This window comes from Variovorax sp. VaC1 (genome assembly GCF_043658315.1).
Lineage (GTDB): Bacteria > Pseudomonadota > Gammaproteobacteria > Burkholderiales > Burkholderiaceae_C > Variovorax.
The window spans coordinates 225,653-281,937 of the sequence record NZ_JBIGLT010000002.1; the positions used below are offsets into that span (position 1 = coordinate 225,653).

At 67.6% G+C, this 56,285-nt stretch carries 51 protein-coding genes (2 of these 51 running past the window's edge); 22 read left to right on the forward strand and 29 right to left on the reverse strand.

The window, feature by feature from the left end:
• From ACGLHS_RS08025 to ACGLHS_RS08055, 7 genes are all read right to left on the reverse strand, one after another.
• Positions 1-624 carry the beginning of a heavy metal sensor histidine kinase gene (locus ACGLHS_RS08025; RefSeq protein ID WP_394478576.1) on the reverse strand. It extends 753 nt beyond the left edge of the window, so 624 of the gene's 1,377 nt are visible here — the first part of the coding sequence; its start codon is at positions 622-624; its stop codon lies off the left edge, out of view.
• Positions 621-1,349: a heavy metal response regulator transcription factor gene (locus ACGLHS_RS08030; RefSeq protein ID WP_394478578.1), complete on the reverse strand. Its 729-nt coding sequence runs from the start codon at positions 1,347-1,349 to the stop codon at positions 621-623. Before ACGLHS_RS08030 ends, ACGLHS_RS08025 begins: the two co-directional genes overlap by 4 nt.
• A 42-nt stretch (positions 1,350-1,391) precedes the next feature.
• Entirely contained in the window at positions 1,392-4,562 is a 3,171-nt protein-coding gene (locus ACGLHS_RS08035; RefSeq protein WP_093238382.1) for an efflux RND transporter permease subunit, read from the reverse strand.
• A complete protein-coding gene (locus tag ACGLHS_RS08040; protein WP_394478580.1) occupies positions 4,559-5,791 on the reverse strand; it encodes an efflux RND transporter periplasmic adaptor subunit in 1,233 nt (410 codons plus the stop codon). Before ACGLHS_RS08040 ends, ACGLHS_RS08035 begins: the two co-directional genes overlap by 4 nt.
• 4 nt (positions 5,792-5,795) lie before the next feature.
• Positions 5,796-7,292: an efflux transporter outer membrane subunit gene (locus ACGLHS_RS08045; RefSeq protein ID WP_394478582.1), complete on the reverse strand. Its 1,497-nt coding sequence runs from the start codon at positions 7,290-7,292 to the stop codon at positions 5,796-5,798.
• Positions 7,293-7,519: 227 nt separating this feature from the next.
• Entirely contained in the window at positions 7,520-8,530 is a 1,011-nt protein-coding gene (locus ACGLHS_RS08050) for an aldo/keto reductase (RefSeq protein WP_394478584.1), read from the reverse strand.
• An 84-nt stretch (positions 8,531-8,614) separates the two neighbouring features.
• The gene (locus tag ACGLHS_RS08055; RefSeq protein ID WP_394478586.1) at positions 8,615-9,964 is read right to left on the reverse strand and encodes a plastocyanin/azurin family copper-binding protein; all 1,350 of its coding nucleotides are present in this window, start codon (positions 9,962-9,964) and stop codon (positions 8,615-8,617) included.
• A 15-nt stretch (positions 9,965-9,979) separates the two neighbouring features.
• On the opposite strand from ACGLHS_RS08055, the gene ACGLHS_RS08060 reads away from it, so the two are divergent.
• From ACGLHS_RS08060 to ACGLHS_RS08070, 3 genes are read left to right on the forward strand one after another with little or no spacing between them, the layout of a single operon-like run.
• Entirely contained in the window at positions 9,980-10,105 is a 126-nt protein-coding gene (locus ACGLHS_RS08060; RefSeq protein WP_256327227.1) for a hypothetical protein, read from the forward strand.
• Positions 10,102-10,668 carry a sigma-70 family RNA polymerase sigma factor gene (locus tag ACGLHS_RS08065; protein WP_093238377.1) on the forward strand — a complete coding sequence of 189 codons (567 nt, stop codon included), beginning with the start codon at positions 10,102-10,104 and terminating at the stop codon, positions 10,666-10,668. The genes ACGLHS_RS08060 and ACGLHS_RS08065 overlap by 4 nt, the downstream gene beginning before the upstream one ends.
• Positions 10,655-11,344, forward strand: a complete 690-nt coding sequence (locus tag ACGLHS_RS08070) for an anti-sigma factor family protein (RefSeq protein WP_394478588.1) — start codon at positions 10,655-10,657, stop codon at positions 11,342-11,344. Before ACGLHS_RS08065 ends, ACGLHS_RS08070 begins: the two co-directional genes overlap by 14 nt.
• Before the next feature lie 34 nt (positions 11,345-11,378).
• Here the strand turns inward: ACGLHS_RS08070 and ACGLHS_RS08075 are convergent, their stop codons facing one another.
• From ACGLHS_RS08075 to ACGLHS_RS08095, 5 genes are all read right to left on the reverse strand, one after another.
• Entirely contained in the window at positions 11,379-12,620 is a 1,242-nt protein-coding gene (locus tag ACGLHS_RS08075; protein ID WP_394478590.1) for an MFS transporter, read from the reverse strand.
• A gap of 132 nt (positions 12,621-12,752) precedes the next feature.
• Positions 12,753-13,526 (reverse strand): enoyl-CoA hydratase/isomerase family protein, encoded by a 774-nt coding sequence (locus ACGLHS_RS08080; protein ID WP_394478592.1) that lies wholly within the window; start codon positions 13,524-13,526, stop codon positions 12,753-12,755.
• The gene (locus ACGLHS_RS08085; protein WP_394478594.1) at positions 13,523-14,485 is read right to left on the reverse strand and encodes a Bug family tripartite tricarboxylate transporter substrate binding protein; all 963 of its coding nucleotides are present in this window, start codon (positions 14,483-14,485) and stop codon (positions 13,523-13,525) included. Before ACGLHS_RS08085 ends, ACGLHS_RS08080 begins: the two co-directional genes overlap by 4 nt.
• A gap of 66 nt (positions 14,486-14,551) precedes the next feature.
• Positions 14,552-15,748, reverse strand: a complete 1,197-nt coding sequence (locus tag ACGLHS_RS08090; RefSeq protein ID WP_394478596.1) for a CaiB/BaiF CoA transferase family protein — start codon at positions 15,746-15,748, stop codon at positions 14,552-14,554.
• Between the two features lie 3 nt (positions 15,749-15,751).
• Positions 15,752-16,534, reverse strand: coding sequence for an enoyl-CoA hydratase-related protein (locus tag ACGLHS_RS08095; RefSeq protein ID WP_394478598.1), 783 nt, complete (start codon positions 16,532-16,534; stop codon positions 15,752-15,754).
• Between the two features lie 96 nt (positions 16,535-16,630).
• On the opposite strand from ACGLHS_RS08095, the gene ACGLHS_RS08100 reads away from it, so the two are divergent.
• Positions 16,631-17,452, forward strand: coding sequence for an IclR family transcriptional regulator (locus ACGLHS_RS08100; protein WP_394478600.1), 822 nt, complete (start codon positions 16,631-16,633; stop codon positions 17,450-17,452).
• Positions 17,453-17,470: 18 nt separating this feature from the next.
• On the opposite strand, the gene urtE is transcribed toward ACGLHS_RS08100, so the two are convergent.
• From urtE to ppk2, 9 genes are all read right to left on the reverse strand, one after another.
• On the reverse strand, positions 17,471-18,163 hold the full coding sequence (gene urtE / locus ACGLHS_RS08105) for an urea ABC transporter ATP-binding subunit UrtE (protein ID WP_394478602.1): 693 nt from the start codon (positions 18,161-18,163) through the stop codon (positions 17,471-17,473).
• A gap of 12 nt (positions 18,164-18,175) precedes the next feature.
• Positions 18,176-19,054, reverse strand: coding sequence for an urea ABC transporter ATP-binding protein UrtD (gene urtD / locus ACGLHS_RS08110; RefSeq protein WP_394478604.1), 879 nt, complete (start codon positions 19,052-19,054; stop codon positions 18,176-18,178).
• Positions 19,051-20,286, reverse strand: coding sequence for an urea ABC transporter permease subunit UrtC (gene urtC, locus ACGLHS_RS08115; RefSeq protein WP_394478606.1), 1,236 nt, complete (start codon positions 20,284-20,286; stop codon positions 19,051-19,053). The genes urtD and urtC overlap by 4 nt, the downstream gene beginning before the upstream one ends.
• Positions 20,283-21,830: an urea ABC transporter permease subunit UrtB gene (gene urtB, locus ACGLHS_RS08120; RefSeq protein WP_394478608.1), complete on the reverse strand. Its 1,548-nt coding sequence runs from the start codon at positions 21,828-21,830 to the stop codon at positions 20,283-20,285. The genes urtC and urtB overlap by 4 nt, the downstream gene beginning before the upstream one ends.
• Positions 21,831-22,012: 182 nt before the next feature.
• A complete protein-coding gene (gene urtA / locus ACGLHS_RS08125; protein WP_093238358.1) occupies positions 22,013-23,281 on the reverse strand; it encodes an urea ABC transporter substrate-binding protein in 1,269 nt (422 codons plus the stop codon).
• 117 nt (positions 23,282-23,398) lie between these two features.
• Entirely contained in the window at positions 23,399-23,731 is a 333-nt protein-coding gene (locus ACGLHS_RS08130; RefSeq protein WP_394478610.1) for a nucleotide pyrophosphohydrolase, read from the reverse strand.
• A gap of 55 nt (positions 23,732-23,786) precedes the next feature.
• Complete coding sequence (locus ACGLHS_RS08135; RefSeq protein WP_394478611.1) at positions 23,787-25,262, reverse strand: MFS transporter; 1,476 nt, start codon at positions 25,260-25,262, stop codon at positions 23,787-23,789.
• 121 nt (positions 25,263-25,383) lie between these two features.
• Positions 25,384-26,427 (reverse strand): alpha/beta hydrolase family esterase, encoded by a 1,044-nt coding sequence (locus tag ACGLHS_RS08140; protein ID WP_394478612.1) that lies wholly within the window; start codon positions 26,425-26,427, stop codon positions 25,384-25,386.
• 51 nt (positions 26,428-26,478) lie between these two features.
• Complete coding sequence (gene ppk2, locus ACGLHS_RS08145) at positions 26,479-27,399, reverse strand: polyphosphate kinase 2 (RefSeq protein ID WP_176801053.1); 921 nt, start codon at positions 27,397-27,399, stop codon at positions 26,479-26,481.
• Between the two features lie 157 nt (positions 27,400-27,556).
• Here ppk2 and ACGLHS_RS08150 point away from each other — a divergent pair, with 157 nt between their 5' ends.
• The 8 genes from ACGLHS_RS08150 (at position 27,557) to ACGLHS_RS08185 (ending at position 35,745) form a co-directional block, all read left to right on the forward strand.
• On the forward strand, positions 27,557-29,191 hold the full coding sequence (locus ACGLHS_RS08150; protein ID WP_394478613.1) for an inorganic phosphate transporter: 1,635 nt from the start codon (positions 27,557-27,559) through the stop codon (positions 29,189-29,191).
• A gap of 55 nt (positions 29,192-29,246) precedes the next feature.
• Positions 29,247-30,296 carry a transporter gene (locus ACGLHS_RS08155; RefSeq protein WP_093238352.1) on the forward strand — a complete coding sequence of 350 codons (1,050 nt, stop codon included), beginning with the start codon at positions 29,247-29,249 and terminating at the stop codon, positions 30,294-30,296.
• A 221-nt stretch (positions 30,297-30,517) separates the two neighbouring features.
• A complete protein-coding gene (locus ACGLHS_RS08160) occupies positions 30,518-31,375 on the forward strand; it encodes a 3',5'-nucleoside bisphosphate phosphatase (protein WP_394478614.1) in 858 nt (285 codons plus the stop codon).
• Positions 31,372-32,349, forward strand: coding sequence for a DMT family transporter (locus ACGLHS_RS08165; protein WP_093238349.1), 978 nt, complete (start codon positions 31,372-31,374; stop codon positions 32,347-32,349). The genes ACGLHS_RS08160 and ACGLHS_RS08165 overlap by 4 nt, the downstream gene beginning before the upstream one ends.
• A gap of 15 nt (positions 32,350-32,364) precedes the next feature.
• Positions 32,365-33,000 carry an L-threonylcarbamoyladenylate synthase gene (locus tag ACGLHS_RS08170; protein WP_093238347.1) on the forward strand — a complete coding sequence of 212 codons (636 nt, stop codon included), beginning with the start codon at positions 32,365-32,367 and terminating at the stop codon, positions 32,998-33,000.
• Between the two features lie 44 nt (positions 33,001-33,044).
• A complete protein-coding gene (locus ACGLHS_RS08175) occupies positions 33,045-33,716 on the forward strand; it encodes a site-2 protease family protein (protein ID WP_093238346.1) in 672 nt (223 codons plus the stop codon).
• Positions 33,717-33,737: 21 nt separating this feature from the next.
• On the forward strand, positions 33,738-35,069 hold the full coding sequence (locus ACGLHS_RS08180) for a tryptophan--tRNA ligase (RefSeq protein WP_394478630.1): 1,332 nt from the start codon (positions 33,738-33,740) through the stop codon (positions 35,067-35,069).
• 76 nt (positions 35,070-35,145) lie between these two features.
• Entirely contained in the window at positions 35,146-35,745 is a 600-nt protein-coding gene (locus ACGLHS_RS08185) for a response regulator transcription factor (protein WP_093238343.1), read from the forward strand.
• A 158-nt stretch (positions 35,746-35,903) separates the two neighbouring features.
• Here the strand turns inward: ACGLHS_RS08185 and ACGLHS_RS08190 are convergent, their stop codons facing one another.
• Positions 35,904-37,328, reverse strand: a complete 1,425-nt coding sequence (locus ACGLHS_RS08190) for a HAMP domain-containing sensor histidine kinase (RefSeq protein ID WP_256327226.1) — start codon at positions 37,326-37,328, stop codon at positions 35,904-35,906.
• Positions 37,329-37,481: 153 nt separating this feature from the next.
• On the opposite strand from ACGLHS_RS08190, the gene ACGLHS_RS08195 reads away from it, so the two are divergent.
• Positions 37,482-37,880 carry a VOC family protein gene (locus tag ACGLHS_RS08195; RefSeq protein ID WP_394478633.1) on the forward strand — a complete coding sequence of 133 codons (399 nt, stop codon included), beginning with the start codon at positions 37,482-37,484 and terminating at the stop codon, positions 37,878-37,880.
• Positions 37,877-38,278, forward strand: coding sequence for a phage holin family protein (locus ACGLHS_RS08200; protein WP_394478636.1), 402 nt, complete (start codon positions 37,877-37,879; stop codon positions 38,276-38,278). Before ACGLHS_RS08195 ends, ACGLHS_RS08200 begins: the two co-directional genes overlap by 4 nt.
• Positions 38,279-38,297: 19 nt before the next feature.
• Here ACGLHS_RS08200 and ACGLHS_RS08205 read toward each other — a convergent pair whose 3' ends face one another.
• Positions 38,298-39,614 carry an FAD-dependent oxidoreductase gene (locus ACGLHS_RS08205; protein WP_394478638.1) on the reverse strand — a complete coding sequence of 439 codons (1,317 nt, stop codon included), beginning with the start codon at positions 39,612-39,614 and terminating at the stop codon, positions 38,298-38,300.
• Between the two features lies 1 nt (position 39,615).
• The gene (locus tag ACGLHS_RS08210; protein WP_394478640.1) at positions 39,616-40,623 is read right to left on the reverse strand and encodes a Bug family tripartite tricarboxylate transporter substrate binding protein; all 1,008 of its coding nucleotides are present in this window, start codon (positions 40,621-40,623) and stop codon (positions 39,616-39,618) included.
• Between the two features lie 170 nt (positions 40,624-40,793).
• Between ACGLHS_RS08210 and ACGLHS_RS08215 the strand changes: the two genes are divergently transcribed.
• Together ACGLHS_RS08215 and ACGLHS_RS08220 are read left to right on the forward strand one after the other, a co-directional pair.
• Positions 40,794-41,690: a LysR family transcriptional regulator gene (locus ACGLHS_RS08215; protein WP_394478642.1), complete on the forward strand. Its 897-nt coding sequence runs from the start codon at positions 40,794-40,796 to the stop codon at positions 41,688-41,690.
• Positions 41,691-41,797: 107 nt separating this feature from the next.
• Positions 41,798-42,715, forward strand: a complete 918-nt coding sequence (locus ACGLHS_RS08220) for an alkaline phosphatase D family protein (RefSeq protein ID WP_394478644.1) — start codon at positions 41,798-41,800, stop codon at positions 42,713-42,715.
• Positions 42,716-42,736: 21 nt separating this feature from the next.
• Here the strand turns inward: ACGLHS_RS08220 and ACGLHS_RS08225 are convergent, their stop codons facing one another.
• Positions 42,737-43,243 carry a winged helix-turn-helix domain-containing protein gene (locus ACGLHS_RS08225; RefSeq protein ID WP_394478646.1) on the reverse strand — a complete coding sequence of 169 codons (507 nt, stop codon included), beginning with the start codon at positions 43,241-43,243 and terminating at the stop codon, positions 42,737-42,739.
• Between the two features lie 265 nt (positions 43,244-43,508).
• Here ACGLHS_RS08225 and ACGLHS_RS08230 point away from each other — a divergent pair, with 265 nt between their 5' ends.
• Together ACGLHS_RS08230 and ACGLHS_RS08235 are read left to right on the forward strand one after the other, a co-directional pair.
• Positions 43,509-44,645 carry an ABC transporter substrate-binding protein gene (locus ACGLHS_RS08230; protein ID WP_394478648.1) on the forward strand — a complete coding sequence of 379 codons (1,137 nt, stop codon included), beginning with the start codon at positions 43,509-43,511 and terminating at the stop codon, positions 44,643-44,645.
• A gap of 140 nt (positions 44,646-44,785) precedes the next feature.
• Positions 44,786-45,796, forward strand: a complete 1,011-nt coding sequence (locus tag ACGLHS_RS08235; protein ID WP_394479869.1) for a LacI family DNA-binding transcriptional regulator — start codon at positions 44,786-44,788, stop codon at positions 45,794-45,796.
• Between the two features lie 68 nt (positions 45,797-45,864).
• Here the strand turns inward: ACGLHS_RS08235 and ACGLHS_RS08240 are convergent, their stop codons facing one another.
• From ACGLHS_RS08240 to ACGLHS_RS08250, 3 genes are read right to left on the reverse strand one after another with little or no spacing between them, the layout of a single operon-like run.
• Positions 45,865-46,764, reverse strand: a complete 900-nt coding sequence (locus ACGLHS_RS08240; protein WP_394478650.1) for an alpha/beta hydrolase — start codon at positions 46,762-46,764, stop codon at positions 45,865-45,867.
• Between the two features lie 24 nt (positions 46,765-46,788).
• Positions 46,789-47,190 (reverse strand): RidA family protein, encoded by a 402-nt coding sequence (locus ACGLHS_RS08245; RefSeq protein WP_093238325.1) that lies wholly within the window; start codon positions 47,188-47,190, stop codon positions 46,789-46,791.
• On the reverse strand, positions 47,190-48,098 hold the full coding sequence (locus ACGLHS_RS08250; protein WP_394478653.1) for a hypothetical protein: 909 nt from the start codon (positions 48,096-48,098) through the stop codon (positions 47,190-47,192). Before ACGLHS_RS08250 ends, ACGLHS_RS08245 begins: the two co-directional genes overlap by 1 nt.
• A 143-nt stretch (positions 48,099-48,241) precedes the next feature.
• Between ACGLHS_RS08250 and ACGLHS_RS08255 the strand changes: the two genes are divergently transcribed.
• The 4 genes from ACGLHS_RS08255 to ACGLHS_RS08270 all read left to right on the forward strand — a co-directional run bounded on the left by ACGLHS_RS08255 (position 48,242) and on the right by ACGLHS_RS08270 (position 56,090).
• A complete protein-coding gene (locus ACGLHS_RS08255) occupies positions 48,242-49,147 on the forward strand; it encodes a LysR family transcriptional regulator (RefSeq protein ID WP_394478655.1) in 906 nt (301 codons plus the stop codon).
• A 123-nt stretch (positions 49,148-49,270) separates the two neighbouring features.
• On the forward strand, positions 49,271-50,236 hold the full coding sequence (locus ACGLHS_RS08260) for a tripartite tricarboxylate transporter substrate binding protein (RefSeq protein ID WP_394478658.1): 966 nt from the start codon (positions 49,271-49,273) through the stop codon (positions 50,234-50,236).
• Positions 50,237-50,874: 638 nt separating this feature from the next.
• Positions 50,875-55,146 carry an ESPR-type extended signal peptide-containing protein gene (locus tag ACGLHS_RS08265; RefSeq protein ID WP_394478660.1) on the forward strand — a complete coding sequence of 1,424 codons (4,272 nt, stop codon included), beginning with the start codon at positions 50,875-50,877 and terminating at the stop codon, positions 55,144-55,146.
• Between the two features lie 32 nt (positions 55,147-55,178).
• Positions 55,179-56,090 (forward strand): OmpA family protein, encoded by a 912-nt coding sequence (locus tag ACGLHS_RS08270; RefSeq protein ID WP_394478663.1) that lies wholly within the window; start codon positions 55,179-55,181, stop codon positions 56,088-56,090.
• Between the two features lie 53 nt (positions 56,091-56,143).
• Here the strand turns inward: ACGLHS_RS08270 and ACGLHS_RS08275 are convergent, their stop codons facing one another.
• Positions 56,144-56,285: the 3' portion of an L-idonate 5-dehydrogenase gene (locus tag ACGLHS_RS08275; RefSeq protein WP_394478665.1), read on the reverse strand. Its footprint extends 926 nt past the window's final position; only the last 142 of its 1,068 coding nucleotides appear in the window; its start codon lies beyond the right edge, outside the window; the stop codon is at positions 56,144-56,146.

A 56,285-nucleotide genomic window follows, 5' to 3' on the forward strand; every position in this document is an offset into this window, starting at 1 on the left:
GCGCAGCCGCTGCGACAGCGTCTTGGGCCGCAGCGCCTGCGCTTCCTTCGACAGCCGCTCCAGCGGCCGCAGGCCCACGCGCGCGATCCAGTAGCCGGCAAAGGCCACCACCAGCACCGCGCCCAGGCCGAGCGCGACCAGTGCGGTCAGGAAGGCCTGGCGCGTTCGCGCATAAGGCTCGGTGTTGTGCCCGACGATCAGCCGCACGGCCGGCCGCTGCTCGTTGGCATCGATGTGCACCGACAGCGTACGGAACGGCCGCTCCTGCCCCGGCAGCTCGATGATGCTGGTGTGGCCGTTGGCCTCCCGCGTGAGGCCATCGATCTCGGCCAGGCCCTTGCCGTACTGGAAGCGTGGGTCGTCGCTGAGCACCCAGAAGCGCACGCTGCCGTCGGCGGGCGTGAGCGCGTCCATGCGCGCCTGCACGCGCGACCAGCGCTCGGGCGTGCCGATGGCCTTGATCCAGAACTGCAGGTTCTTGAGCGTGGTGTCCAGCTCCTCGTACTGGTGCCGCTCCAGCTCGCGCGCCAGCACGTTGTGCAGCGCGACGCCCGCCAGCGCGAAGGTCGCAAGCGCCACGGCCGCGAACATGATCACCAGCCGGGCGGTGATGGAGCGTTTCACGGGGCCTGGCCCTCTCCCTGGGTTTCCGCCTGTGCTTCGCGCACTTCCATCACATAGCCCATGCCCCGGATGGTGTGCAGCAGTTTCGGGCTGAAGGGCACGTCGATCTTGTCGCGCAGCCGCTTGATGGCGACCTCGACCACGTTGGTGTTGCTGTCGAAGTTCATGTCCCACACCAGCTCGGCGATGGCGGTCTTGGACAGGATCTCGCCCTGGCGCCGGGCCAGCACCGCGAGCAGCGCGAATTCCTTGGCCGTGAGGTCGATGCGCGTGTTGCCGCCACCGCTCCCACCGCTCCCACGAAAAGCCTTGCGCGCAAGCAGGTCGATCTGCAGGTCGGCAATGCGCAGCTGCATCGGCTCCTGCTTGCGGCCGCGCCGGTTCAGTGCCTGCAGGCGCGCCAGCAGTTCGAGAAAGGAAAAGGGCTTGATGAGGTAGTCGTCCGCACCTTCGTGCAGGCCCTTGATGCGGTCTTCGACCCGGTCGCGGGCAGTGAGCATGATGACTGGCGTCTGCTTGACGGCGCGCAGCGCACGCAACACCGAAAAGCCGTCCTGCCCCGGCAGCATCACGTCGAGCACGATCACGTCGTAGTCGTGCGTGAGCGCCAGGTGCTGGCCGTCGATGCCGTTGTGCGCCATGTCGACCGCGCAGCCCTGCTCCGTCAGACCCTTCGAGAGGTAGTCCGCGGTTCTCAGTTCGTCTTCGACAATCAGGATCTTCATGGCGTTGCGATGTCTCTTGTCGCTCCGTTCAAACGGTATTCATCAGTGCGCCTCGACCACCGGCGGAGCTTCTCCAGCGCGCGCTGCCTTGCGGGCCTTGCGCGCTTCCTTGCGGCTCATATACCAGTAGTGCGCGCGGTCGAGGTACAGGTAGACCACCGGGGTCGTGAACAGAGTGAGCGCCTGCGAGAGTATCAGCCCGCCGACCATCGCATAGCCCAGCGGCCGGCGCAGCTCGGAGCCCGAGCCGTGGCCCAGCATCAGCGGCAGGCCCGACAGCAGCGCGCACATGGTCGTCATCATGATCGGGCGAAAGCGCAGCAGGCAGGCCTGGTAGATGGCGTCGTGCGGCGACAGCCCCTGCTCGCGCTCGGCCTTGAGCGCGAAGTCGATCATCATGATCCCGTTCTTCTTCACGATGCCGATCAGCAGGATGATGCCGATCAGCGCGATCACGCTCAGGTCGTAGCCCCCCGCCATCAGGATCAGCAATGCGCCCACGCCGGCCGAAGGCAGCGTCGAGAGAATCGTCAGCGGGTGGATGTAGCTCTCATACAGCAGGCCCAGCACGATGTACACCGCCACCAGCGCCGCCGCGATCAGGTAGGGCTGCGTGGCCAGCGAATCCTGGAAGGCCTGCGCCGTGCCCTGGAACGAACCGGTCAGCGACTGCGGCAGGCCCATCTCGGCCTGCGCCTTGTTGATGGCGTTCACCGCATCGCCCAGCGCCGTGCCCGGTGCAAGGTTGAACGAGATCGTCACCGCCGGGAACTGCCCCTGGTGGCTGATCGAGAGGTACGCCGTCTTGCTGGTGTCCACCTTCACGAAGGTCGACAGCGGCACCTGCTGGCCCGTCAGCGGCGAACTCAGGTACAGCTTGCTGAAGAGCGCCGGGTCTTGCTGCATCGCGGGCGTCACCTCCAGCACCACGTGGTAGCTGTTGAGCTGCGTGAAGTACTGCGCCACCTGGCGCTGGCCGATCGCGTCGTACAGCGTGGCGTCGATGGTGGCCGGCGAAATGCCGAAGCTCGAAGCCCGGTCGCGGTCGATGGTCAGCACAGCCGACGCGGCAGCGTTCTGCTGGTCGGTCGCCAGGTCGGTCAGCTCGGGCAGCTGCTTGAAGCGCGCGAGCAGCTTCGGCGCCCAGGTGTTCAGCTCGTCCAGGTCGGCATCGGTCACCGTGTACTGGTACTGCGTGCGCGAGGCGCGGCCACCCACGCGGATGTCCTGCCCGGCCTGCAGGAACAGGTTCACGCCCTGCACCTTGGCCAGCTGCGGGCGCAGCCGCGTGATGATCTCGTCGGCGGTGGCCGTGCGGCCTTCGTCCTTGGGCTTCAGGCTGATGTAGAAGTTGCCGGTGTTGTAGGTCGACGAACTGCCGTTCATGCCGAAGCCCGTCACGTCGGGGTCTTTGCGCACCACGTCGGCCAGTTGGATCATGCGGGCGTTCATCGACGCAAAGGACGCGTCTTGCGCCGACTCGGCAAAGCCCGAGATGAAGCCCGTGTCCTGCTGCGGGAAGAAGCCCTTCGGAATGAACACGAAGAGCGCGGCCGTGGCCGCCACCGTGGCAATGAAGGTCATGAGCGTGATGAACTGGTGGTCGAGCACCACGTGCAGCCCGCGCTTGTAGCCGTTGAGCATGGCGTCGAAGCCGCGCTCGAACAACTGGTACAGGCGCCCGTGCCGGCTGCCGTGTTCGTTCTTGAGGAAGCGCGAGCACAGCATCGGCGTGAGCGTGAGCGAGATCACCACCGACACCACGATGGTCAGCGTCACCGTCACCGCGAACTCGCGGAACAGCCGGCCCACGATGCCGCCCATCAGCAGCAGCGGAATGAACACCGCCACAAGCGACACCGAGATCGAGATGATGGTGAAGCCGATCTCGCTCGCGCCCTTGTACGCGGCCTCCATGGCCGTCATGCCCTCTTCGACGTAGCGGTAGATGTTCTCCAGCATCACGATGGCGTCGTCCACCACGAAGCCGACCGCGATGGTCAGCGCCATGAGCGAAAGGTTGTCCAGGCTGTAGCCCAGCACGTACATCACGGCCACCGTGCCCAGCAGCGCGAGCGGCACCGTCACGCTGGGAATGAGCGTGGCCGGCACGTTGCGCAGGAACACGAAGATCACGGCCACCACCAGCGCGATGGTCAGCAGCAGCGTGAACTCCACGTCCTTCACCGAGGCGCGGATGGTCTGCGTGCGGTCGATGATGGCGTTGACGTCCACCGTCGGCGGGATCGACGCCTTCAGCCGCGGCAGCGCGGCGTTGATGCGGTCGACCGTCTCGATCACGTTGGCGCCCGGCTGCTTGGTGATGGCCAGCACGATGGAGCGGCCGTTCTGCACGTTGCTGCCGGCCGGCGCTGCGGCACCGGCGTAGGCCCAGCCCGCGATCTTCGAGTTTTCGGGGCCGTCGACCGCCACGCCCAGGTCGCGCACGCGGATCGGCGCGCCGTTGCGGTAGGCCAGCACCACGTCGTTCCAGGGCTGCGCCTTGAGCAACTGGTCGTTGGTGTAGACGGTAAAGCTCTGGTTGGGCCCATCGATGGTGCCCTTGGGCGCATTGACGGTGGCTGACGACAGCACGGTGCGCACGTCTTCCAGGCTCAGGCCCAGCGCCGCGAGCTTGGCGGGGTCGACCTGGATGCGCACGGCCGGCTTCTGCACGCCGCCGATGTTGACCAGGCCCACGCCCGATATCTGCGAGATCTGCTGCGCCAGGATGTTGTCGGCGTAGTCGTTCACCTCGGTCAGCGGCAGCGTCTTCGACTGCACCGAGAGGATCAGGATGGGCGCGTCGGCCGGGTTCACCTTGCGGAAGGTCGGCGGGCTCGGCAGGTTGGCCGGCAACTGGCCGGTGGAGGCGTTGATGGCCGCCTGCACGTCGAGCGCGGCGGCGTCGATGCTGCGGTCAAGGTCGAACTGCAGCGTGATCTGCGTGTTGCCCAGACCGCTGGTCGAGGTCATCTGCGACAGGCCCGCGATCAGCGAGAACTGCCGCTCCAGCGGCTGCGCCACGTTGGACGCCATCGTCTCCGGACTGGCGCCCGGCAGGCTGGCCGAAACCTGAATGGTCGGAAAGTCGACCTGCGGCAGCGGCGCCACCGGCAGCAGCGGAAACACGGCCGCGCCGACCAGCAGGATCGCCAGCGCCAGCAGCGTGGTGCCGATGGGGCGCTTGATGAAGGTGGCAGAAATGCTCAATTGCTGCTCCCGCTGGCCGGCTTCTTGGCGTCGGCCCCTGCGCCTGCATTGCCCTTCTGCGCGGGCGGCGGCTCGATGACGGTGGCGCCGGGCTTGAGCTTGTACTGGCCGTCGACCACCACGCGCTGGCCGTCACTCAGGCCCTTGTCGATCACGGCCGTGCCGTCGGCGATCTGCACAACGTGCACCGGCACGTTGTTGACCTTGTTCTCCGCATCGACCACCCAGACGTAGGTGTTGTCCTGTCCGCGCTGCACGGCCGCGGCGGGCACGGTGAGCGAATCGGGCCGGCGGTCGAGCTGCAGCCGCACGTTGACGTACTGGCCCGGCCACAGCGTGTGCTGCGGGTTGGCAAAGCTGCCCTTGAGCTGCACGGTGCCGCTGGTGGTGTCGATCTGGTTGTTCAGCAGGATGAGCTTGCCGGTGCCCAGCATCTGGCTGCCGCTGCGGTCATAGGCCACCACCGACAGCGGCTGCGCGCTTTGCTGCTGCACGCGGTTGATGTCCTGCACCGCGTCTTCGGGCAGCGTGAACTGCACGGCGATGGGGTCGATCTGGTTGATGACGACCAAGCCGTTGGTGTCGGCCGCGTGGACGATGTTGCCGGGGTCCACCAGCCGCGCGCCGACACGCCCGTTCATGGGCGACGCGATGCGCGTGAAGCTCAGTTGCACTTCGGCGTACTGCACCTGCGCGGCGTCGTTCTGCACGGTGGCCTCGAGCTGGTTGACGAGCGCCTTCTGCGTGTCGACCTGCTGCTGCGTGGCTGCGTCCTGCGCGATCAGCGTGGTGTAGCGCTTGAGGTCGGCGCGCGCATTGACCAGCGTGGCCTGGTCCTTGGCCCTGGTGGCCTGCGCCTGTGCGAGCTGCGCCTGCAGCGTGCGCGGGTCGAGCTGGGCCAGCAACTGGCCGGCCTTTACGTCCTGTCCTTCGACGAAGCCGACCTTGTCGAGCTGGCCGTCGATGCGCGCCTTGACCGTGACCGTGGCCATCGAGGCGACGGTGCCGATGCCCGAGCGGTAGACCTGCACCTCCTGCTGCTTGACGTGCGTGGTGGTCACCTGCACCGGCGGGGTCTTGGGTGCTTCGGCCGTGGCGGCGTGGACCGTGTGGTGGTTGACCGCCCAGATGCCGCCGCCCAGCACGAGCACGAGCGTGGCGGCTGCGAGCCAGGTGGATCGGCGCTGGAAGAAAGCGGGGGCGGTGGTGGCTGCTGTGGTCGTCGTCATGGCATCAATTCCCGGAATTCGTTTGTGCGGCGGTCCAGCCGCCGCCCGTGGCCGCGATGAGCGCGACGCTGGCGGCCAGTTGGCGGCCGAGCACCTGCGCGGCGGTGCGTTGGTTGGTGAGCGACAGCTGCTGCGCCGTCACCACGCTCAGGTAGGTGGCGGTGCCGGCGCGGTACTGGCTCAGGGCCAGACGCTCGGCGAGCTGGGCCGCGCGCACGGCGTCGGCCTGCAGGCCCGATTCGCCGTCGAGCACGCGCAGCGTGGCGAGGTTGTCTTCGACCTGCTGGAAGCCGGCGAGCACGGTCTGCTTGTATTGGGCGACCGACACGTCGTAGGCGGCCACGGCCTGGTCGCTGTGCGCCTTGCGCAGGCCGCCGTCGAACACGGTCTGCGCGAGCGCCGCGCCGAGCGACCACACGCGGCTGGGCGTGTTGAAGAGCGACGCCAGGTTGCCGGCGCTGAAGCCGCCGGTCGCGCTGAGCACGATCTGCGGAAAGTACGCGGCCTTGGCCACGCCGATGTTGGCGTTGGCGGCCTGCACGCGGCGCTCGGCGCCCGCGATGTCGGGGCGGCGTTCGAGCAGCTCGGAAGGCAGGCCCGTGGGCGTGACCGGCAACTGCACATGCAGCGCCGCGGCCGAAGACAGCGACTCCGCCGTGGGCGGCAGCGCGGCCGAGGCCGAGTCCAGCGGCGGCAGCGAGAACGACGCGGGCGCCTGCCCGGTCAGCACCGCGATCGCGTGTTCGAGCTGGCTGCGCTGCGCCTCGAGGTCCACCGCCTGCGCCTGCGCGGTCTTGAGCTGGCTCTCGGCCAACGCCACGTCGGAACGCAGCACGGTGCCGGCCGCGTACTGGTGCTGCGTGAGTTCGAGCGCCTTGGCGTAGGCCGCGGTGGTGCTGGCGTACAGGTCGCGCTGCAGGTCGATCACGCGGACCTGCAGATAGTCTTGTGCAAGCGTGGTCTGGATGCTGAGCCGCGCACCGGCCAGGTCGTCGGCACTGGCCTGTGCGCTGGCGGTGCCGGCCTCGACCGAACGGCGCACGGCGCCCCACAGGTCGGGCTCCCAGCTCGCGCTCAGGCCGAGGGTGTCGGTGGTGCCGAGCTTGACGGTGCCGGTGCTGTTGCTCTGCCCCCGGGTGGCACCGGCGTTGAGGCCCACGGTCGGGAAGAAGTTGGCGCGCGCCGCGGCGGCGATGGCCTGCGCCTGGCGGTACTGGGCTTCGGCCTGGCGGATGTTCTGGTTGGCGGCGTTGGCCTGCACGATCAGGGCGCTGAGCGTGCTGTCGCCATAAGCCTCCCACCAGGGGTGATCGGCGTCGATGACCTGCGGCGTGGCGGTCTTCCAGGGGCCGCCCGTTTCCTTGTAGGCGGTCGGAACGTCCATCTGCGGCCGCACGTAGTCGGGGCCGACGGCGCAGCCTGCGAGGAGCAACGCGGCGAGCGCAATGGCTGTCGGCGCGAATGCCCTGCGCGAAGGGAGGTTGGCGGAAGAGAGAACCATGATGGGCCCACTCTAGGAACCCTGGTCAAACCCCTCGCTGTCGACTAACTGACAGTTCTGACAGTTTCGGTTTTGTGCGGTCCGGTTTTGCGCCCTGCCCGCTTCGATCTTTCTCCCTCCCCCTTTGGGGGAGGGTCGGGGTGGGGGCACGGCGGCGCTCATTGCGGGCGCTCTGCCTGCCCCCATCCCAGCCTTCCCCCAGAGGGGGAAGGAGCAAGAAGCCAAACTCAGCGCGGCGCGTCGCCCTTGCGGTACTCGGCGGTCAGGTCGTCCAGCTTCTGCTTCAGCGCCGGATCGAGCTTGTATTCCGCCGCTGCGACCGTCGCATCGAGCTGCTCGGGCCGGCTCGCCCCCAGCAGCGGCGCGGTGATGAGCGGATTGGCCATCACCCACGCCACCGCCAGCGTCGCCAGTGGCACGCCGGCTTCGTCGGCCAGCGCGTGCAGTTGCGTCACGGTGTTGAAGCTGCGCTCGTTCCAGTAGCGGTCCTGGTACATGTTGCCGGCGGTGCCGAGCGTGAAGCGCGTGTTGTCCTCGGGCTTGGCGCCGGCCTTGTACTTGCCGGTCAGCAGGCCGCCCGCCAACGGGTTGTAGGGAATCACGCCCAGGCCTTCTTCGCTCGCCAGTGGCAGCAACTCGCGTTCGATCTCGCGAAACAGCAGGCTGTAGCGCGGCTGCACCGACACATAGCGCGTGAGCTTGTGCAGCTCGGCCTTGCCGAGCGCGCGGGCCAGCCGGTAGGCCAGGAAGTTCGACACGCCGATGTAGCGCGCACGCCCCGACCTCACGATGATGTCGAGCGCCTCCAGGCTTTCTTCGAGCGGCGTCTCGCGGTCGTCCATGTGCAGCTGGTACAGGTCGACGTGGTCGGTCTTCAGCCGCTTGAGAGAAAGGTCGATGGCATCGAGCAGATGCTTGCGCGATGCGCCCTGGTCCCACGGGTTCGGGCCGACCTTGTTGACCGCCTTGGTGGCGACCACGAAGCGCCTGCGGCCCGCTGTGCCCTGCTTTTCGAGCCAGTTGCCGATGATCTCTTCAGTGCGGCCGGTGGTCTCGACGGTGCCGCCCAGCGGGTACACGTCGGCGGTGTCGAGAAAGTTGATGCCGGCGTCGGCCGCCTTGTCGAGGATCTGGTGCGACACCGTCTCGTCGGTCTGCAGGCCGAAAGTCATGGTGCCAAGCGCAAGGCGGGACACGGTCAGGCCGGTGCGGCCGAGCCGCGTGGTGGGAATGCTCATGGGGTTGGCTCCTGAAAAGCGGATGGGCCGCGCACGCGCGCAGCCCGCCGAACCATCATAGACATCGCACCGCAAACGCGCCGGTCAGGGTGCAATGACCGTCACGCGCGCCGTCATGTAGGGGTGCACCGTGCAGGCGTAGTCGTACGTGCCGGGCTTGTCGAAGCTGCGCGAAAAGGACTTGCCCGGCAGCATCAGGTCGATGCCCGTGGAGCCGTCCTTGAAGATCAGGCCGTGCGGCGCGCCGTCATCGTTCTGCCATGTGACGCTCTGGCCGGCCTTGACGGTGATCTGCGCAGGCTCGAAGGCGAAGTTGCGGATCGCCACGTGCGTGGAGCCAGCGGCGTGCGTGGAATCGACCACTGGCGTGGCCCCGACAACCTGCGTGGCGCCGACAACTTGCGTGGCGCCGGCCGCATGCATGGCGTGCGCGGACCCGGCAGCGCCCATCGCTGCCGCTGCCGTCGTCGAGACACGCTGCACGGCGATCTTGCGCGGCGCATTGCCCACCGCCACGGTGTGCATCGGGCCACCGGCCAGATCGACCACGCTCACATCGTTGGAGCCTTCATTGCTCACCCACAGCTTCTTGCCATCGGCCGACAGGTCGAGCCAGTGCGGCTGCTTGCCCACGCCGATGCTGCGCACCGCCGTGCGCGCGGCGGGGTCGAACAGCATGACCTCGCCGGGGCCCTGCACCACCACCACGCCGCTCGCCATGCCGGCAAAGTGCTGGGCGATGTGCGGCGACACGCCCGTGGGAATCGGCGCGCCCCACTGGTTGGTCGCCGGATCGAGCACCTGCACGGCGGGCACGCCCGCCAGCGTGAGGTACAACGCCTTGCCGTCGTGGCCGAACTCCAGGTCGCGCGGCGCCTTGTCGAGCGGCAGCTCGGTGACCACCTTGCGCGCCGCCAGGTCGACGACCACGAGTGCGAAGTGTCCCGGCTCCTGCGACGCGACGTACGCCAGCCGGCCATCGGGCCGCACGGCGATGGTGTGCGGCTTGGGCACCGGCACGGTGGCGCTCACGGTATGCGTCGCCGTGTCGACCAGGGCCATGCGGTCGTCGCCGTTGACTGCGACCAGCAGCCACTTGCCATCGGGCGTCAGCGCCAGGCCCTGCGGGCCCTTGCCCACGTCGATGCTGCGCGCCACGCGGTCGGTGGCGGCATCGATCTCGCTCACCGCCGAGGCACTGGAGCCGCTGACGTACACGGCACGGCCGTTCGCGGAAACGACGATGCCGTCGGGCCCGGCGGCGACCGGCACGGTGGCGACGACAGCTTCGCTGCCGGTGTCGATCACGCTGACCGTGCTGTCCTTGAAGTTGCCTACATAGGCCTTGGGTCCGGCCGCCAGGGCCGTGGTGGACGCGGCGGCCAAGGCCGCCACAACGATGAAGACGCGGGTGAATCGGGGAATGGCAATCATGGTGAAGAACTCCTGATGAAGCGCAAAATCGGCACAGGGCATGACGCATGGCGTGCCCTTCTTATTCCCGGCAGGTCGCCAAAAAAAGTCGGGAATAAATTTCGGGGCCGCCACGTCATGCAGGAAGAAGAAGCCCATTGACCGACCGCACACGACAGTTCGAAGCCGCCGCGCTGCCGCATCTCGATGCGGCGTGGAATCTTGCGCGCTGGTTGTTGCGCGACGACCAGTTGGCCGACGACGCCGTGCAGGAGGCGTACCTGCGCGCGTTCCGGTTTTTTGAAGGACTGCGCGGCGAAAGCGCGCGGCCGTGGCTGCTCGGCATCGTGCGCAACGCCTGCTACGACTGGATGCGCCAGAACCGGCAGCTGGCCGACCAAGTGGAGTTCGATGAGCTGCGCGACAGCGAATCCGCCGACGCACCGGCTTCGGCGGACGGGGGCGATCCGGCGCGGCTGTGGGAGCAGCGCGCGCAGGGCGAGCGCGTCAATGCGGCCATCGATGCACTGCCGCCGGTGTATCGCGAGGTCATCGTGCTGCGCGAACTGGAAGAGATGCGCTACGAAGACATCGCGCGCATCGCGGGCGTGCCGCTGGGCACGGTGATGTCGCGCCTGTCGCGCGCACGCGCATTGCTGCGCGACAGCCTGCGCGCGGAACGCCCCGGCGACGCGGGAGAAAGGACACACCATGCAGGTTTCTGACGACGAACTGGGGCCGCTGATCCGTCGCCAAGCGGTGCGGCATATGCCACCCGAAGGGCTGGCAGAGCGCATCCGGCAGTCGGTGCGGGCCGAGGCGGCTGCCGCTGTGGCACCTGCGCCAACACCAGCGCCGAAGCGAAGCCTGCGCGACGCATGGAAGGGGCTGGCGTGGTTCGGCACCGGCGCCGCCACTGCATGGGGTCTTGCGCTGGTGCTGCTGGCCACTCCGCTGGCGCCGCAGGACATGCTGGCCGAAGCGGTCACGGGCAACCACGTGCGTTCGCTGATGGCATCGCACCTGGCCGACGTGGCCTCGACCGACCAGCACACGGTGAAGCCGTGGTTTGCGGGCAAGCTCGATTTCTCGCCGCCCGTGGTCGACCTGGCCGCCGAAGGCTTTCCGCTGACGGGCGGCCGGCTCGACTACCTCGACGGGCGCACGGTGGCCGCGCTGGTTTACCGGTCGGGGCCGCACGTCATCAATCTCTTCTACTGGCCCGCGGCGGATGCCAGGACGGCGGCACCGGCCTTTTCCACAAGGCAAGGCTACCAGCTTGTCCGTTGGGCCCAGGGCGGCATGCAGGCCTGGGCGGTGTCGGACCTGAACGCCGCGGAGCTGCAGAACTTCGCGTCGCTGATGCGCGAGCGCACCGCGCCGCCTGTCGCCCGCCCCTAGCTGGCTAACTGGCGCGGGGCGACGCGCGCGGAACTCAGCAGGCCACCGTGCCCGGCTGCCGCGCCGCGGCGCGCGCGCTGGTGATCGCCCAGCCGAACACGCCCATGCCCGCCAGCGCCAGCAAGGCACCGACCCAGCCGGTCGACGTCCAGCCCAGGCCCGCGGCAATCGCCACGCCGCCGAGCCACGCGCCGAGCGCATTGGCCATGTTGAAGGCCGAGTGGTTGAGCGCGGCCGCCAGCGTCTGCGCGTCGCCGGCCACGTCCATCAGGCGGATCTGCAGCGCCGGGCCGATGGCGACGGTGGTGCCGATCAGGAAGACGTTGATGGCCGCCGTCACCACGTTGTGGGCCGCGAAGGTGAACATGGCGAGCACCAGCGCCGCATAGACCAGCAGGCCGCCGATGGTGCGCATCAGCGACTTGTCGGCCAGCCGCGCGCCGACCAGGTTGCCCATGACCATGCCCAGGCCGAACAGCGCGAGCACCAGCGGCACGCCGCCGATTGGCAAGCCCGCCACCTCGATGAGCGTGGGCTTGATGTAGCTGAACACCGCGAACATGCCGCCGAAGCCGATGGCGCCGATGCCGAGCGTGAACCACACCTGCTTGCGCTTGAGCGCGCCCAGCTCGCGCCACGGGCTGGCGCCGGGCGCGGCGGCGATGTCGGGCACGTCGCGCCGCACCAGCACCACGGCGATCAGCGCGATGACGCCGACGAACACGAAGGCCGCGCGCCAGCCGAAGAACTGGCCGAGCCACGCGGCAATGGGCACGCCGACGAGCGTGGCGCCGGTGAGCCCCAGCATCACGAGGCCCACGGCACGCGCGCGGCGCCCGGGTGGCGCGAGCGTGGCGGCCACGAGCGCGGCAACGCCGAAGTAGGTGCCATGCGGCAGCCCCGTTGCAAAGCGCAGCAGGTTGAGCGACAGGTAACCCGGCGCCATCGCGCTGGCGAAGTTGCCGGCCGCGAACACGGCCATGAGCGCGATCAGCAGCGCGCGCCGGCCCCAGCCGGCTGCAAGCACCGCGAGCACCGGTGCGCCGATGACCACGCCGAGCGCATAGGCGCTGATGACGTGGCCCGCCTGCGGAATGCTGACGTCGATGTCCTTCGCGACCTCGGGCAGCAAGCCCATGATGACGAACTCGCCAGTGCCGATGGCAAAGCCGCCGACGCCGAGCGCGAGCACTGCGCGCAAGAACTGGGCGGACGAGACGGAAGGTGAAATGTCGGTGGTTTCCGCGCCTTCGCGGGCGGACGGTGAGGCGTTCAAGGCCGGGCTCCTGGGGGCCCGGCGAGCGCGGGCGAAGCCCGATTCTAGGGTAAACCCTAAATTCGGGAGATACGGGGATGCGCCGGTTCGGTACCGTCTTGCCGCTGAAGGCCTTGTCGGCTCGCGTTGGCTCTACCGGCGCTGGAACTGCGGCGCGCGGCGCTCGGCCATCGCGCGCACCCCTTCCTTGAAGTCTTCGCTCGCGAACTGCACGCACTGCACCTCCCGCTCGTGCCGGTTCGCGTCGATCACCGCATCGGCCAGGCCGCGCCGCAGGGTCGCGCGGGTGGCCTCCACCGCCAGCGGGGCCGACAGCGCGATCTCCGCCGCCAGCGCCAGTGCGCTCGCGCGAACCTCCTCGGCCGGCACCAGCAGGTCGACCAGGCCGATGCGCAGCGCCTCGTCGCCGCCGATGCGGCGCCCGGTGAAGAACAGCAGGCCCGCCTGCTGCGGCCCGACGAGGCGCGGCAGGGTCACGCTCAGGCCGAAGCCCGGATGGAAGCCCAGGCGGTTGAAGTTGGCACTGAAGCGCGCCTCGGCGCAGCTCACGCGGAAATCGGCCGCCACTACCAGGCCGAGGCCCGCGCCCACCGCCGCACCATGCACCGCGGCCACGATCGGCTTCGCGACACGAAAGAGGCGCATCGCCTGTTCGTACAGCGGGCCGGGGTCGCGCGAGCTGCCGTCGCCGTTGTCGTCGCTGCCATTGAAATCGGCGCCGGCACTGAAGGCGCGCCCTTCGGCCGCGAGCACGACCGCGCGGCAGTCGGGATCGGCATCGAGCTGCGCGAGGTGATCGGCCAGCTCGCCCAGCAGCGCCACGTTCACGTAGTTGAACGGGCCACGGCGAAGTTCGAGCAATGCCACGTGCGCGTGGCCGGATTCGAGTCGGGCGATGTGGCTCATTGGACCTCCAGCCTGGCGATGTCGACGTAGCTCTTCCACTTTGCGCGCTCCTGCCGCTCGAAGGTGGCGAGTTCGGCAAGGCTGACCTTGGCCGGGGCGAAGGCGAAGCCTTCGAGCCGCGACCGGATGGGGTCGGTGGTCACGGCCTCGTTGATCCACTGGTTCAGCTTCTGCTGCACCTCCAGCGGCGTGGCGGCCGGCACCGCGATGCCGAGGAAGCCGCCGCGAATGGTGAAACGGGGATAGCTCTCGGTGATGAGCGGCAGATCCGGATAGCGCTTGAGCCGCGCGTCGCTGTGCGCCGCCAGTGCGCGCAACTGCCCCGAGGACACGAAGGCGTCGCCGGCCACGGTGTCGGTGAACACCACCTGGATCTGCCCCGCGATCAGCTCCGACATCGCCTGGCTCACCTGCTTGTACGGAATGGCTTCCAGCTCGATGCCGGCCTCGTGTGCGAACAGCGCCGCCGTGACCTTCGAGGTCGCATTGAAGTGCCCGTAGTTGATGCTGCCCGGCGCCTTCTTCGCGGCGGCCACGAAGTCCTGCAGCGTCTTGTAGGGCGCGTCGGGCCGCACCAGCATGTAGGTGGAGCCGGGCCCGAAGGAGCCGACCAGCCGGAAGTCCTTGCCCGGGTCGTAGGGCAGCTTGCGGAACAGGCTGGGGTTGGCCAGGTGCGTCGAGGTCGTCGCCAGCAGCAGCACCGAACCGTCGGCCGGCGCGCTGCGCACCGCCTCCACGCCGATGATGCCGTTGGCGCCGGGGCGGTTGTCCACCACCACCGCGCGACCGGTCTTGTGCGCGAGGAACTCGGCCAACAAGCGCGCCGAGATGTCGCCCGAGCCGCCGGGGCCGAAGGGCACGATGATCTGGATGGGCTTGTCCTGCGCGGCCGCCGCGTCGACCAGGGGCGCCGCGAACGGCAGCCCCGCCAGCCAGGCAAGGCAATGTCTTCTGTGCATGGGATGTGTCTCCTGTCTCTTTCTTGCTGTCTGTCGGTGATGGAAAGGGGAAGGGCAGCGCCGCGCTCAGCCGGGCGCGCCGGCACCGAGCTGCTGGTTGTGCTCGCCCACCGCAGGCGCGCGGTGTCGCACCTGTGGCCGCTCGCCGTCGAAGGACAGCGGCAGCCCGACGATGCGCAGCGCTTCGTCGGGGATGGTCTGGAAGATGCCGATGGCCTCGGTCTGCGGCTGTGCGAGCACCTGCGCGAAGTCCTGGATCGGCGCGCAGGGAACGCCCAGCAGCTCCAGCGCGTCGAGCCACTGCTGCGTCGACCGGGTGCGAAACACCGCCTCGAGCGTGGGGATGAGCAGCGCCTTGTGCTGCACGCGCAGCGCGTTGGTGGCAAAGCGCGCGTCACGCGTCCACTCGTCGTGGCCCGCCGCGCGCGCCAGCTTGGCGAACAGGCGGTCGTTGGCGGCTGCCACGACGATCTCGCCGTCCTGGGTGGGCAGCGCCTGGAACACCACCACGTTCGGGTTGCCGCTGCGGTGCCGCTCGGGCTGGCGGCCTGTGGCCTGGAAGCCGGCCATCATCACCTGCAGCCAGCCCAGCGCGGTCTCGAAGAGAGAGCTGTCCACCACGCAGCCCTGCCCCGTCGAGGCGCGGCGCAGCAGCGCGGCGATGCAGCCCAGCGCGGCCCACATGCCGGTGCCCAGGTCGAGCACCTGCATGCCGACGCGCGCCGACGGGCCATGCTCGGCCCCGTTGATGCTGAAGATGCCCGAGAAGGCCTGCACCATCGGCTCATAGCCCGGCGCAAGACGCATGGGCCCCTTGTGCCCGAAGGCCCACAGCGAGCAATACACCAACCGGGGGTTGAGCGCGCGCAGCACCTCGGGCCCGAGCTGCAGTTCTTCCAGCAGCCCGGGGCGCATGTTCTGGATGAACACATCGGCACCGGCGACCTGGTCGCGCAGCCACTGCACGTGCACCGGGTCTTTCAGGTCGAGCGCAACGCTCTTCTTGCCATGGTTCATGGCCTGGAAGGTGGTGGCGGTGCCGCGCCAGAAAGGCGGGCCCCAGCCGCGCGCGTCGTCGCCGGTGCCGGGCCGCTCGATCTTCACCACGTCGGCACCGAGCGAGGACAGGATCTCTCCCGCATAAGGGCCGGCGATGTTCTGCGCGACTTCAATGACCTTGATGCCGGCCAGGGGCCGCGTGGCGTTGTCGTTGCCGTGGCTGTCGTTGCTGCTGCTGCTGTTGTTGTTGTGTTGGTCGGTCATCGTTCAGCGTCCTGTGAAGCGCGGCGCGCGTTTTTCCAGGAAGTGCTGCACGCCTTCCCTGAAGTCCTCGGTGTCGCGGCAGGCGGCGATCTCGCGGTCGGCGATGCGCGTGGCCTGCCCCAGCGTCTGGTAGCGGGCCGCCAGCAGTTGCTGCTTGATCACGCGGGTGGCGCGCGGCGATGTCGCGTCGGCAAGGTCGGCGGCTCGTGCCCGCACGGCATCGAGGAAGCCCTCGGCCGGCAGCAGGCAGGCCAGCCCCATGCGGTCGGCTTCTTCCGCTTGCACCGTGCGGCCGGTCAGGAGCAGGTCGGCCGCATGCATCGGGCCGATCAGGCGCGGCAGCAGCCACGCCGTGCCGTGCTCGGCCACGAGGCCGCGGCGCGCATAGGGAAAGCTGAGCTTGGCACCGGCCGCCACATAGCGCAGGTCGGCATGCAACGCGATGCACAGCCCGACACCCGACGCCGCGCCGTTGATCGCGGCGATCAGCGGCTTGCCGAAGCTCCCCAGGTAGCCGTAGCGCTGCGCGAGGTCGTCGTCCGAAACCGACTGCGGCGCGCCAGGCCGTGCCGAGCCCAGCACCGCCATGTCCATGCCGGCGCAGAAGGCACGCCCGGCACCGGTGAGGATGGCGCAGTGCACGTCGTCGTCGGCCTGCGCGCGGTGGATGGCCTCGCGCAGCTCGGCCTCCAGCGTGGGCGTCCATGCATTGAGCCGGTCGGGCCGGTCGAAGGTGATCGAGGCGACGCGGTCTGCCACCGCGTACCTGAGTTCCGTGAATTCCAAGCGTGTCTCCAATCCGTTGCGCCTTGTGTCGGGCGTGGAGTCAGTATTCCGGCGCACCCTGGCCATGACAACCTTAGAATTTCGGTCACCGAAATCATGGCCACGCCCCGCCCTTCCGCTGCCCGCTCGACCCGGACCCTGACGCAAACGAGCGGCACCTTCGTGCGCAGCACGCCCGGCAGTCATTCGCTCGAACGGGGGCTGGCGCTGCTGCGCGCCTTCCGGCATGGCGTGGACGTGTTGACCAACGCCGAGCTGGCCGACCGCACACAGTTGCCGCGGCCAACGGTCAGCCGCCTGACGCGCTCACTGGTGGATGCGGGTTTTCTGGCCTACGACATCGAGCAGCGGGGCTACCGGCTGACGGCCACGTGCCTCAGCCTTGCGCTGTCGTATCGCAGTTCGGAGCAGACGCTGGCGCAGGCCCTGCCCCTGATGCGTGCGCTGGCCGAGGGTCGGCGCGTGAACGTCGGCCTGGCGGTGGCCGACCAGTTGGAGATGGTCTACCTGGACTCGGTGCGCTTCAGCCGGCTGGGCATCTTCCGGCGCATCCTGCCGGGCTCGCGGCTCCCGATCGCGAGCACCTCGCTGGGCTGTGCCTTCCTGGCCGGCATGCAGGCGGCCGAACGCAAGGCCTTGCTGGGCCGGCTGCGCAAGGCGCACGGCAGCGACTGGCCCGCGTTGCAGCGGCAGGTGGACGCGGCACTCGATGCGGTGCGCGAGCAGGGCTTCTGCCACGCAAACTGGGCCGCGGGCATGACGGCGGTGGCACTGCCGCTACGCGCGCCCTCGGGCGGCCTCTATGCAATGAACGTGAGCTTTCCGACCTCGGGCGAGGTGTCGGTGGACGCCATCCAGGCGCACGCGGACTTGCTGCTACGCCTCGCGTCCGACCTGCGCAAGACATGGGGGCGCTGAAGGCGCCGCCCGCCTTGCTCAGATCGCCACCAGCTGGCGCACGCCCTGCGCTTCCATGTCTTTGCCGAGGCCGCGCGCGATGACTTCGCCGCGCTCCATCACGAGGTAGTCGTCGGCCAGCTCCTGCGCGAAGTCGTAGTACTGCTCGCACAGCACGATGGCCATGTCGCCGCGGTCGGCGAGCATGCGGATCACACGGCCGATGTCCTTGATGATGCTGGGCTGGATGCCTTCGGTGGGCTCATCGAGGATCAGCAGGCGCGGCTTGGGCGCAAGGGCACGCGCAATGGCAAGCTGCTGTTGCTGCCCGCCGGAGAGGTCGCCGCCCCGCCTGTTGATCATCTGCTTGAGCACGGGGAACAACTCGAACAGCTCCGACGGAATGGGCGTGCTGCCGCTCTTGTAGGCCAGGCCCATGCGCAGGTTTTCTTCCACCGTCAGCCTTGCGAAGATTTCGCGGCCTTGGGGGACGAAGCCGATGCCCGCTCTTGCCCTGTCGTAAGGCATGGCCTTCTGGATGGACTTGCCTTCGAGTTCGATGCTGCCGCTCTTGATGGGAACGAGGCCCATCAATGACTTCAGCAACGTGGTCTTGCCCACGCCGTTGCGGCCGAGCAGCACAGTGACCTTGCCCAGCGTGGCCTCGAAGCTCACGTCTCGCAGGATGTGGGAGCCGCCGTAGTACTGGTGGATGTTCTTGACTTTCAGCATGGCTTCGGTTCCTCAGCGGCCCAGATAGACCTCGATCACGCGCTCGTCGGCCTGCACTTCATCGAGCGTGCCTTGTGCCAGCACCGAGCCATCGCACAGCACGGTGACGATCTCGGAGATGGTGCGGATGAAGCTCATGTCGTGCTCCACCACCATCAGCGAATGCTTGCCCTTGAGCGTGAGGAACAGCTCTGCCGTGCGCGCGGTTTCCTCGTCGGTCATGCCGGCCACGGGCTCGTCGAGCAGCAGCAGCTTCGGGTCTTGCATCAGCAGCATGCCGATTTCGAGCCACTGCTTCTGGCCGTGGCTCAGGTTGCCGGCCAGGCGCGACACGCTGTCGGCCAGGTGAATCGTCTCCAGCACCTCGGCCAGCCGATCGCTCTGCGCCGAGTCGAGCTTGAACAGCATCGACGCGCGCACGCCCTTGTTGGTCTTGAGCGCCAACTCGAGGTTCTCGAACACGGTCAGGTGCTCGAACACCGTCGGCTTCTGGAACTTGCGGCCGATGCCCAGTTGCGCAATGTCGGCCTCGCGATGGCGCAGCAGGTCGATGGTGCTGCCGAAAAACACGGTGCCCGAATCGGGCCGCGTCTTGCCGGTGATGATGTCCATCATCGTCGTCTTGCCGGCGCCGTTCGGGCCGATGATGCAGCGCAGCTCGCCCGGCGCGATGTCGAGCGACAGCTTGTTGATGGCCTTGAAGCCGTCGAAGCTCACGCTCACGTCTTCGAGGTACAGGATGCGGCCGTGCGTGACGTCGACTTCGCCCGGCGTGACGTGGCGGCCGAAGTCGGCGGCACGGCCGCCCGATTCGGTGCTGCCGCTGGCATGCGACATGCCGCTGGCGCGTGCCGCGCGCTCGGCGCCGGCGTCCATCAGGTCGGGCGTCATGCGCGGGCTCCCTTCGCGTCGACAGGCAGCGATGCGGCCAGGGCGGCGGGCTCGACGCCCTGCTCCGCCGCGACGGCGCGCCGCGCCTCCTGCACAGGCTCGGCCACCGTGGCGGTGTTCGTGGCCGGCGCCTTCTCCCTCGACAACCATTTGCGCACCAGGCCCACGATGCCGTTCGGCAGGAACAGCGTGACAGCAATGAACAACGCACCGAGAAAGTACAGCCAGTACTCGGGGTACGCCACGGTCAGCCAGCTCTTGGCGCCGTTGACGATGAAGGCGCCGATGATCGGGCCGATCAGCGTGGCACGCCCGCCCACCGCCGCCCAGATGGCGATCTCGATGGAGTTGGCCGCGCTCATCTCGCCGGGGTTGATGATGCCGACCTGCGGCACATACAACGCGCCGGCCACGCCGCACATCACGGCCGAGATGACCCAGATCGTGAGCTTGTAGGGCAGCGGGTTGTAGCCCGAGAACATCACGCGCGTTTCGGCATCGCGAATGGCTTGCAGCACGCGGCCGAACTTGCTGCCGATGAGCCACTTGGCGAAGAGGAAGAAACCCAGCAGCGTGAGGCCGGTGAGCGCGAAGAGCGTCATGCGCATCTCTTGCGTGGCGATGGGAATGTTCAGGATGCGCTTGAAGTCGGTGAAGCCGTTGTTGCCGCCGAAGCCCGTCTCGTTGCGAAAGAACAGCAGCATCGCCGCGAAGGTCATGGCCTGCGTGATGATCGAGAAATACACGCCCTTGATGCGCGAGCGGAAGGCGAAGAAGCCGAACACGAAGGCGATGAAGCCCGGCACCGCAACGATGAGGATCAGCGTGGCAATGAAGCTGTCGCTGAAGGTCCAGTGCCAGGGCAGCGTCTTCCAGTCGAGGAACACCATGAAGTCGGGCAGGTCGCTCTTGTAGTTGCCGTCGCGGCCGATCTGGCGCATGAGGTACATGCCCATCATGTAGCCGCCGAGCGCGAAGAACAGGCCATGGCCCAGCGAGAGGATGCCGGTGTAGCCCCAGATCAGGTCCATGGCCAGCGCGCAGATGGCGTAGCACATGATCTTGCCGACCAGCGCCACGGCGTAGTCGCTCATGTGCAGCGGGCTGTCGACGGGCACCACGATGTTGAGCACCGGCGCGACCGCGCATACCACGATCAGCGCGACGAAGAAGGCCGTCCAGCCCTTGCCGCTCAGCAGCGGCCCTTTGGTTGGTAACGTGACCTTGCTCATGCTTCCGCGCTCCGGCCCTTCATGGCGAAGATGCCCTGAGGTCTCTTTTGAATGAAGATGATGATGAAGACAAGCACCGCGATCTTGGCGAGCACCGCGCCCGCCCAGCCTTCGATGAACTTGTTGAGAATGCCCAGCCCCAGCGCCGCATACACGGTGCCCGCGAGCTGGCCGACGCCGCCCATCACGACCACCATGAAGCTGTCGACGATGTAGCTCTGGCCCAGGTCGGGGCCGACGTTGCCGATCTGGCTCAGCGCGCAGCCCGCGAGGCCCGCGATGCCGGAGCCGAGCGCGAAGGCGTAGGTGTCGATGCGGGCGGTGTTCACGCCCATGCACGAGGCGATCGGCCGGTTCTGCGTGACGCCGCGCACGAACAGGCCCAGCCGCGTGCGGCCAATGAGCCAGCCCATGGCCAGCAACACCAGCGCCGCGAAGATGATGATGCAGATGCGGTTCCACGGCAGCGTGACGTTGCTCAGCATGGTGAAGCCGCCGCTCATCCAGCCGGGGTTTTCGACGCCGACGTTCTGCGCGCCGAAGATCGAGCGCACGAGCTGCTGCAGCATGAGGCTGATGCCCCAGGTGGCGAGCAGCGTTTCGAGCGGGCGGCCGTACAGGAAGCGGATCACGCCGCGCTCGAGCACCGCGCCCACCAGCGCCGATGCGAGGAACGACACGGGAATCGCCGCGACCAGGTACCAGCCGAAGGCCGCCTCGGGCATGTACTTCTGGAAGATGCCCTGCATCACGTAGGTGGCGTAGGCGCCGATCATCATCAGCTCGCCGTGCGCCATGTTGATGACGCCCATGAGGCCGTAGGTGATGGCCAGGCCCAGCGCGGCAAGCAGCAGCACCGAGCCCAGGCTGATGCCGCTGAACACCGCGTTGATGCGGTCGCCCCAGACCAGCGCGCCGTCGATGTTGGCGATCGATGCGGAGATGGCCGCCTTGACGTCGGCCTCGGTCTCGTCGGCCAGTCGCTGGTTGAGCAGCAGCTTGGTGTCGGGGTTGCGGTTGTTGCCCAGCTCCTTCGCCGCGGCAAGGCGCCTGGCCTTGTCGGCGCTGGTGAGCATGCTGGCGGCGCGCACCAGTTCGAGCTGGGCCTTGATCTTCGGGTTGGTCTCTGCGGCCAGCGCCTTCTCGACCATGGGCACGCGCGATTCGTCAGGCTCCTTGAAGAGCGCCTGCGCGGCTTCGGCACGCACCGCGTCGTCTTTGCTCGTGAGCTTGAGCGCGGCCTGCGCGGCATCGAGCGCGCCGCGCATGAGGTTGTTGTTGACGACGTCTTCGGCGGTGTCGGGCACCTTCAGCTCGGCGCCGGTGACGGGGTCGTAGCCTTTGTCATCCTTCATCACGAAGACCTTGTCTTCGGTGTACTTGACCGCGTCGTCGGACATGGCCTGGATGAAGGCGGCGGTCTTGTCATCGGCCGTGAGCACGGCCTTGTTGAGCGCGGCGATGCGGGCTTCGGATTCGCCGGAGGCGATGGCCTTCGCTTCGTCGGCGGTCAGCGCATGGGCGGCCGATGCCATGAGGAGCATGGCGGCGAGTGCGCAGTGAAGGGTTCGTCGAAGCATCATGAAACTGGAAGTTGGATTGGCTCCCTCCCCTTCCGGGGAGGGTTGGGGTGGGGGCACGCGGCGCCCGTTCAGGCGCGGTGACCGGATCGACCGCCGTCAGCCCCCACCCCTGCCCTCCCCCGGAGGGGGAGGGAGAAACACAGTCACATCGACTTGCCAGCCGGGTAATCCGGCTTCTTGTCATTGCCTTCGATGTACGGGCTCCACGGCTTGGCCTTCACCGGGCCCGGCGTCTTCCACACCACGTTGAACTGCCCATCGGCCTTGATCTCGCCGATGAACACGCTCTTGTGCAGGTGGTGGTTCTTCTCGTCCATCTTCGAGACGATGCCCGAGGGGGCCGTGAAGGTCTGGCCGGCCATGGCGGCGATCACCTTGTCGGTGTCGGTGCTCTTGGCCTTCTCAACCGCCTGCTTCCACATGTGGATGCCGATCCAGGTGGCTTCCATCGGGTCGTTGGTGAGCGGCTTGTCCATGTGGCCGGGGATCTTCTTGGCCTTGGCGTACTCGCTCCACTCCTTGATGAACGCCGTGTTGGTCGGGTTCTTCAGGCTCATGAAGTAGTTCCAGGCGGCCAGGTGGCCGACCAGCGGCTTGGTGTCGACACCGCGCAGTTCTTCTTCGCCCACCGAGAAGGCGACGACCGGCACGTCCTTGGCCTTCAGGCCCGCGTTGCCCAGTTCCTTGTAGAAGGGCACATTGGAGTCGCCGTTGATGGTCGACACCACGGCCGTCTTGCCGCCGGCCGAGAACTTCTTGATGTCGGCCACGATGGTCTGGTAGTCGCTGTGGCCGAAGGGGGTGTACTTCTCGTCGATGTCCTTGTCGGCCACGCCCTTGCTCTTGAGGTAGGCGCGCAGAATCTTGTTGGTGGTGCGGGGGTACACGTAGTCGGTGCCCAGCAGCACCCAGCGCTTGGCGCCGCCGCCTTCCTTGCTCATCAGGTAGTCGACCGCCGGAATGGCTTGCTGGTTGGGTGCGGCGCCCGTGTAGAACACGTTCTTGGAGAGCTCTTCACCTTCGTACTGCACGGGGTAGAACAGCAGGCCGTTCATTTCCTCGACCACCGGCAGCACCGACTTGCGCGACACCGAGGTCCAGCAGCCGAAGATCACCGAGACCTTGTCCTGGCCGAGCAGCTGCTTGGTCTTTTCAGCGAACAGCGGCCAGTTGGAAGCCGGGTCGACCACCACGGGCTCGAGCTGCTTGCCCAGCACGCCGCCCTTCTTGTTGATGTCGTCGATGGCCATCAGCACCGTGTCTTTCAACACGGTTTCCGAGATGGCCATCGTGCCCGACAGCGAGTGCAGCACGCCGACCTTGATGGTGTCGGCAGCGAATGCAGGCGCAGCAGAAATGCTGGCCAGCGCGACGGCGGCGGTGAGCGCCTTGAGTGTGAAACGACGTTGCATATGGACTCCTGCTCCGGGTGGGTTGAACCTTGTCGACAGCGCACGGCTGGCGATGGAGAGGAGTCTGCGGAATGCACCAGGAAGGGGAAATACGCCGGGTGGCGTACACGGAGGTACTCAGGCCAGCGGCGACTGCGGCGGCACCGGGTACTTGATCGCGTTCTGGAGCATCTTGCTTTTTGCCGCCTCGACGAGATCGATGCCCAGCTTGTCGGCCAGTTGCAGCAGGTAGAGAAAGACATCGGCGATCTCGGTGCCGACCTCGGCACGCTTCTCGGGCGAGAGCGACCGGCTCTGCGCCTCGGTCAGCCACTGGAAATGCTCCAGCAGCTCGGCCGCTTCCACCGAGAGCGCCGACGCGAGGTTCTTGGGCGAATGGAAGGACTCCCAGTCGCGGGCTTTGGCGAACTCGCGCAGTGCCTGATTCAGTTGTTCCAGTCCGGTGTCCATGTCGCTCCTGCCTGTCCTGTGATGCGGGCGGGAGTTTGGCATGGCGACCGGGCGCTCACCCTGGTGCAGCGGGTTGGCGGCCGCCTCGCCGGTGCAGCACCGCCACCACCAGCGCCGACACCATCAGGTAGACCAGCGCCACCCCGAACGCGGCCGAATAGCCGGCCGCATCCGTCGCATTGCCCAGCCGCCCATAGAACAGGATGCCGATCAGCGCCACGCCCAACGCATTGCTCGCCTGCTGCACCATCGACAGCACGCCCGAGGCCACGCCCGCATGCTGCGCCGGCAGGCCGGCCAGCACGGTCGAGACCAGCGGCGCCATCACCATGCCGAGCCCCGCGCCTTGCAACAGCAGCAGCGGCACCATCCACGCGACCACATGCGCGTGCCCGGCCCAGCCGACGACGTTGACGAACTGCAGCACATGGCCCGCCGCCAGCACGAGGGCGCCGAGCGCGATGGGCGGCTTGCCGCCGAAGCGGCGTGCCAGGCGCGCACCGGCCATCGAGGTGGCGAAGAAGCCGACGGCCAGCGACGTGAACACGAGGCCCGAGGTCAGCGGGTCCAGCGCCAGGCCTTGCTGCAGATAGAGCGCGAGCACGAAGTACAGCGAGGCGTTGCCCACGTAGAAGGCCAGCGTGGTCAGCAACCCCATGACGAAACGCCCGTTCGCCAGCAATGCGGGCGCCACCAGCGGCGCACCACCGCGCGCGGCAAGCCGGCGCTGCTGGAAGGCGAACGCGGCCAGCAGGGGCAGCGCGGCGGCAAGGCACAGCCAGCTCCACAGCGGCCAGCCTTGCTGGCGGCCTTCCACCAGCGGCAGCACCACGGCGACCGACCCGGCCGCCACCAGCAGCATGCCGATCAGGTCGAGCCTGCTGTTGCCGCCGTTCGCCAGCGGCGGAATCACGCGCGGCGCGAGCATCAACGCCAGCAGGCCGATGGGCACATTGATGAGGAAGCAGCTGCGCCAGCCGAGCCCCGCCAGGTCCGCATGGATCAGCAGGCCACCCACGAGCTGCCCCAGCGTAGCGCCGAGCCCCAGCGTGAGGCCGTAGGCCGCGAAGGCACGCGCGCGGTCTTCGCCAGTGAAGGCCAGGCCGATCATCGCCAGCACCTGCGGCTGCAGCAGCGCGCCGGCCAGGCCCTGCAGCACGCGGGCCGCCACCAGCAGCTCGGCATTCGGCGCGAAGCCGCAAGCGGCCGAGGCCAGCGTGAACAGCAGCAGGCCCAGCATGAACATGCGACGCCGGCCGAAGATGTCGCCGAGCCGGCCGCCGGTGATCAGGCCGGCGGCGGTGGCCAGGCCGTAGCCGGCCACCACCAGCTGCAGGGTGGCGGTGCCGGCCCGCAGCTCGCGCTGCATCGAAGGCAACGCGACGTTGACGATGAAGAAGTCCAGCACCACCAGGAAGGTGCCGCTGAGCATGACCCACAGGCCGAGCCGTCCGGGCACCGTCGCGCCCTCGCTCTTGCAGCCTGGGGAAGAAAGCGATGCGGCCGAGGCCGCCATGGGGGACTGCGTCATGAGGGCTCGAGTGTTCGACGCGGGGCGCGTCGCGGCAATGACCTCGCAGGTCATGGCCACGCGCCCGGCCTTCTCAATGGCCCGATGAATCGGTCAGCCTGTCGGCCAGCCAGACCGTCAATCAGCTCTTGTCCGCGTGCTTGAACTGCGCAGTCGCAAACGCCCAGGCCATGCGCGTGGCATCGGGCCCGGACGGATCGCTGAACATCAACTGCGCCGCGCCCCCGCTCCACGAATGCCCCAGGCCCGCGATCTCGCAGAGCACGACGACCGTGCGCCCCTTGCGCCTGAAGTCGGTCACGCGCATGGCGTAGCGCTTGCCGCGCTGCACCTCGCGCGACGGCCCCGGCCGCGCGCCCATGGCCGTGGCCCACACGGCCGCGCTGCTGGCGGCATTGCTGGGCGCCACCACCGCATCGGCGTCGCCATGCAGCACCAGCATCGGCGGCAGGGTCGTGAAGACGGCGGCGGCACCCATGGCCTTGCCGACGGCGGTGACGGGCATCGGCGGCACGTTCTGGCCGCGCATGGCACCGAGCGCGGTGGCCGACGACTTCGCGGCGCCCGGTGCCACGCCCGAATGCATGACGACCGCGCGAAAGCGGTTCGGGTAGCGCGTGGCCAGCAGGGCCGCCATGCTGGCACCGGCCGAGAGGCCCGCCAGCACCATGCGATCGCGGTCGACCGGGTAGAGCATGCAGGCCTGGTCGATGGCGGCCATCAGCGTGGCGGCCTCGGCATCGGCCTTGCCGGAGCGGCGCTCGTACCAGTTCCAGCAGCCTTGCGGATGGGCCAGCCGGTCTTGTTCGGGGTAGAGCACCAGGAAGCGGTGGCGCACCGCGAGCGCGTTCATGCGCGTGCTGGCCGCGAAGTCGCGCCCGGTCTGGCCACAGCCGTGCAGCATGACCATCAGCGGCAGCTTCTCGCCGGGCTGCAGGTCGAGGTCGGCCGGCCGGAACAGGTGATAGCCCCGCGCACCGCCCGCCCCCATCGCCATGCCGCTGAGCCAGTCGCCCTTGCCGGGCGGCGGCTTGAGCCGCTTGGCGGTCGCGCGCTGGACCTGGCCCGCCACACGCTTGCTGTTGCTCAGCGTGAGCTTGGTGAGCGCCTTCAGGTTGCGCTCGTAAGCGCGGGCAAAGACGGAAGCGGTGGAACGACGGGCCATGGCGCAGTGTGCAGGCAAAGCGCCGGGCGGCCAAACGGCCGCAAGCCGTCGTCAGTAGATCTCGGGAACGATCATGCTGGCCGGCACCGGCTGGCGCAGGTAGTCGTCATGGCGCACGCGCGCCGGCAGTTCGACCGGCGGATGCGGCACTTCCTGGTAGGGCAGTTGGCCCAGCAGGTGGCTGATGCAATTCAGGCGCGCCTTCTTCTTGTCGACCGCCTGCACCACCCACCACGGCGCCTCGGGGATGTGGGTGCGCTCCAGCATGATCTCTTTCGCCTTGGTGTATTCCTCCCAGCGGCGGCGGCTTTCCAGGTCCATCGGGCTCAGCTTCCACTGCTTGAGCGGGTCGTGGATGCGGCCGAGAAAGCGCATGTGCTGCTCGTCGTCGGTGATGGAGAACCAGTACTTGATGAGCTTGATGCCCGAGCGCACGAGCATCTTCTCGAACTCGGGCACGGTGCGGAAGAACTCCTCGTACTCGTCGTCGCTGCAAAAGCCCATGACGCGCTCGACGCCGGCGCGGTTGTACCAGCTGCGGTCGAACAGCACCATCTCGCCGGCGGCCGGCAGGTGCGCCGCATAGCGCTGGAAGTACCACTGCGTGCGCTCGCGGTCGTTGGGCGCGGGCAGCGCGGCCACGCGGGCCACGCGCGGATTCAGCCGCTGCGTGATGCGCTTGATGACACCGCCCTTGCCCGCCGCGTCGCGGCCCTCGAAAAGAATGACCACCTTCTGCTTGCTGTGCTGCACCCAGTCCTGCAGCTTGACCAGTTCGCCCTGCAGGCGGAACAGCTCCTTGAAGTAGGCCTGGCGGGCCGCCTTGTCGGTGGAGGTGGGGGCACTGGGGTCGAGCCCGTCGATGTTGCGGTCTTCGATCTCCAGTTCGAGCTCTTCGTCGTAGCTGTCGATCAGGTCGCGGGCGATGCGTTGCATCAGGTCTTCGTGGTCTGGAAGTGCGCTCGTCAGCATGATGGAAAGGAAGGAGATGGATGGGGCAGGAAAGGGCATGCTGCCCGCCGCATATGTCTGCCGCGTGACGCTTTACACACGGTTTCGGGCCGCCGACACAGCTTTGTCATATGCCGCGAACACCATCTGCAGCCACTCCAACACGAACAAAGCGCCCATGAACACGCTCGCCGCTCCCCACGCCGAGATACCGCCGGCGCCCGCCGCCGCGCACCGGCCCAAGCTCGACGCCAAGCCCGGCCCGATCACGCTGATCACCTTCGTGGGCCTGCTGGCCGCGGGCCTTCTGTTCACGGCCTGGAGCCTCGTGGGCGACGTCACCGCCTCGGGTGCGCCGGTCACGACCTGGGTTCCCTACATTCTTCTGGGCGTGGCGCTGCTGATCGCGCTGGGCTTCGAGTTCGTCAACGGCTTCCATGACACGGCCAACGCCGTGGCGACCGTCATCTATACCCACTCGCTGCCGCCCAATTTCGCGGTGGTGTGGTCGGGCTTCTTCAACTTCCTGGGCGTGCTGGTGTCCAGCGGCGCGGTGGCCTTCGGCATCATCGCGCTGCTGCCGGTCGAACTGATCCTGCAGGTGGGCTCGGGCGCGGGCTTCGCGATGGTGTTCGCGCTCCTGATCGCCGCCATCATCTGGAACCTGGGCACGTGGTGGCTCGGGCTGCCGGCCTCTTCGTCGCACACGCTGATCGGCTCGATCATCGGCGTGGGCGTGGCCAACGCGCTGATGCACGGGCGCGACGGCACCAGCGGCGTCGACTGGGCACAGGCCACCAAGGTGGGTTATTCGCTGCTGCTGTCGCCGCTGGTCGGCTTCGGTTGCGCCGCCCTGCTGCTGCTGGCGCTGCGCGCCTTCGTGAAGAACCGCGCACTGTATGAAGAGCCCAAGGGCACCGAGCCGCCGCCGTGGTGGATTCGCGGCCTGCTGATCCTGACCTGCACCGGCGTGTCGTTCGCGCACGGCTCCAACGACGGACAGAAGGGCATGGGCCTGATCATGCTGATCCTGGTGGGCACGGTGCCGATGGCCTATGCGCTGAACCGCACGATGCCCGCCAACGAAAGCGTGAAGTTCGTGGCCGTGGCCGAGATGGCACAGAACGCGCTGAACCGCAACGTGCCGACCTCGCTGCCCGCGCTGCAGCCCGCGGCCGCGCGCGAAACGCTCTCCAACTACGTACGCACCCGCGAGTTCAATCCATCGGTGGTGCCGGCCCTGGCGATCACCGCCGGCAGCATCGGCCAACAGGTGAAGGAACACGGCTCGCTGGCTGCCGTGCCGGCCGAATCGGTGGCCAACGTGCGCAACGACATGTACCTGGCCTCCGAAGCCATTCGCCACCTCGACAAGAGCGGCGCCGCAAAGTTCGATGACGAAACCAGGTTGCGCGTCGGCGCCTTCCGCGAAGAGCTGGACACGGCAACGCGCTTCATCCCGCTGTGGGTCAAGATCGCGGTCGCCATCGCGCTGGGCCTGGGCACGATGATCGGCTGGAAGCGCATCGTGGTCACGGTGGGCGAGAAGATCGGCAAGACGCACCTGAGCTACGCGCAGGGCGCATCGGCCGAAGTGGTGGCCATGCTCACCATCGGCGCGGCCGACATGTACGGCCTGCCGGTGTCGACCACGCACGTGCTGTCGTCCGGCGTGGCCGGCACGATGACGGCCAGCGGCTCGGGCCTGCAGATGTCCACGCTGCGCAACCTCGCGCTGGCCTGGGTGCTCACGCTGCCGGTGGCGATGCTGCTGTCGGGTTCGCTCTACTGGCTGTTCACCCGCCTGTTCTGACCTGCCGCTGCTGCTTTTGCCCCGTTTTCCCTGACCTGTTTTCTGATCACGCACCTTGTCGGCATTTCATGACCTCGCGGCCCAGTCTTATGGCGGCGACGAAGCCGGGCTGATTTCCGGTTACCTGTTCGACGCTTCGGCGCCGGAACCCGCGCGGGCCATCGACTCGGCGCAGGCCGCGGCATGGCTGGCCGAGCGGCGCAGCAGCAGTGGCGACGACGAGGGCGAGAACCCGGCCTACGTCTGGCTGCACTTCAACCTGAGCCATGCGCATGCGGAGCGCTGGCTGGTGCGGCATGCGAACCTGTCGGACACCTTCTACGAGACGCTGCACGAAGGCCTGCCCTCCACGCGCATCGAGCGCGCCGACGATTCGCTGATCGCCGTCATCAACGACGTGCACTTCGAGTTCAGCTTCGAGCCTTCGGACATCTCCACCCTGTGGATCAGCGTGGGCCCGCGCCTCGTGGTCACGGCGCGCACCAAGCCGCTGCGCTCGGTCGATGCGCTGCGCACGGCGGTGAAGGCGGGCGACGCGCCGCGCTCCAGCACCGAGCTGCTCGAACACCTGCTGCGCGCGCAGGCCGATGTGCTGGTGAAGATCGTGCGCGGCGTGACCTCGCGCATCGACCGCATCGAAGACGAGCTGCTGGCCGGCCGTCTCGACCACAAGCGCGCGCGGCTGGGCGTGCTGCGCCGGTTGCTGGTGCGGCTGCAGCGGCTGCTGGCGCCCGAGCCGGCCGCCCTCTTCCGCCTGCTGCAGGGCCCGCCCGCGTGGATGGCCGAGCCCGACGTGCAGGAGCTGCGCGGTTCGACGGAAGAGTTCTCGGTGGTGCTGCGCGACATGCAGGCGCTGCAGGAGCGCATCAAGCTGCTGCAGGAAGAAATAGCGGCCAACGTCAACGAGGACAACAACCGCAGCCTGTTCGTGCTGACGGTGGTCACGGTGCTGGCGCTGCCCATCAACATCCTGGCCGGCCTGTTCGGCATGAACGTGGGCGGCATTCCGCTGGCGGACCACAAGCACGGCTTCTGGATCGTGGTGGCGATCGTCGCGACCTTCACCGCGGTGGCGGCGTGGGCCGCCTTTCGCAAGAAACGCTGACAAGGCGCGAATAAACCTGCTGCGCACCCCGATCTCGCACCTGCGGTCCTCACCGTACAAAGTACGGCTCCGGTCCTCGATGCAAGCTCGGGGCGCTCGCGACGGTTTCTTCGCACCTTGTGACGCCGCATGAAGCGGGCCATTAATGCTATTTATTTAGTAGCGTCTCGCGCAGCATCCATGCGCCCGCATCGATATTCGAGACCCCATAGAATGGCGGGGTGTCCTCCATTCTCAATGCCGATCTTCACTGCCACTCCGTGGTCTCCGACGGCACACTGACGCCCGAAGAACTGGCCGCACGCGCGGCCGCCAACGGGGTCGAACTGTGGGCCCTCACCGACCACGACGAGGTCGGCGGCCAGCACCGCGCAGCCGCCGCGGCGCGCGCCAACGGCATGCGCTACCTCACCGGCACCGAGATCTCGGTGACCTTCGCGGGCGAGACCGTGCACATCGTCGGCCTGGGCTTCGACCCCGACGACGCGGCCATGACACAGGGCCTCTACGACACGCGTGGCGGCCGCGGCAAGCGCGCGCAAGAGATGTCCGAGGGGCTGGCCAAGGTCGGCATCCACGGCGCTTACGAAGGCGCGCTGCGCTTCGTCGGCAACCCCGAACTGATCTCGCGCACGCACTTCGCGCGCTTCCTGGTCGAGCAAGGCCACTGCCGGGACACCCCCGAGGTGTTTCGCAAATTCCTCACCGAAGGCAAGCCCGGCTACGTGCCGCATCGCTGGGCCTCGCTGAAAGACGCGGTGCACTGGATCACCGCCGCCCAGGGCATGGCCGTGATCGCACACCCCGGCCGCTACAAGTTCACGGCCAACGAGGAGTACGCGCTGTTCCTCGAATTCAAGGCGCATGGTGGCCAGGCGATCGAGGTCGTCACGGGCAGCCACACGCCGGCCGAGTACGTCGAATACGCCGACAAGGCGCTCGAGTTCGATTTCGCCGCCTCGCGCGGCAGCGATTTCCACAGCCCCGACGAGAGCCACTGCGATCTCGGCAAGCTGCCACCGTTGCCCGGCGCACTCACGCCGGTGTGGGAACTGCTCGGCCACCGCATCCAGCAGTGAGCCAGAGCCCCGGGCCCGGCATCGACAACGCGGCGACCGTTGCGCTGGCGAATGCACGCGCGGCGCAGCAGCAAAGCCGCAGCAAGGAATCGGAACGCATCCTCGCGGGCATCGGCCTGGTGATCGTGGCGGTGGCCTGCTTTGCCACGCTCGACACCGCCACCAAGTACTCGACGCTCGGCGTGCCCATCCTCATGGGTGTGTGGTTCCGCTATGCCTTCCAGGCGGTTGCCACCACGATGGTGCTGCTGCCGCTGCACGGCCCCTCGCTGCTGCGCACCCGGCATCCGCGCTACCAGGTGCTGCGCGGCGCGCTGCTGCTGTCGTCGAGCATCTTTTCGTTCTTGAGCCTGCGCTACATGCCGCTGGCCGAGTTCACCTCGATCGTGCTGATCGCGCCGCTGGTCATCACGCTGCTGGCGGCGACCACGCTCAAGGAGCATGTGTCGCCGCTGCGCTGGTCGCTGGTGGCGGGCGGCTTCATCGGCACGCTGGTGATTCTTCGGCCGGGCGGCAGTGCGTTCAGCTGGGCCGTGCTGCTGCCGCTCGGGCTGGTGATGACCAACGCCTGGTTCCAGGTGCTCACCAGCAAGCTGGCGCAGACCGAGAACCCGCTCACGATGCATTTCTATACGGGCTGGGTCGGCACGCTGATTGCCTCGTGCGCGCTGCCCTTCGTATGGACCGCCCTGCCCTCGTGGGAGTGGTGGGCGCTGCTGTGCCTCATGGGCTTCATGGGCACGGTGGGACACTTCATGCTGATCCTTGCGTACCAGCGCGCGCCTGCGTCCACGCTCACGCCTTACCTGTATGCGCAGATCGCCTTTGCGATGCTGGGCGGGTGGCTCATTTTTTCCCACGTGCCCGATCGCTTTTCGCTGCTCGGCATGGCGATGATCGCGGTCTGCGGCGCGGCCGGTGCATGGCTCACGGTGCGCGAGCGGCGGGTGCCCATCGAACCCGCGGAATCCTGATCAGGAGATAGCTTTATGGCCCAGTACTTCGAAGTCCACCCAGAGAACCCGCAGCAGCGGCTGCTGAAGCAGGCCGTTGCGCTGCTGGAGCGCGGCGAGATCGTCGCCGTGCCCACCGACTCCAGCTACGCGCTGGCCTGCCACCTCGACGACAAGGACGCGGTCGACCAGTTGCGCCGCATCCGCCAGGTCGACGAGAAGCACCACCTCACGCTGTTGTGCCGCGACCTGAGCGAGCTGGCCAACTACGCGCGCGTCGACAACAAGCAGTACCGCCTGCTGAAGGCCGCCACGCCCGGCCCGTACACCTTCCTGCTCGAAGCCACCAAGGAAGTGCCGCGCCGCGTGAGCCATCCGCAACGCAAGACCATCGGCCTGCGCGTGCCCGATCACAAGGTGCTGCTGGAGCTGCTCGCGCTGCACGGCGCGCCGCTGCTCGCCACCACCCTGATCGCGCCCGGCGAAACCGAAGCGCTGAACGACGCGCAGACCATCCGCGAACGCTTCGAGAAGCAGATCGGCGCCGTCATCGACGCCGGTGCCTGCCCGTCGCAGCCGACCACCGTGGTCGACCTGACGCCCATGGGCACGGGCGACGACCCCGTGGTGGTGCGGCAGGGACGCGGCGCGCTGGCCGTGCTCGGCCTCTGAAAAGTTGCGCCTGATAACTATTGCCTGTCTGACACAATCGCCCGGTGGATATTTCCAATCTGATACAGACCGTTCTCATCTACGCACTGCCCGTGATCTTCGCGATCACCGTGCACGAAGCGGCCCACGGCTATGTGGCGCGCCATTTCGGCGACAACACGGCCGAGGTGATGGGACGCGTCACCCTCAACCCGATGAAGCACATCGACCCCATCGGGACCATCCTGATGCCGCTGATGCTGTACTTCGCGACATCGGGTGCCTTCCTGTTCGGCTATGCCAAGCCGGTGCCGGTCAACTTCGGGCGGCTGCGCCATCCGAAGCGCGACATGGTGTGGGTGGCGCTGGCGGGGCCGGTCTCCAACTTCATCCAGGCCATCTTGTGGGCACTGGTGCTGGTGACCTTGGTCGCGGTCGGCATCAATGAAACCTTTTTCATCAAGATGGCGCAGGGCGGCGTGCTGGTCAACCTCGTGATGTGGGCCTTCAACCTGTTCCCGCTGCCGCCGCTCGACGGTGGGCGCGTGCTGGCGGGCCTGCTGCCCAACGGGCCGGCGCAGAATTTCCTTGCGCGCATCGAGCCCTATGGCTTCTTCATCGTGATGGCGCTGGTGCTCGCGGGCATCGTCAGCAACTACTGGCTGCGGCCGCTGATGGACGTCGGCTACACCGTCATCAACCTGATCATTACGCCGCTCAAGGCATTGCTGCTCTAAGTTTCTCCGTACGTACGTCACATGGCTTCGTCTTCTTCAGCTCCCCTGCGCGTCCTGACCGGCATCACGCCCTCGGGCACGCCGCACCTCGGCAACTACGTCGGCTCGATCCGCCACTCGGTGCGGCAAAGCGTCGCGCCCGGTGTCGAGAGCTTCTTCTTCCTGGCCGACTACCACGCGCTCATCAAGGTGCAGGAGCCCGAAAAGATCCAGCGCTCCACGCTCGAGATCGCCGCGAGCTGGCTGGCCTGCGGGCTCGACCCCGAGCGCGTCACCTTCTATCGCCAGTCGGACATTCCCGAGATTCCCGAGCTGACGTGGTTCCTGACCTGCGTCACCGGCAAGGGCGTGCTCAACCGTGCCCACGCCTACAAGGCGCAGCTCGACAAGAACATCGCCAAGGGCGAAGACCCCGACACCGACGTCACGGCCGGCCTCTTCATGTACCCGGTGCTGATGGGTGCCGACATCCTGATGTTCAACGCCCACAAGGTGCCGGTGGGCCGCGACCAGGTGCAGCACATCGAGATGGCGCGCGACATGGCGCAGCGCTTCAACCACCAGTACGGCGAGCACTTCACGCTGCCCGACGCCGAGATCGACGATGCCGTTGCCACCCTGCCCGGCCTCGATGGCCGCAAGATGAGCAAGAGCTACAACAACACGATCCCGCTGTTCGCAGCGCGCGCGTACCTGCAAAAGCAGATCGCCAGCATCGTGACCGACTCGCGCGCGCCCGGCGAGCCCAAGGACACCGAGGGCTCCGCGCTCTTCCAGATCTACCAGGCCTTTGCCGATGCCGACGAGACCGAGATGCTGCGCAAGGCCTATGCCGATGGCATCGGCTGGGGCGACGCCAAGCAACTGCTGTTCGAGCGCATCGACCTCGAAGTGGCACCGCTGCGCGCGCGCTACGACGCGCTCATGAACAACCCGGCCGAGATCGAGCGCATCCTGCTCATCGGCGCAGAGAAGGCACGCGACCTCTCCAAGCCCTTCATGACCCGCCTTCGCCACGCGGTCGGCCTGCGCAACCTCGCGGCGGGCAAGAACCAGGGCGGCGCCAAGGCGGCCAAGGTCGCAAAGCCCAGCTTCAAGCAATACCGCGAGCGCGCCGACGGCCTCTTCTACTTCAAGCTGCTCGACGCGCGCGGCGAGACCCTCTTGCAAAGCCGTGGTTTCACCTCGCCGCAAGAAGCTGGCCGTACCATCGCGACTTTGCAGGAACAGCGCGGCGCTGCATTGGCCACCCTGGCCGCGCAGCTCGAGCCGCTCGACATGGAAGGATCACGCGCCGTCACCGAGGCGCTGGAGGCACTGGCGGAGGCAACGTCCACAACCCAAGGAAGTTGATCCGGCATGAGACCCACCGGCCTATCCGCCGGTGAGCAGGAAGAGAGAAGACGGTGCGATCACAAAGGAAGAAAACATGAGCATTTATGTCATCGACGACCACCCCCTGATGCGCGACGCGATCGTGATGGTCTTGCGGCGCCTGCGCCCAGCCGAGAACATCGTCGAACTCGAGCGCCTCGACAAGCTCGCGGGCTCTGTCCAGCAGCGTGGCGCTCCCACCCTTTTCTGCCTGGACCTGAAGCTCCCGGACACCAATGGCGTCTCGGGCGTCATCGCGGTCAAGCAGGTCTATCCCAACGTGCCGATCGCCGTGTATTCGGCGGCACCGGCCGCGGACATGGAAGACGCCTGCATCGAAGCCGGCGCCGACACCTACATCGAGAAGTCGGCCAGCTCGAACGAACTGGCGGCTGCACTGCGCGGCCTGCTAATGGCCGGCTCCGAAGAAACCGACGAGCCGCCGGCCGCCAACAGCGGCAAGCTGTCCAAGCGCCAGACCCAGTTGATCGCCATGCTCGACAAGGGCATGAGCAACCGCGACATCGCCACCGACCTGGAGATCAGCGAACACACGGTGAAGGTGCACCTGTGGCGCCTGTTCCGCCGGCTGGGTGTGAAGAGCCGCACGCAGGCGCTGCACTTCGCGCGTACCAACGGGCTGCTGTCGGGCTGACTGGCTCGCCCCCAGGCTGCACGCACTTCGCGTCGCTTCGCCAACCCCCTGACGGGGGCAACACCTGAGGCCCGGCAAAGCCGGTTCCTCGGTGTTTCTGGAGTGAGGCTGGTGCCTTGTCGAGAACCGCGCCTTGTGCGCGGTTTTTTATTGCGCGTTCAACCGCCCGACGCACTCACACGCGCCTGCGCCACGGCCTCGTCCGCATCGTGCAAGGCGACGCGGAACACGCTGCCACCGCCCAGCCGCGAACGCACGCTCACCGGATGCCCCAGCACGTGCGACAGCCGCGCCACGATGGCCAGGCCCAGGCCGAAGCCGTCCGAGGTGCCGGCATGGTCGGCGACCTTGTAGAACTCCAGGAACACATCGCGCAGGTGTTCAGGCGCGATGCCGATGCCGGTGTCCCACACCTCGACGCGCATGCCTTCGCGCGTCTGCCGCGCGGCGAGCAGCACGCCGCCTTCGGTCGTGTACTTGATCGCGTTCGCCAGCAGGTTGCCGATCATGCGGCGCACGCGGATCGGGTCGGTCAGGAACGAGCCTTCGGTCAGGTGCACGCGAAAGTCCAGCCCGCGGCTTTCGGCCACCGGGCGGTATTGCAGTTCGAGGTCGTGCAGCAGCTCGGACACGTCGACGCGCTCGATGTGCAGCCGCACCTGGCCCGAGTCGATGCGCGCCAGGTCGAACATGGAGTCGAACAGCGCGTTCACCGCGTGCGTGGCGCGCACGATCTTCGGCGCGAGCTCCAGCACCAGTTCAGGCTCGTTGCGCAGCCAGTCGGCATACAACGAAAGTGCCAGCACCGGCTGGCGCATGTCGTGCGCGGCGCTGGCCAGGAAGCGGTTCTTCATGGCCACGGCCGACACCGCGGCCTGCCGCTGCTGGGTGAGCGACTTGATCAGGATGTGGTTGTGGAACAGCAGCTCCAGGCTGTTGCGCGCCGTCTCGTGAATGTGCCGCCCCGCCCGCAGCAGCAGGAACCAGTGAAGGATCGGCAGGACCGGCATCAGGTAGCTGTACTGGAACTGCGGATGCTGCACGATGATGAACGACAGCCGGACCACCACCGCGCCCAGCATCGTGATGAACAGCGTGTTGACGTAGCGCTTGAGCAGCGGCGGATGCAGTGCCAGCCCGTTGAGCGGGAAGGTACCGACACCCGCCACGATGAGCCAGCTCATGAACTGGTTGACCTGCGGCGTGCGCTCGAAGAACAGCAGGATCGAGAAGCCCCACACCACCGCGCTGGTGCTCCAGATGAAGCCATAGCGCTCGGTGAACTGCTGCTGCGCCGTGGCGCTGCGGCCGGCGTAGCGCACGGCATAGACCCGTGCACCCCACGCGCGGCAGGCGGTGGCGATGATGCCCGCCACCAGCCAGGTGATCAGCTCCCACCGGGGCACGTAGCCCCAGTTGAGGCCGACCATCGCCGGCATCAGCGCGAACGAGACGAAGTAGGAGCCGCGCGCGGAGCGCATCAGGCTGCGGATGAGTTCGCCGCGCACCCATGATTCGGCCTCGTCGGCCGAAGCCGGGGCGGGTGTCAGACTGGCGATCGACGCATTGGCCATATGGCGCATGACCCTTGTTTATCCGGCCACAAAGAGAAAGCCCCATGGGACCCAGGGGCGCGAAGAGTCGGCGATCTTAACGGGCCGTGGGTTATTGTTTCACTGGGTAACGATTCAAAAGTACCCCCGCCACTGCGAAAAGCATTCAGGAAGAATCACCGCATGCTGTCCCATGTTTTCGTCGGCGTGACCGACTTCGAACGCGCCTTTTCCTTCTATGCGTCGATCATGAACGAGCTCGGCCTCAAGCTGAGGTTTCGCGACGACACCCGGCCCTGGGCCGGCTGGCAGAGCCCCGATGCGCCGCGTCCGCTGTTTCTGGTGGGTACCCCGTACGACGGGCAGATTGCCACGACCGGTAACGGCCAGATGGTGGCGCTGATGGCCGCCGACCGCGCAACCGTCGACCGCACCCATGCCACCGCGCTGGCCGGCGGCGGTGTGTGCGAAGGCCCGCCGGGGCTGCGGCCGCACTATCACCCCGACTACTATGGCGCCTATTTCCGCGATCCGGACGGAAACAAACTCTGCGTCTGCTGCCACACACCACCAACACCATGATGAACAACCTGACCCCCTTCCTCATTCACTGGGCCATCACCGCCGTCTCGCTCTGGGTGGCCAGCCACCTGTTTCGCGGGCTCAAGTTCGACAGCACCGGCGCGCTGGTGGTGTCGGCCCTGCTGCTGGGCCTGGTCAATGCCGTCGTCAAGCCGCTGCTGATCTTCCTGACGCTGCCGCTGACGCTGGTGACCTTCGGGCTCTTCCTGCTGGTCATCAACGCGCTGATGATCCTGCTGGTGGCGGCGCTGGTGAAGGGGTTCCGGGTGTCCGGCTTCTGGACGGCCCTGTTCGCGAGCATCTTCATCTCGCTGCTGAGCATCGCCATCGGCTCGTTCGTCACGAGCAACGACCCGGCCGAGAAGGTGCAGATGCCGCAAAGCGGCAACTGGCTCTGACCTTAGGTTTTCTGCGGGCCTAGCCGAGCACCGCGCCGCCGCGCAACAGCGCCTCGCGCAGCGCCGGCACGGGCACCGCCCGGACCTGCGCGGCCATGCCGGCGTCCGCGGCCCTGGCGGCCATGGCCGCCGCGATCCCGGCCGCATGCCCGACCGCCATCGAGATCGTCATCACGCGGATCGCCGCCAGCGCCTCGTGGCTGGCCGAGATGCCCCGGCCGACCACCAGCGCGTTGTCGAGCGTGCTCGGGATCAGGCTGCGGTACGGGATCTGGTAGGCATGGTCGGGCCCCATCGGCACGTAGTGCAGCGAACCGCCCGAGGCCGGGTGGATGTCGATGGGGTACGCGCCCGCCGCGATCGCATCGGGAAACTGCACCGGCTTCAACAGCTCCTCGGCCGTCAGCACGTGGTCGCCCTCGACCCTGCGGGTCTCGCGCACGCCCACCTGGGTGGCAAAGGCGCGCAGCCGGCCGTCTTCGCAGCCGGGCACGGAATGGGTCAGGAACCACGCCGCCTTCCAGGCTTGCCGGCGTCCTTCGATCTCGGCGGCGCCCAGCGCCATCGGGTCGGTGGCGTCGATGCCCAGGCGGCTGATGTTGAACCAGCCATCGGTCGAGTACGGGTCGCGGCTCGAATGCAACGCGGCGCGCGCCAGCTGGCCCTGCGCATAGCCTCGCGCGGCCAGTTCGGCCAGCTCGGCTTTCGTGAGCGCGCCGAAGCGATCGAAATCGATGGGCCCGAAGCGGAACATCATCGTGGCCGGCTGCAGCGATTCGTTGTCGCCGAGTTCCAGGAAGCGGGCGCCGGCCTGCTTCAGCGCGTCCATGTCGCCCGAGGCATCGACGAGCACGCTGGCACGCAGGCGCAGCACACCGCCCTTGGTGAGCACGCGCATGCCGACGATGTGGCGGCCTTCGCATTCCACGTCCAGCAGGTTCGCATGCAGCAATGGCCGCACGCCGGCCTCGGCCACCATGTCGTCGAGCGCCAGCTTGAGCACCTCGGGTGCGTATTCCACGCGGTCCATGTGGTGCCCGGTGGACATCACGAAGCGCTCGTGCGAGCGCGCCGCGCCATACAGCCGCAACCTGGCAACAACCTCGTCGGCCAGGCCCGCCACCACGCGGCGGCCATTGCCGGTCTGCCAACTGTTGAACTGCGCCACGGCCCCTGCAGTGGCATTGCCGCCGAGGAACCCGTAGCGCTCCACCAGCACGACCGAAGCGCCCTGCCGGGCCGCAGCGACCGCGGCCATGGTGCCCGCGACACCGCCGCCGCACACCACCACGTCGGCTTCGATGACGTGGCTGCCCATGCCTGTGTTGGTGCTCATGTCAGCTCTCCAGCCGGATGCCGCGGGTCTTGACGACCTGGCTCCATCGGTTGCCTTCGGCCTTCAGGTACTCGGCCGTGGCCTCGCGCCCGCTCGTGAAGGTTTCGAGGCTCAGCGCGTCGAAGCGCTTCTTCACCACGTCGGATTGCAGCGCGCCGGCCAGCAGCTTCTCGAGCCTTGCCAGCCCTTCGTTCGGGATCGTGCCTTTCGGCGCGACCAGCGTGGCCCAGCCCTCGACCTCCAGGCTCTGCAGCTTGAGGCTGCGGAAGGTCGGCACGTTGGCCAGCTCTGGCACCGGCTGCGGCGAAGATACGGCCAGCGCCCGCAGGCGCCCCGAACGGATATGAATGATCACGCTCGGCAGGTTCAGGAAGCCCATCGACACCAACCCCGAGATCAGGTCGGGCATCAGCGCGCTCTCGCCCTTGTACGGCACGCTGACCAGCGAAGTGCCGGTCTCCAGCGAGAACAGCTCGGCCGTCAGGTGCGCCAGCGTGCCCGTGCCGCTGTTGCCCGCGCTGAGCCTGCCGGGCTGCGCCCTGGCCTGCGCGATCAGGTCGCCGACGCTCATGGCCTTCGAGTCCGCGGGCACCACCAGCACCAGCGGCTGGCGCGACACCATGCCGATCGCGTCGAAATCGCGCGCCACGTCATAGCTCAGCTTGGGGTTCAGCACCGGGTTGATCACCATGCTGTTGCTACCCATCAGCAGCGTGTGGCCGTCGCGGCTTTGCGCCGCCGCCGCCACGCCGATCGCGCTGCCCGCGCCCGGCTTGTTTTCCACCACCACCGCCTGCCCCAGCTGCGGCGCCAGCACCTCGGCCAGCACGCGCGCCGAGCCGTCGGCGCCGCCACCCGGCGCAAAGGGCACGATGATGCGCAGCGGCTTCGTGGGCCACGCCTCGGCGGCCCGTGCCTGGCGCGGCAACCCGCCTGCCAGCGTGCCGCCGGCGGCCAGGGCCAGTGCCGACAACACGTTTCTGCGGGTGATGCCGGATGCGTCATTCATGCCGCCTGCCGCGGGGGGACGTTGGACCATGTGCTTGTCTGCCTTTGTGCTTGCTTTGTGTTCAGCGAATGCGCCGATCCTAGGAAGGCACCCGACGGCCGACAAATACCAACTTGTCGTGTGCCCATAACATCGCGTTATCCCCTTGGCTCCAGACGACGGAGAAAGTCATGAACCTCAGACAGATCGAAGTCTTCCGCGCCGTCATGGTGGCCGGCTCGGTCACCGACGCCGCGCGCCTGCTGCACGTGTCGCAACCCGGCATCAGCCGCATGCTCTCGCACATCGAGCTGCAACTCGGGCTGCCGCTCTTCGAGCGCCGCAAGGGCAAGCTGCTGGCCACGCCCGAGGCCCAGGCGCTGTTCGCCGAGGTCGAACAGGTCTATCGCGGCGTGGCGCGCATCGACGAATGCACGCAGGCACTGAAGAACGGCAAGATGCTGACGCTGCGCGTGCTGTGCAGCCCCGGCACCGGGCTGGAGATGGTGCCCAACGCGCTCATGGCGCTCGGCCGCGAGTTTCCGTCCGCCAGCATCTACATGGAGGTCGCGCTGGCGAAGGACATGGTCAAGCGGCTCGCGGCGCACGAGGTCGACGTCGCCATCTCGACCCTGGCCATCGACGACCCGCTGCTCGATTCGCGCCCCATCGGCAAATGGACGCTGGCCGGCGTTTTCCCCAAGGGGCACGCGCTCGAGGCGAAGCGCACGCTCAGGCCGATCGACATCCTGAAGGAGCGGATGATTTCCTTCAGCCCCGACACGCCGCAGGGCCGCATCATTGCCGACTGGTGCGCCAGCAACGGCCGCAAGCCCGATGCGCAGATCGACGTGCGTGCCGGCCAGGCCGCCTGCGCGCTGGCAGCGGCTGGCGCAGGCGTTGCCATCGTCGACGACCTCACGGCGCGCGGCTGCATGACCGACCGGCTGAGCCACCGGCCGATCGCCAAGGCCCCGCTGTACGACGTGTTCGCGGTGACCAACCAGAACTTCGCGGCCTCGCTGCTGTCGAGCCGCTTCATCGTGCATGCGCAGGCGGCGCTTCGCCAGCTCAAGCGGCACGCCTGAGCACGGCGCGCGCCCGGTGCGCCATCCCATATTCCGCTGAGGGACAGAAGGCAACGGCTCCCTATGATCCGGCTCACCCGGGCACGACACCGGTGAGAGGGATCCCCATGAAAATCGCCTTCGCCTCCTGCATGAACTTCGAGGCCGGCCCCGGCGGCTACCAGCGCGTCTGGAACCGCATCGCGGCCGAGCAGCCCGACTACCTGTTCCTGCTGGGCGACCAGATCTACATGGATTTCTTTCCTCATCTGGAAGAGCCCGCCGGATGGAAGGCGCCGCAGTTCCGGGAAGCGATGGCCGCCAAGTACACGGCGCAGTGGAACGTGCCCAATTTCAGGCTGCTGTTCGACGGCATGCGCCAACGCCAGGACAACGGCGGCGGCGTCTACGGCACCTGGGACGACCACGACTTCGCATGGAACAACGCCTGCGGCACGCAGGTCGACCCCGCGGTCAAGGCCGTGTCGCGCGAACTCTTTTCGCAGTTCATGCGGATCGACCCGCCGACCGAGGGCATCTATTACGCGATCCCCTTGATTCACCAGCAGCAGCGCATCGGCAAGGCGATTTTTCTCGACACGCGCTGGTACCGCGACCTGCCCGGCGACGACCACACGCTGCTCGGCGAAGACCAGTTCAAGTTTCTTGAAGCGCAGCTGAAGGACGAGCAGGGCTTCGTCGTGATCTGCGCCGGCACGCCGATCCGCGCGACCGGCAACGGCTGGATGCGCTACCGCGACGACTATGCGCGCTTTCGCCAGCTGATCTACAAGCGCAACGTCATCTTCCTGTCGGGCGACATCCACGAGAACGCCTTCCTGCCGCCGCCCGGCGAGACCAACATCTTCGAGATCATTTCCTCGGGCGCCTTCGTCACCAAGTACAAGTACGTGGGCGACCGCGAGAACTTCGGCATCCTCGACTACACGCCCGCCAGCACCGACATCAAGCTCTTCGACAAGCACGGCCTGGAGACGCACAACGTGATCGACAACGCCACCTTCTCGTACCAGGAAGTGAAGTAGCCAGGCAGCGAAGCAGCGCGACTACGAAAGACCGGCGTTCATCGCGGGCTGCGCGGCCTCGGCCCGGGCGTCCTCCATGCGCAGTGCCGGCGACAGCGAACACCACGACACCGGCGTCGACACCGGGTACGCCCTCGGCGACCGCGCCGAGGACGACGACCAGCACCGCACGGCCCCGTTCGGCTCGAACACGTAGCCCAGGCCCCGCACGGTCTGGATGAACCTCGGCGCGAGCGGGTCGGGCTCGATGACCTTGCGCAGCCGGGAAATCTGCAGGTCGATGCTGCGGGTGAGCGGCTCCTGTGCGCATGCGCGCGTCAGTTCCGCCAGGGCCTCGCGCGACTGCGGCTGTCGCGGGCGGCTCACCAGCGCGTGGAGCATGGCGCAGGCGCCGTCGGTCAGCGCAACCGCCACGCCGTCTTTCGTCAGCACGCCGGTGCCGGCGTGCCAGGCGAAGCCGCCAAAACAGATGGCGCCGGGTTTCTCCGGTCTTGCCTCGCACGACGAACGGCCGGGATTCATCGACATCTTCTTGTCTCCTTGATTGGTGCAGCCAGGGGGTCTGATGTGTGACGCGAGGACGATACCCACGCGAGACTTTCGAACAGCTGTCGGTCCACGCAGAAAGTCCCAAGGGTTTTCCCGGGCCATCGGCCGGTGCGCAAGACCCCCGCAAGCTCCCTGCGGATACATAGATGGATCGCACCGCACCCCGGCGATACGATCCGCCGCCGGAAGGCCGCCGGGGCGTCCTTCCGCGCATCGATACACGCACCGCATCAGCGAGGACTACATGCACCTTCGGCTCTCACACCGTTGCGCGCTGGCTGCCGCAACCTTTCTTCTTTCCCTGTTCGCGCACGCGGAAAACGGGATCGGCAAGACCAGCGTCCTGCTCGGGGTTTCCAGTGAATTCAGCGGCCAGGCCATCGCCAGGGAGAACACCGACAGCGCCCTTGCGTACTTCGCCTACGTCAACAAGCGCGGCGGCGTGTTCGGCCGGCAGATCGAACTCAAGACCTACGACGACGCCCGCGACGTGAAGAAGACGATCGAGAACACCGAGCGGCTGATCACGCAGGACAAGGTGTTCGCCCTGTTCGGCTACCGGTCGACGCCCACCAGCGAGGTGGCCATTCCCGTGGCCACGCGCCATGGCGTGCCGATGGTGGGCTCCTACAGCGGCGCCCAGTCGGTGCGCGAGCCCTTCAACCCGCTGGTTTTCCACCTGCGCGCGAGCTACCAGCAGGAGGCCGCCGCCATCATCGACCAGCTGGTCGTGCAGCAGATCCACAGCATCGCCGTGCTCTACCAGGACGACAGCTTCGGCAAGGATGGCCTGGCCGGCTTCACCAACGCACTGGCCAGGAACAAGCTCAAGGCCGTCGCGACGGCCAGCTACAGCCGCAAGGATCTCAAGGTCGACGACGCCAGCAAGACGCTCGCGGCCGCATCGCCCGCCGCCATCGTGATGGCATGCACGCCCAGCGCCTGCGTCGACTTCATCAAACAGACGAGGGCACGCGCGCGGGGCACGCAGTTCTATCTGCTGTCGAACGTCAACTCGAACGAGTTCGCGCACGACCTGGCGGCGGACGGCAACGGCGTTGTGGTTTCGCAGATCGTTCCCTCGCCATGGAACAACGCACTGCCGTTGACGCGCGAGTACCGCGAGGCGCTGCAGGAGGCGGGCAATTCCGGCGCCATCGCCTATGGCGGCTTCGAAGGCTTCATCACGGCCAAGCTCTTCGTCATGGCGCTGCAGCGCGCGGGCGCCGACCCCACGCGCGCCAAATTCATGGCCGCGCTGGAATCGATGCGCGAGGTCGACCTGGGTGGCATGTTCGTCCGCTTCTCACCTTCCAACCATCAGGGCTCGGCGATGGTCGAGCTGACCATGATCAACCGCAACGGCAAGTACATCCGCTAGGGAAGGCGGACGGGCCCCTGCTCCCGTTTCGGGCGTTCCCGGCATCTTGCCGGCGCTGTCGCATATCCTCGACCCCGATTCCCAGAGAGCGCCCCTTGCCCCCGACCAAAGCCCCCGCCCCCCTCTCCCGCCCGGCGACCATGGCCGACGTGGCCGCGCGCGTCGGCGTCTCGAAGATGACGGTCTCGCGCGCGCTCAACCGCAGCGTGGGCAGCGACCGCGTGACCTCGCAGGCGCTGCGCCAGCGCATCCTGCAGGCCTGCGAAGAGATGGGCTACGTGATCGACCAGACGGCGCGCACCTTCTCCAGCAAGCGCTCGGGCTTCATCGCGGTGCTGATCCCGTCGCTGAACAACTCCAACTTTTCAGAGACCGCGCAGGGCATCACGGCGGCGCTGGAAGCACGCGGCCTGCAGGTGCTGCTGGGCTACACCGACTACCACGTCGAGACCGAAGAGCGCTTGCTGCGCGCCATGCTCGCGCGCCGGCCCGAAGGCGTGATCCTCACGGGCGGCGTGCACACGCCCGCCGCGCGCGCCATGCTGCAGGCGGCCGGCGTGCCGGTCGTGGAGACCTGGGACCTGCCCGCCACGCCCATCGAGCACACGGTCGGCTTCTCGAATGCCGAAGCCGCTGCCGCAATGGTGCGGCACCTGCACCGCAAAGGCTACCGGCGCATCGCCTTCATCGGCGGCACCTCGAACCGCGACACGCGCGGTGCCGACCGGCAGCACGGCTACGCGCAGGCGATCCGCGAGCTGGGCCTGCCCGGCGGGCGCGTCATCAGCTTCGGCCAGCCGCCGATCTCGATGGCGCAAGGCGGCGAGGCGATGGCGCAACTGATCCGGCAATGGCCCGACGTGGACGCCGTGCTCTGCGTGTCCGACCTCTCGGCCTTCGGCGCGCTGATGGAATGCCAGCGCCAGGGCTGGGACGTGCCGGGCCGCATCGCTATCGCGGGCTTCGGCGACTTCGAAGTCGCGCGCGCCTGCCATCCGCGCATCACGACCGTCGCGGTGGACTGCGTGGGCATCGGCAAGGCGGCGGGCGAACTGCTGCTGCGGGTGATCGACGGCATGCGGGCCGGGCACCGGCCGCCTGCCGAGACGGTGATGATTCCGTTCCATGTCGAGCAGCGGGAGAGCTCCTGAAGCGGGCTCGGGTTTTTTTTAGAAGCGCGAAAGAGCCCTCGCACGCCGCGTCGCGTTGCCAGCCGGCATCAACGATTCGCCGCCTCGAAGAACGCGAGGATCTGCTCGCCAAGCCACTGCTCGCCGCTGTTGAAGTGGGCCATGATCGACACGTGGTTGTGCCCGGCCACACTCAGGTGCCGCGGCGCAACGCGCCTCGCCTCGGCCATGCGCCACGCGAACTCGGTGGCATAGACATCCAGCAGCGGGTTTTCGTACTCGGCATGGACCACGAAGGTGGGCAGCACAAGCCGGTGCGCATGCGCCATCGGTGACAGGTGCGCATAGGCGGTCGCGTCGTCGCCGAAGTACGCGCGAACGCCGGCCGCATTCGGGTTCTCGGGCAGCGCATCCGCCTGCAGGCGGGCCGACACCAGCACCAGGCAGCGCAGGTGCCGCCCCATGAAGCCGAGCCCCGGGTCGCAGGCATAGCTGGCCGCATGCGTGCCGCCCGCCGAATGCCCGACGAGGCAGACGGCATCGGCGTCGCCTCCATGTTCGGCGACGTGGTGCACGACCCACTCGCAGGCCATGGCCAGGTCGCGTGCGCCTTCGGGATGCACGGCCTCGGGCGCGAGGCGGTACTCGACATTGATGCCCACGCAGCCCTGGCGCGCGAACCAGGCGAGCACGTTGCCGTACATCGCGGCGTTGATGTCCTTGCTGCCGCGCACGAAGGCGCCGCCGTGCACGAACATCACCACCGGCGCATGGCGCGCGCCGCGTGGCCGGTAGACGTCGAGCACCTGGCGCGGATGCGTGCCGTAGGGCAGGTCGCGGATCACTTCGCAACCGTCGGTGGGCGCCGCCATGAGCAAGGGCAGGTACGCGGCCTTGACGCGATCGCCGGCCGCACGGATGTCCTGCTGCCACGCCGGACCGGTCTCGCGCAGCAACCGGTCGATCGCGTCGGGTCTGTCGCTCGGCATGCCTGGCCTCGCTTCGTCTTGCGCTCAGCCGGGCCGGAAGGCCGATGCCTCGACCTCCACGCGCCACGCCGGATCGGCCAGCGCCCGCACCACCAGCAAGGTCGATGCCGGGCGCGCTTCGCCAAGGAACGCGGCGCGCACCGGCCCGAGCCGACGGACGTCGCTGCCGTCGATGAGGAAGGTCGTCACCTTGACGAGGTGCGACACGTCCATGTCCGCGGCGCGCAGCACCGCCACGAGGTGGGTCCAGGCCTGTCGTGCCTGGGCCTCGAAGTCGTTGGGCACACTGCCGTCGGCGGCCACGCCGATCTGTCCGGCGATGTGCAGCCAGGTGCCGGCGCCGCTCACTGCGATGCCGTGGCTGTAGGGGCCGCCGGGCGGCGGAACATCGGGGGGTGCAATGCGGGTGGCGAGCGTGTTCGTCATCAGTGCACCGCCGCGTCGAGTTCGGGAATGAACGGGATCTCGACACCGTAGGCACCGATGTCCTCGCGGATCTTGTCGACGCCGCGCTTGATGATGCCCATCTCTTCGTCGGGATGGGTGGCGCCGAGCCCGTGGTCGGCCGCCAGCGCGCGGTTGCGGCCGGAGCGCCGGCGCTCGTCCTCGGGCAGGTTCACGACCGCATAGACGCCGTTGAGCAGGCTGCCGCGCAGCTTCTTCGCGACCTTGATGCCGATGGTCTTCTTCTCGTCGGGCGGCAGCTCGCCGAAGAAGCGCCGCATGATGATGCGGCCGAACTGGATGTGCCGCGCCTCGTCGCGCAGGATCAACCGGCAGGCCTCGCGGATCGAGTCGAAGCGCGCGTTCTCGTAGCGCGCCTGCAGCAACTCGCCCGACAGCTGCTCGAACAGCGTATTGACCGACAGGCCGGCGAAGAAGCTCATGGCCCGCTCGTCCTTCTCGTCATGGAAGCGCGGAATGATGTCGCGGAAGTAGTCGGCGCGCGGCGTGGGTTCGTAGGCGCCCAGGTGCTCGGCGATGCGAAAGCTCGCTTCGTGGTGGCGGAACTCCTCGGCAATGAAGTTCGTGATGTGCTGCTTGATCTCGAAGGGCTGGTGCCCAAAGATCGCATCGCGCAGCCGCTCCGCGCCATAGGGCGTCGCGCCATGCTCCATCCAGGCGCGCAGGCTCCACCATTCGGCGCCCGCCTGCCGGACCTCGGGCGGCAGGTCGGCCTTCTGCAGGTCGCTGTAGTCGATGTCGGCCACCGGGTCCCACGCCAGTTCGCGCGCCTGGGTGCACAGGCGCCAGACCTCGGGATATTCCATCTTCGAGACCACGGGGTAGGGGTTGGGCACGGAAGGGATCTCTTCGAGCAATGAGGGCTGCATGGGCGATGTCCGTCGTGGGTTGATGGATGAATGGATGAATGAGGAAGGGGCTGCAAGACGAACGGCCATGCTAGGAAGGCCGTGCTCATACATCCAATACTGTTTAAAGTGGCTCGTCATTCGCCGCAGGTATCTCCACGCCCATGATCGAATTCAGGCAACTGCGCCAGTTCGTGGTGCTCGCCGAAGAGCTGAACTTCGGCCGTGCCGCCATCCGGCTCCACATGTCGCAGCCACCGCTGAGCGTGGCCATGCGCAACCTCGAGACGCAGGTCGGTGCGATGCTGTTCGACCGCAGCCGGCACCACGTGCGCCTGACGCCCGCCGGCCAGGTCTTCCACAAGGATGCGCAGCGCCTGCTGCAGCAGGCCCAGGCGGCCACCGAGCGTGCACGCCGCGCGGCACAGGGGCTCGAAGGCTCGCTGCGCCTGTCCTTCGTGCCGAGTGCCGCGCTCGATGTGCTGCCCGCGATCTTCAAGCGCTTCCAGCACGACTACCCGACCGTGCAACTGCGGCTGACCGCCGAGACCACCGCGCGCCAGCTCGAAGACCTGCGCAAGGGCGAGGTCGAGCTCGCGCTGGTGGTGGGCCCGGTGTACGAGGCGCGCGACCTGACGCTGGTCGACCTGCAGGCGCAGAAGTTCGTGATCGCGGTGCCGCGCAGCCATCCGCTGGCGAGCCGGCGCTCGGTGAAGATCAAGGCGCTGGCGGCGGAATCGTTCATCTCGTTCCCGGCCTCGGAAGGCGCGGGCTTCGTCGCCGCGCTGCTGGGTGCGTGCCAGTCGGCCGGCTTCCTGCCCAAGGTCGTGCAGGAGGCGGCGCAGATGCAGTCGATCCTGACGCTCGTGGCCGGTGGGCTCGGTATCGCGCTGGTGCCGGCGTCGATGCGCATGCTGACGATGGCCGACGTCGTCTTCCTCGAAATCGTGGACACGCGCCCTCCTCCCACCTACCAGCTGGTGTTCGCCCACGGCAGCCACAACGACAACCCGGTGGTGCAGTCCTTTCTTTCGGTGGCGCGCAAGACGGTGGAAGTCGCGAAGCGGTAGTCTGCGCAAGCCATGCCCGAACGCCGCGGTGATTCATGTGGTGTATGAGCCGCCGCCGGTGAACGTATTGGACAGACTGGCGCCGGCGTTCGCACCATGTGGCTTCCCACATGGAGCTCCCCGATGAAATCCTTTCGCCAGTTGCTTGCCGTTCTGCTGCTCGCTTCCAGCACCGCCGTGCCGGCGCTGGCGGGGGACTATCCCGAGCGCCCCATCACGATCGTCGTGCCCTACCCCGCCGGCGGGTCGGCCGACATCCTGGCGCGCACGGTCGGCCAGAAACTGTCGGTGCAGATCGGGCAGCCGGTGATCGTCGAGAACAGGGCCGGTGCGGGCACCGCCATCGGCGCGCGCTTCGTCGCGGAAGCCAGGCCCGATGGCTACACGCTGCTGCTCGGAACGGTGAGCTCCCAGGCCATCAACCCCGCCATGTCGAAGACGGGCTACGACCCGCTGAAAGATTTCGTGCCGGTGAGCGCGCTGGCCTCCATCCCCTTCGTGCTGGTGGCGAACCCGGGCGTGGGCTACGCCAACGTGGGCGACCTGATCGCGGCTGCGAAGCAGAACCCCGGGTCGATCAGCTACGCGTCCGCGGGGCCCGGCACGTCGAACCACCTGGCCGGCGAGATGCTCGCGTCGGCCGCGAAGATCAAGCTGCTGCACGTGCCTTACAAGGGGAGCGCGCCCGCGCTGGCCGACGTGCTCGCGGGCCATGTCCCGCTGATGTTCGACCTGCAGACCACTTCGCTGCCGAACATCGCCTCGCACAAGCTCAAGGCGCTGGCGGTGACGGGCAGCCAGCGCAGCTCCCTGCTCCCGGGCGTGCCGACCGTCGCCGAAAGCGGCCTGCCCGGTTTCGAGGTGAGCGCGTGGTTCGGTGTGTTCGCGCCTGCCAAGGTGCCGGCCCCGGTCTTGAAGAAGCTCTCGGCGGCCATGGCGCGTGTCCTCGAAGACCCGGTGCTGGCGCAACGGCTGCGCGACATCGGCGCCGAACCCGATGCGCGCAGTGCCGCGCAGTTCTCGGCCTACGTGGCCGAAGAGGCGGGCAAGTACGCCTCGGTGGTGAAGACGGCGGGATTGGCGCCCTGACCTTGGAAGCGAGGCGGCGGCACGGGTGCGTCGGGGCCGCGATGGCCGAGGTGCGCGCTTCGCTGAACTGCTGATTCTTCGGGGACGGCCGCGAGACGCGGCACCCGATGGATGCGTTTGTCAGCCCCCTGTTGGGCGGCATGGCTGGACTCGATAGAACGCGCATCACCACACCCACGCCCAGACCGGCAAAGAACCCCTTGACGGTTCACAACCGAGCCGCGCTTTGCGATCTGGTGTTCTTCTCGGATTTAATTAAATCGTATCACTATTCATTAATAACCATCAATTAATAGAGAAAACCTCCAAGCCAAACGCCGCACCAAATTGATGCGGCGTTTTTTCTTCGTCATTTTTCTGTCACTTAGTGCGAATCTATAACTAAAACAAAAAGTCATATTGATCAATGACTTAGTATGTGGTAATAAAACAATTCTTTGGTATCTTTGTATTAGTTTAAAACATAAATAAATAATAAAAAACATAAGTAATTTTGGAAAACGATTCCAAAAAACGACATAGCCCGTTGCATCCATCCATTCGAATTAACATTTGTTTGCAATCATTAATTAAAAAATGAATGCACCAGAATGGTTCAAAAACCATTCGATGAACTTCTTAATTGGATGGATGGACTCATGAACACAAGCTATCGCTCGCTTTGGAATGAATCCCTTGGCGCCTGGGTTGCGGCGTCGGAAAACACGCGCGCCCGCGGCAAACGCGGCGGAAGCTGCGTGGCTGCATCACGCCCCACCAGCCGCATGCGCACGGGCCTCGTGAGTGCGCTGTTGGCCGTTGGAGGGATCGGGTGGTCCGCGCTGGCGCAGGCGCAGTCGGTGGATTGCTCAGGACTGCCCTTCAACGCGTACAACGGCACCGCTTCATGCATGGGCTTCCAATCCAAGGCCTCAGGGATTGGGGCTACGGCGCTTGGCTCTCTCGCGCAGGCCCAAGTGCTCGGCGGGCTCGCAGTGGGATACAACTCCCTCAGCTCTGCGCAGAACTCCATCTCCCTGGGTTTTCAGGCCTACACCACGGGCGCCAACTCCATCTACCTGGGTGCCCGCACCGGCCCCACCACGGGCGCGCTGGCGGACGGCGCCATCGGCATCGGCACCGACGTGACTGCGAGCGGCACCAACACCGTGGCCGTGGGCACGCAGGCCATCGCCAGCGGAGAAAGCGCCACTTCCTTGGGTTTCGGCGCGAACGCGGCTGCATTGCGCACCGTTGCCCTTGGCTTTCAGGCCACAGCCACCGTGCTGGACGCCGTCGCGCAAGGTACCCGCGCCCAGGCTACCGCGCAGAACGCCATCGCCGTCGGCTTCCAGTCGGTCGCGTCCCAACTCAACTCCATCTATCTCGGCTCGCGCACCGTCCCGGGAACCGGCGCCACGGCCATTGGTGCCATCGGCATCGGCACCGACGTGACGGCCTCGCAGAACAACGCCACCGCCATCGGCTTCCAGAGCCAGGCGACCGGGGGAAGCGCCGTGGCGCTCGGCCCGACCGCCGTGGCCTCGGGCGCCGCGGCGATGGCCCTGGGGTCCGGCACGGTTGCGCGCGACATCAACGCGGTCGCGCTCGGCGCCGCCGCCCAGGCCAACGCAGCCGGCGCCAGCGCCCTGGGTACCTTCGCCAATGCTTCGGGAGCGAATTCCACGGCCGTCGGTGTCAGTTCGACAGCCAGCAACACACGCGCTTTTGCAGGCGGCTGGGGCAGCACGGCAACAGGCACCGATTCCGCTGCCATCGGCACACGGGCCAACGCGGCGGGCACCAGTTCGGCGGCGCTTGGCAACCTTGCCAATGCCTCGGCCGATTTCTCGCTGGCCTTGGGCAACCAGGCCGTCTCGAGCGGCATCGGCTCGGTCGCGACGGGGTCGGGCGCCAACGCCGCGGCCGACGGCACCGTGGCGATGGGCAACAACGCCACGGCGACCCTCGCACGCGCAACCGCACTGGGATTCGGCACCCTGGCAGCCGGCCAGAACGCCACCGCGGTGGGCGCGCTCGCCAATGCGTCGGGCACGCAGGCTGTCGCCATCGGCAACAGCGCCAAGGCCTCCGCGCTCAACGCCATCGCGATGGGCAACAACACCGTCGCCGACACCACGGATGCCGTGGCGATCGGCAACGGCTCCACGGCCACCGGCGGCAAGGCCGTGGCCATCGGCTCGGGCAACGTTGCCAACGGCAATGGCGCCGTGGCCATCGGCGATCCGAACACCGCCACCGGCAACGGCGCCGTCGCGAACGGCCTGGACAACACCGCCACCGGCAACGGCTCGGTGGCAGTGGGCAACACCAACATGGTGGGCGGCGGCGGCCAGGCGGTCGGTACGGCCGGCACACCGGCACAGGGCGCGGTGGGCATCGGCTACCAGAACACCGTGGTCGGACAAGGCAGCGTCGCCATCGGCAGCACCAGCAAGGCGCTGGCCGCGGGCGCGGTCGCGTTCGGCGACACGGCGGTGGCGAACAACGCGCGCGATGTGGCACTGGGCTCGGGCTCGGTGACGGCGACAGCCGTGCCGACCCCCAGCGCGACGATCAACGGCACGACCTACAACTTCCAGGGCATCACGCCGACGAGCACCGTGAGCGTCGGCTCGGTGGGTGCCGAGCGCACGATCACCAACGTGGCGGCGGGCCGGATCTCCGGCACCTCGACCGATGCCATCAACGGCTCGCAGCTGTTCGGCACCAACCAGGCCATCGAGAACCTCAGCACCACCGTCACGGCCAACAAGACGAAGTACTACAGCGTCAACTCGAAGGGCGGCGGCAACGAAGACAACCTGGGCGCGACGGGCACCGACGCCATCGCATCGGGCAAGAACGCCACGGCGGCCGGCAATTCGGCGGTGGCGATCGGCCTGGGCGCGACGGCGGCCGATGCCAACAGCGTGGCCCTGGGCGCGAACTCCGCAACGGCAGCGGCCGTGGGAACCCCCAGCACGACGATCAACGGCACGACCTACAACTTCCAGGGCATCACGCCAACAGGCACGGTGAGCGTCGGCTCGGTGGGCGCCGAACGCACGATCACCAATGTGGCGGCGGGCCGGATCTCCGGCACCTCGACCGATGCCATCAACGGCTCGCAGCTGTTCGGCACCAACCAGGCCATCGAGAACCTGAGCACCACCGTCACCGCCAACAAGACCCGGTACTACAGCGTCAACTCCACCGGCGGCGGCAACGAGAACAACCTGGGCGCGACAGGCACCGACGCCATCGCATCGGGCAAGAACGCGACGGCGGCCGGCAATTCGGCAGTAGCCATCGGCCTGGGCGCCACGGCGGGCGACGCCAACAGCGTGGCTCTGGGTGCGAACTCCGCAACCGCAGCGGCCGTGGGAACCCCCAGCACGACGATCAACGGCACGACCTACAACTTCCAGGGCACCTCGCCGATCGGCACCATCAGCGTCGGCACGGTCGGTGGCGAACGCACGATCACCAACGTCGCGGCGGGCAGGATCTCCGGCTCGTCGACCGATGCGATCAACGGCTCGCAGCTGTTCGCCACCAACCAGTCGATCGAGAACCTGAGCACCACGGTCACTGCCAACAAGATCAGGTACTACAGCGTCAACTCCACCGGCGGCGGCAACGAAAACAACCTGGGCGCGACAGGCGCCGATGCCATCGCGTCGGGCAAGGACGCCAGCGCGACCGTCAACGGCGGGGTCGCCCTCGGCTCAGGCGCCGTCTCCGACCGCGCGATTGCCACCGGCATCGGCAACATTCCCGCGGGCAGTTCGCTGATCCCCTTCAACACGACCGACCGTGGGCTGTTGGGTGCCCTCTCTGTCGGCAGTGCCACCACGTACCGCCAGATCACCAACGTAGCCGACGGCACGCAACAGCAGGACGCGGTCACGGTGCGCCAGCTCAGCGGCGCACTGCAGTCGTTCGCCGTCACGCCGATCAAGTACTTCCACGCCAACTCCACGGCGGCCGACTCGCTGGCCATCGGCGCGGAGTCGGTGGCGGTTGGTCCGCAGACCGTGGTCAACGGCAACAACGGCGTGGGCATCGGCAATGGCGCCGTGGTGCAGCAGAGCGCGCCGGGCGGCATTGCGATCGGGCAGGCCGCGAACTCGCAGTTGGCCGACTCCATCGCGCTGGGCACCAAGTCGTCGGCCGCGGCCGTGCAAGGCGTGGCACTGGGCGCAGGCAGCAGCGTGACGCAGGCCGGCGGCGTGGCGCTGGGCGCGGGCTCCGTGGCCTCGACGGGCGCGGGTGTCGCGGGCTACGTGCCGCCCACCGCCACCGACGCGCAACGCATTGCCATCGGCGCGACGACCAGCACGCTGGCGGCCGTGTCGGTGGGCAATGCCGCCAACGGCCAGTTCCGGCAGATCACCGGCGTGGCGGCGGGCACGGCCGACAGCGACGCGGTCAACGTCTCGCAGTTGAGAGGGGTACAGGGCACGGTGGCCGTGATCGATCAGTCGACCGTCAAGTACGACACCAACGTGGACGGCTCGGTCAACTACAACAGCGTGACCATGGGTGGCAGCAATGCCACCGGGCCAGTCACGGTGCACAACGTGGCACCGGGCGTGGCGGGCACCGACGCCGTCAACGTCAACCAGCTCACGGCCGTCAACAGCAACCTGAACAACCGCATCGACGCGGTCAACAGCCGCATCGACGGTGTCGAGAAGAACGCCTACGCCGGCGTTGCCGCGGCCATGGCGCTGCAGATGCCCGCGAGCTACGTGCCGGGCAAGACGGCCATGCGCATCGGTGTGGGTTCGTTCAAGGGACAGGGCGCGGTGGGCATCAGCTTCCGTCGCACCTCCGAAAACAACGCCTGGAGCATCACCGGCGGCGTGGCCACCAGCCGTGCGGGGGTGGGCGCCACCGTCGGCGCGGAATGGGTCTTCAACTGATCGCGATACAGATGAACCGGACGAACTCCATCATGAACAAGCCTCTTCTTCTCCAAGCCCAGCGCCCTTTCACTGCCTTCGCGGTTCGTGCCACGCCGCTCGCCACGCTCTGCCTTGTGGCGCTGCTGGCCGGTGGCTGCGCCAGCCCGAGCTACACCATCACGCCCGAGATGCAGGCCCGCGCCGCGTCGGAAAACCCGGCACCGCCGAAGGACGACGACTTCCCCGCGCCGGGCTCCGCCAAATGGCAGCAGGGCGCGTTCCCGAGCCTCGAGGCCTTGCGCGCCATGCGCACCGGCATGGGCAAGGACCAGGTGCGCGGGCTGCTGGGCTTTCCGCATTTCAGCGAAGGGCTCGCTGGCGTGCGCGAGTGGAACTACATCTTTCACTTCCGCACGGGTGCCGGCCCCGACTACATCACCTGCCAGTACATGGTTCGCTTCAACGCAGACGTGCTGACCCACGGCATGTACTGGAAGGGCGCGGGCTGCGCGGACCTGCTCAAGCCGCCGCCCGCGGCGATGCAGCCCGTCGCGACCGTGCGGCCGACGGTCGTAGCGCCTGCGAAGACGACGCTCGGCGCCGACGGCCTGTTCCGCTTCGACGGCCGCTCGCTCGACGACCTGCTGCCGGAAGGACGGCGCAAGCTCGACGCACTGGCACGCGACATCCGAAGCGACAGCGGATCGGCCGGTGCGATCAGGGTGACGGGCCACACGGACCGGCTCGGCAGCAAGCCCTACAACCAGGCGCTCTCGCTGGCGCGCGCCAACACCGTTCGCGACTACCTGGTGCAAGCCGGCGTGCCGGCGCAGCGCATGCAGGTGCAAGGCAGGGGCGAATCCGAGCCGAAGGTGCATTGCGCACAGGCCCGGCGAGCCGAACTCATCGACTGCCTCGCGCCGAACCGCCGCGTGGACATCGAGGTGCTCTCGGGGCAATAAGGCGCTGCCGCAGCGCTGGCAGTGCCGGCGTTGCGGACGCGACAGACACGAGGTCAGGCAATGGCGGCCGCGGTATCCGCAAAGTCGATCAGCACCTTCATCGCCTGCTTCCGGTCGCTCGCCAGTTCGAAGGCCTCGCGCGCCTTCAGCATCGGGAAGGTGTGCGTCACCACCGGCGACAGATCGACCCGCCCT

Bases quoted from the DNA above. Each gene is read 5' to 3' on its own strand.
- ACGLHS_RS08030 (WP_394478578.1), bottom strand. From the start codon at position 1,349: ATGAAGATCCTGATTGTCGAAGACGAACTGAGAACCGCGGACTACCTC.
- ACGLHS_RS08040 (WP_394478580.1), bottom strand. From the start codon at position 5,791: ATGACGACGACCACAGCAGCCACCACCGCCCCCGCTTTCTTCCAGCGC.
- ACGLHS_RS08045 (WP_394478582.1), bottom strand. From the start codon at position 7,292: ATGGTTCTCTCTTCCGCCAACCTCCCTTCGCGCAGGGCATTCGCGCCG.
- ACGLHS_RS08050 (WP_394478584.1), bottom strand. From the start codon at position 8,530: ATGAGCATTCCCACCACGCGGCTCGGCCGCACCGGCCTGACCGTGTCC.
- ACGLHS_RS08055 (WP_394478586.1), bottom strand. From the start codon at position 9,964: ATGATTGCCATTCCCCGATTCACCCGCGTCTTCATCGTTGTGGCGGCC.
- ACGLHS_RS08060 (WP_256327227.1), top strand. From the start codon at position 9,980: ATGAAGCGCAAAATCGGCACAGGGCATGACGCATGGCGTGCCCTTCTT.
- ACGLHS_RS08070 (WP_394478588.1), top strand. From the start codon at position 10,655: ATGCAGGTTTCTGACGACGAACTGGGGCCGCTGATCCGTCGCCAAGCG.
- ACGLHS_RS08080 (WP_394478592.1), bottom strand. From the start codon at position 13,526: ATGAGCCACATCGCCCGACTCGAATCCGGCCACGCGCACGTGGCATTG.
- ACGLHS_RS08085 (WP_394478594.1), bottom strand. From the start codon at position 14,485: ATGCACAGAAGACATTGCCTTGCCTGGCTGGCGGGGCTGCCGTTCGCG.
- ACGLHS_RS08090 (WP_394478596.1), bottom strand. From the start codon at position 15,748: ATGACCGACCAACACAACAACAACAGCAGCAGCAGCAACGACAGCCAC.
- ACGLHS_RS08100 (WP_394478600.1), top strand. From the start codon at position 16,631: ATGGCCACGCCCCGCCCTTCCGCTGCCCGCTCGACCCGGACCCTGACG.
- urtE (WP_394478602.1), bottom strand. From the start codon at position 18,163: ATGCTGAAAGTCAAGAACATCCACCAGTACTACGGCGGCTCCCACATC.
- urtD (WP_394478604.1), bottom strand. From the start codon at position 19,054: ATGACGCCCGACCTGATGGACGCCGGCGCCGAGCGCGCGGCACGCGCC.
- urtC (WP_394478606.1), bottom strand. From the start codon at position 20,286: ATGAGCAAGGTCACGTTACCAACCAAAGGGCCGCTGCTGAGCGGCAAG.
- urtB (WP_394478608.1), bottom strand. From the start codon at position 21,830: ATGCTCCTCATGGCATCGGCCGCCCATGCGCTGACCGCCGACGAAGCG.
- urtA (WP_093238358.1), bottom strand. From the start codon at position 23,281: ATGCAACGTCGTTTCACACTCAAGGCGCTCACCGCCGCCGTCGCGCTG.
- ACGLHS_RS08130 (WP_394478610.1), bottom strand. From the start codon at position 23,731: ATGGACACCGGACTGGAACAACTGAATCAGGCACTGCGCGAGTTCGCC.
- ACGLHS_RS08135 (WP_394478611.1), bottom strand. From the start codon at position 25,262: ATGACGCAGTCCCCCATGGCGGCCTCGGCCGCATCGCTTTCTTCCCCA.
- ACGLHS_RS08140 (WP_394478612.1), bottom strand. From the start codon at position 26,427: ATGGCCCGTCGTTCCACCGCTTCCGTCTTTGCCCGCGCTTACGAGCGC.
- ppk2 (WP_176801053.1), bottom strand. From the start codon at position 27,399: ATGCTGACGAGCGCACTTCCAGACCACGAAGACCTGATGCAACGCATC.
- ACGLHS_RS08150 (WP_394478613.1), top strand. From the start codon at position 27,557: ATGAACACGCTCGCCGCTCCCCACGCCGAGATACCGCCGGCGCCCGCC.
- ACGLHS_RS08170 (WP_093238347.1), top strand. From the start codon at position 32,365: ATGGCCCAGTACTTCGAAGTCCACCCAGAGAACCCGCAGCAGCGGCTG.
- ACGLHS_RS08180 (WP_394478630.1), top strand. From the start codon at position 33,738: ATGGCTTCGTCTTCTTCAGCTCCCCTGCGCGTCCTGACCGGCATCACG.
- ACGLHS_RS08185 (WP_093238343.1), top strand. From the start codon at position 35,146: ATGAGCATTTATGTCATCGACGACCACCCCCTGATGCGCGACGCGATC.
- ACGLHS_RS08190 (WP_256327226.1), bottom strand. From the start codon at position 37,328: ATGCGCCATATGGCCAATGCGTCGATCGCCAGTCTGACACCCGCCCCG.
- ACGLHS_RS08195 (WP_394478633.1), top strand. From the start codon at position 37,482: ATGCTGTCCCATGTTTTCGTCGGCGTGACCGACTTCGAACGCGCCTTT.
- ACGLHS_RS08200 (WP_394478636.1), top strand. From the start codon at position 37,877: ATGATGAACAACCTGACCCCCTTCCTCATTCACTGGGCCATCACCGCC.
- ACGLHS_RS08205 (WP_394478638.1), bottom strand. From the start codon at position 39,614: ATGAGCACCAACACAGGCATGGGCAGCCACGTCATCGAAGCCGACGTG.
- ACGLHS_RS08210 (WP_394478640.1), bottom strand. From the start codon at position 40,623: ATGAATGACGCATCCGGCATCACCCGCAGAAACGTGTTGTCGGCACTG.
- ACGLHS_RS08215 (WP_394478642.1), top strand. From the start codon at position 40,794: ATGAACCTCAGACAGATCGAAGTCTTCCGCGCCGTCATGGTGGCCGGC.
- ACGLHS_RS08220 (WP_394478644.1), top strand. From the start codon at position 41,798: ATGAAAATCGCCTTCGCCTCCTGCATGAACTTCGAGGCCGGCCCCGGC.
- ACGLHS_RS08225 (WP_394478646.1), bottom strand. From the start codon at position 43,243: ATGTCGATGAATCCCGGCCGTTCGTCGTGCGAGGCAAGACCGGAGAAA.
- ACGLHS_RS08230 (WP_394478648.1), top strand. From the start codon at position 43,509: ATGCACCTTCGGCTCTCACACCGTTGCGCGCTGGCTGCCGCAACCTTT.
- ACGLHS_RS08235 (WP_394479869.1), top strand. From the start codon at position 44,786: ATGGCCGACGTGGCCGCGCGCGTCGGCGTCTCGAAGATGACGGTCTCG.
- ACGLHS_RS08240 (WP_394478650.1), bottom strand. From the start codon at position 46,764: ATGCCGAGCGACAGACCCGACGCGATCGACCGGTTGCTGCGCGAGACC.
- ACGLHS_RS08245 (WP_093238325.1), bottom strand. From the start codon at position 47,190: ATGACGAACACGCTCGCCACCCGCATTGCACCCCCCGATGTTCCGCCG.
- ACGLHS_RS08250 (WP_394478653.1), bottom strand. From the start codon at position 48,098: ATGCAGCCCTCATTGCTCGAAGAGATCCCTTCCGTGCCCAACCCCTAC.
- ACGLHS_RS08255 (WP_394478655.1), top strand. From the start codon at position 48,242: ATGATCGAATTCAGGCAACTGCGCCAGTTCGTGGTGCTCGCCGAAGAG.
- ACGLHS_RS08260 (WP_394478658.1), top strand. From the start codon at position 49,271: ATGAAATCCTTTCGCCAGTTGCTTGCCGTTCTGCTGCTCGCTTCCAGC.
- ACGLHS_RS08265 (WP_394478660.1), top strand. From the start codon at position 50,875: ATGAACACAAGCTATCGCTCGCTTTGGAATGAATCCCTTGGCGCCTGG.
- ACGLHS_RS08270 (WP_394478663.1), top strand. From the start codon at position 55,179: ATGAACAAGCCTCTTCTTCTCCAAGCCCAGCGCCCTTTCACTGCCTTC.